The sequence below is a fragment of the Streptomyces barkulensis genome (assembly GCF_002843305.1).
GTDB lineage: Bacteria > Actinomycetota > Actinomycetes > Streptomycetales > Streptomycetaceae > Streptomyces > Streptomyces barkulensis.
In genome coordinates, this window is sequence record NZ_PGSG01000006.1 from 53,696 (window position 1) to 109,753 (window position 56,058).

The 56,058-nt window shown below is 73.0% G+C and carries 54 protein-coding genes and 2 pseudogenes (2 of these 56 only partly in view); 25 read left to right on the top strand and 31 right to left on the bottom strand.

Annotated elements, in window-relative coordinates; genetic code table 11:
* Positions 1–1,757: the 3' portion of a Tn3 family transposase gene (locus tag CUT83_RS00660; protein ID WP_101253924.1), read on the top strand. The gene continues 1,384 nt to the left of window position 1, outside the view; only the last 1,757 of its 3,141 coding nucleotides appear in the window; its start codon lies off the left edge, out of view; its stop codon occupies positions 1,755–1,757.
* Between the two features lie 27 nt (positions 1,758–1,784).
* On the opposite strand, the gene CUT83_RS00665 is transcribed toward CUT83_RS00660, so the two are convergent.
* From CUT83_RS00665 to merA, 5 genes and pseudogenes are all read right to left on the bottom strand, one after another.
* Positions 1,785–2,300: a hypothetical protein gene (locus tag CUT83_RS00665; RefSeq protein WP_006554636.1), complete on the bottom strand. Its 516-nt coding sequence runs from the start codon at positions 2,298–2,300 to the stop codon at positions 1,785–1,787.
* A 64-nt stretch (positions 2,301–2,364) separates the two neighbouring features.
* Entirely contained in the window at positions 2,365–3,006 is a 642-nt protein-coding gene (merB, locus tag CUT83_RS00670) for an organomercurial lyase MerB (RefSeq protein WP_101253925.1), read from the bottom strand.
* A 70-nt stretch (positions 3,007–3,076) separates the two neighbouring features.
* Positions 3,077–3,244, bottom strand: coding sequence for a hypothetical protein (locus tag CUT83_RS30605; RefSeq protein ID WP_240958126.1), 168 nt, complete (start codon positions 3,242–3,244; stop codon positions 3,077–3,079).
* A gap of 97 nt (positions 3,245–3,341) precedes the next feature.
* Positions 3,342–3,500: pseudogene (locus tag CUT83_RS30610) on the bottom strand (MerR family DNA-binding transcriptional regulator); the annotation flags it as partial.
* A gap of 21 nt (positions 3,501–3,521) precedes the next feature.
* Complete coding sequence (gene merA, locus CUT83_RS00680) at positions 3,522–4,958, bottom strand: mercury(II) reductase (protein ID WP_101253926.1); 1,437 nt, start codon at positions 4,956–4,958, stop codon at positions 3,522–3,524.
* Between the two features lie 121 nt (positions 4,959–5,079).
* On the opposite strand from merA, the gene CUT83_RS00685 reads away from it, so the two are divergent.
* The 11 genes and pseudogenes from CUT83_RS00685 to CUT83_RS00730 all read left to right on the top strand — a co-directional run bounded on the left by CUT83_RS00685 (position 5,080) and on the right by CUT83_RS00730 (position 13,117).
* Entirely contained in the window at positions 5,080–5,463 is a 384-nt protein-coding gene (locus tag CUT83_RS00685) for an ArsR/SmtB family transcription factor (RefSeq protein ID WP_039958748.1), read from the top strand.
* A 22-nt stretch (positions 5,464–5,485) separates the two neighbouring features.
* Positions 5,486–5,812 carry a mercuric ion transporter MerT gene (merT, locus tag CUT83_RS00690; protein ID WP_006554631.1) on the top strand — a complete coding sequence of 109 codons (327 nt, stop codon included), beginning with the start codon at positions 5,486–5,488 and terminating at the stop codon, positions 5,810–5,812.
* Entirely contained in the window at positions 5,809–6,354 is a 546-nt protein-coding gene (locus tag CUT83_RS00695) for a TlpA family protein disulfide reductase (protein WP_006554630.1), read from the top strand. The genes merT and CUT83_RS00695 overlap by 4 nt, the downstream gene beginning before the upstream one ends.
* Positions 6,351–7,343 (top strand): cytochrome c biogenesis CcdA family protein, encoded by a 993-nt coding sequence (locus CUT83_RS00700; protein ID WP_006554629.1) that lies wholly within the window; start codon positions 6,351–6,353, stop codon positions 7,341–7,343. The genes CUT83_RS00695 and CUT83_RS00700 overlap by 4 nt, the downstream gene beginning before the upstream one ends.
* Positions 7,344–7,421: 78 nt before the next feature.
* The gene (locus tag CUT83_RS00705) at positions 7,422–8,783 is read left to right on the top strand and encodes a dihydrolipoyl dehydrogenase family protein (RefSeq protein WP_101253927.1); all 1,362 of its coding nucleotides are present in this window, start codon (positions 7,422–7,424) and stop codon (positions 8,781–8,783) included.
* A 182-nt stretch (positions 8,784–8,965) separates the two neighbouring features.
* Positions 8,966–10,060: a recombinase family protein gene (locus CUT83_RS00710; protein ID WP_420882448.1), complete on the top strand. Its 1,095-nt coding sequence runs from the start codon at positions 8,966–8,968 to the stop codon at positions 10,058–10,060.
* A gap of 235 nt (positions 10,061–10,295) precedes the next feature.
* A complete protein-coding gene (locus CUT83_RS30615; protein ID WP_240958103.1) occupies positions 10,296–10,508 on the top strand; it encodes a hypothetical protein in 213 nt (70 codons plus the stop codon).
* Positions 10,505–11,080, top strand: a complete 576-nt coding sequence (locus tag CUT83_RS30620; protein WP_240958102.1) for a GNAT family N-acetyltransferase — start codon at positions 10,505–10,507, stop codon at positions 11,078–11,080. The genes CUT83_RS30615 and CUT83_RS30620 overlap by 4 nt, the downstream gene beginning before the upstream one ends.
* A gap of 290 nt (positions 11,081–11,370) precedes the next feature.
* Positions 11,371–11,616, top strand: a complete 246-nt coding sequence (locus tag CUT83_RS00720; RefSeq protein WP_241524758.1) for a hypothetical protein — start codon at positions 11,371–11,373, stop codon at positions 11,614–11,616.
* A 134-nt stretch (positions 11,617–11,750) separates the two neighbouring features.
* Positions 11,751–12,197 (top strand): annotated as a pseudogene (locus CUT83_RS00725) (SDR family oxidoreductase); the annotation flags it as partial.
* 5 nt (positions 12,198–12,202) lie between these two features.
* Positions 12,203–13,117: a fumarylacetoacetate (FAA) hydrolase gene (locus CUT83_RS00730; RefSeq protein WP_101253930.1), complete on the top strand. Its 915-nt coding sequence runs from the start codon at positions 12,203–12,205 to the stop codon at positions 13,115–13,117.
* Here CUT83_RS00730 and CUT83_RS00735 read toward each other — a convergent pair.
* Positions 13,093–13,521 carry a MerR family transcriptional regulator gene (locus tag CUT83_RS00735; RefSeq protein ID WP_101253931.1) on the bottom strand — a complete coding sequence of 143 codons (429 nt, stop codon included), beginning with the start codon at positions 13,519–13,521 and terminating at the stop codon, positions 13,093–13,095. The genes CUT83_RS00730 and CUT83_RS00735 overlap by 25 nt on opposite strands.
* A 65-nt stretch (positions 13,522–13,586) precedes the next feature.
* Between CUT83_RS00735 and CUT83_RS00740 the strand changes: the two genes are divergently transcribed.
* Positions 13,587–14,804, top strand: coding sequence for an MFS transporter (locus tag CUT83_RS00740; protein WP_101253932.1), 1,218 nt, complete (start codon positions 13,587–13,589; stop codon positions 14,802–14,804).
* Between the two features lie 132 nt (positions 14,805–14,936).
* On the opposite strand, the gene CUT83_RS00745 is transcribed toward CUT83_RS00740, so the two are convergent.
* From CUT83_RS00745 to CUT83_RS00755, 3 genes are all read right to left on the bottom strand, one after another.
* A complete protein-coding gene (locus tag CUT83_RS00745) occupies positions 14,937–16,862 on the bottom strand; it encodes an NHL domain-containing thioredoxin family protein (protein ID WP_101253933.1) in 1,926 nt (641 codons plus the stop codon).
* Positions 16,859–17,341, bottom strand: coding sequence for a DoxX family protein (locus CUT83_RS00750; protein WP_101253934.1), 483 nt, complete (start codon positions 17,339–17,341; stop codon positions 16,859–16,861). The genes CUT83_RS00745 and CUT83_RS00750 overlap by 4 nt, the downstream gene beginning before the upstream one ends.
* A 230-nt stretch (positions 17,342–17,571) precedes the next feature.
* Positions 17,572–18,633, bottom strand: a complete 1,062-nt coding sequence (locus CUT83_RS00755; RefSeq protein WP_439144989.1) for an endonuclease/exonuclease/phosphatase family protein — start codon at positions 18,631–18,633, stop codon at positions 17,572–17,574.
* A gap of 596 nt (positions 18,634–19,229) precedes the next feature.
* Between CUT83_RS00755 and CUT83_RS00760 the strand changes: the two genes are divergently transcribed.
* The 3 genes from CUT83_RS00760 to CUT83_RS00770 all read left to right on the top strand — a co-directional run bounded on the left by CUT83_RS00760 (position 19,230) and on the right by CUT83_RS00770 (position 22,471).
* Positions 19,230–19,496: a hypothetical protein gene (locus CUT83_RS00760; protein ID WP_093850981.1), complete on the top strand. Its 267-nt coding sequence runs from the start codon at positions 19,230–19,232 to the stop codon at positions 19,494–19,496.
* A gap of 120 nt (positions 19,497–19,616) precedes the next feature.
* Positions 19,617–20,342 carry an ABC transporter ATP-binding protein gene (locus CUT83_RS00765; RefSeq protein ID WP_240958101.1) on the top strand — a complete coding sequence of 242 codons (726 nt, stop codon included), beginning with the start codon at positions 19,617–19,619 and terminating at the stop codon, positions 20,340–20,342.
* On the top strand, positions 20,339–22,471 hold the full coding sequence (locus tag CUT83_RS00770) for an ABC transporter permease family protein (protein WP_143688453.1): 2,133 nt from the start codon (positions 20,339–20,341) through the stop codon (positions 22,469–22,471). The genes CUT83_RS00765 and CUT83_RS00770 overlap by 4 nt, the downstream gene beginning before the upstream one ends.
* Before the next feature lie 229 nt (positions 22,472–22,700).
* Here CUT83_RS00770 and CUT83_RS00775 read toward each other — a convergent pair whose 3' ends face one another.
* On the bottom strand, positions 22,701–22,991 hold the full coding sequence (locus CUT83_RS00775) for a YiaA/YiaB family inner membrane protein (RefSeq protein WP_093851049.1): 291 nt from the start codon (positions 22,989–22,991) through the stop codon (positions 22,701–22,703).
* 128 nt (positions 22,992–23,119) lie between these two features.
* Positions 23,120–23,929: a carbon-nitrogen family hydrolase gene (locus CUT83_RS00780; protein ID WP_101253936.1), complete on the bottom strand. Its 810-nt coding sequence runs from the start codon at positions 23,927–23,929 to the stop codon at positions 23,120–23,122.
* A 177-nt stretch (positions 23,930–24,106) separates the two neighbouring features.
* Between CUT83_RS00780 and CUT83_RS00785 the strand changes: the two genes are divergently transcribed.
* Positions 24,107–24,931 (top strand): maleylpyruvate isomerase family mycothiol-dependent enzyme, encoded by an 825-nt coding sequence (locus CUT83_RS00785; RefSeq protein WP_101253937.1) that lies wholly within the window; start codon positions 24,107–24,109, stop codon positions 24,929–24,931.
* Positions 24,932–25,016: 85 nt separating this feature from the next.
* Here the strand turns inward: CUT83_RS00785 and CUT83_RS00790 are convergent, their stop codons facing one another.
* The 7 genes from CUT83_RS00790 to CUT83_RS00820 form a co-directional block, all read right to left on the bottom strand.
* Positions 25,017–26,360, bottom strand: coding sequence for an MFS transporter (locus tag CUT83_RS00790; RefSeq protein WP_420882446.1), 1,344 nt, complete (start codon positions 26,358–26,360; stop codon positions 25,017–25,019).
* Positions 26,357–27,034 (bottom strand): GntR family transcriptional regulator, encoded by a 678-nt coding sequence (locus CUT83_RS00795; protein WP_101253938.1) that lies wholly within the window; start codon positions 27,032–27,034, stop codon positions 26,357–26,359. Before CUT83_RS00795 ends, CUT83_RS00790 begins: the two co-directional genes overlap by 4 nt.
* A gap of 222 nt (positions 27,035–27,256) precedes the next feature.
* On the bottom strand, positions 27,257–28,759 hold the full coding sequence (locus CUT83_RS00800; protein ID WP_101253939.1) for a dihydrolipoamide acetyltransferase family protein: 1,503 nt from the start codon (positions 28,757–28,759) through the stop codon (positions 27,257–27,259).
* A gap of 27 nt (positions 28,760–28,786) precedes the next feature.
* Positions 28,787–29,767, bottom strand: a complete 981-nt coding sequence (locus CUT83_RS00805) for an alpha-ketoacid dehydrogenase subunit beta (protein ID WP_101253940.1) — start codon at positions 29,765–29,767, stop codon at positions 28,787–28,789.
* Between the two features lies 1 nt (position 29,768).
* On the bottom strand, positions 29,769–30,938 hold the full coding sequence (gene pdhA, locus CUT83_RS00810; RefSeq protein WP_101253941.1) for a pyruvate dehydrogenase (acetyl-transferring) E1 component subunit alpha: 1,170 nt from the start codon (positions 30,936–30,938) through the stop codon (positions 29,769–29,771).
* 441 nt (positions 30,939–31,379) lie between these two features.
* Positions 31,380–32,408 carry a phosphotransferase gene (locus CUT83_RS00815; RefSeq protein WP_240958100.1) on the bottom strand — a complete coding sequence of 343 codons (1,029 nt, stop codon included), beginning with the start codon at positions 32,406–32,408 and terminating at the stop codon, positions 31,380–31,382.
* A gap of 539 nt (positions 32,409–32,947) precedes the next feature.
* Positions 32,948–34,702: a protein kinase domain-containing protein gene (locus CUT83_RS00820; protein WP_101253943.1), complete on the bottom strand. Its 1,755-nt coding sequence runs from the start codon at positions 34,700–34,702 to the stop codon at positions 32,948–32,950.
* A gap of 439 nt (positions 34,703–35,141) precedes the next feature.
* Between CUT83_RS00820 and CUT83_RS00825 the strand changes: the two genes are divergently transcribed.
* Positions 35,142–36,878 carry a Stk1 family PASTA domain-containing Ser/Thr kinase gene (locus tag CUT83_RS00825; RefSeq protein WP_101253944.1) on the top strand — a complete coding sequence of 579 codons (1,737 nt, stop codon included), beginning with the start codon at positions 35,142–35,144 and terminating at the stop codon, positions 36,876–36,878.
* Between the two features lie 142 nt (positions 36,879–37,020).
* Here the strand turns inward: CUT83_RS00825 and CUT83_RS00830 are convergent, their stop codons facing one another.
* The 9 genes from CUT83_RS00830 to pdhA (CUT83_RS00870) form a co-directional block, all read right to left on the bottom strand.
* Positions 37,021–37,590 carry a bacterial proteasome activator family protein gene (locus CUT83_RS00830; protein WP_173914996.1) on the bottom strand — a complete coding sequence of 190 codons (570 nt, stop codon included), beginning with the start codon at positions 37,588–37,590 and terminating at the stop codon, positions 37,021–37,023.
* Positions 37,591–37,656: 66 nt separating this feature from the next.
* The gene (locus CUT83_RS00835; RefSeq protein ID WP_101253946.1) at positions 37,657–38,337 is read right to left on the bottom strand and encodes a hypothetical protein; all 681 of its coding nucleotides are present in this window, start codon (positions 38,335–38,337) and stop codon (positions 37,657–37,659) included.
* A gap of 113 nt (positions 38,338–38,450) precedes the next feature.
* Positions 38,451–39,440 carry an NAD(P)H-quinone oxidoreductase gene (locus tag CUT83_RS00840; protein WP_101253947.1) on the bottom strand — a complete coding sequence of 330 codons (990 nt, stop codon included), beginning with the start codon at positions 39,438–39,440 and terminating at the stop codon, positions 38,451–38,453.
* Between the two features lie 10 nt (positions 39,441–39,450).
* Complete coding sequence (locus CUT83_RS00845; protein ID WP_101253948.1) at positions 39,451–40,512, bottom strand: potassium channel family protein; 1,062 nt, start codon at positions 40,510–40,512, stop codon at positions 39,451–39,453.
* 4 nt (positions 40,513–40,516) lie between these two features.
* Positions 40,517–42,061, bottom strand: coding sequence for a molybdopterin molybdotransferase MoeA (locus CUT83_RS00850; protein WP_101253949.1), 1,545 nt, complete (start codon positions 42,059–42,061; stop codon positions 40,517–40,519).
* Entirely contained in the window at positions 42,058–43,038 is a 981-nt protein-coding gene (locus CUT83_RS30625; RefSeq protein ID WP_101253950.1) for an NTP transferase domain-containing protein, read from the bottom strand. Before CUT83_RS30625 ends, CUT83_RS00850 begins: the two co-directional genes overlap by 4 nt.
* A 70-nt stretch (positions 43,039–43,108) precedes the next feature.
* Complete coding sequence (locus CUT83_RS00860; protein WP_101253951.1) at positions 43,109–44,551, bottom strand: dihydrolipoamide acetyltransferase family protein; 1,443 nt, start codon at positions 44,549–44,551, stop codon at positions 43,109–43,111.
* Entirely contained in the window at positions 44,551–45,687 is a 1,137-nt protein-coding gene (locus CUT83_RS00865) for an alpha-ketoacid dehydrogenase subunit beta (protein WP_101253952.1), read from the bottom strand. Before CUT83_RS00865 ends, CUT83_RS00860 begins: the two co-directional genes overlap by 1 nt.
* Positions 45,684–46,862 (bottom strand): pyruvate dehydrogenase (acetyl-transferring) E1 component subunit alpha, encoded by a 1,179-nt coding sequence (pdhA, locus tag CUT83_RS00870; RefSeq protein ID WP_101253953.1) that lies wholly within the window; start codon positions 46,860–46,862, stop codon positions 45,684–45,686. The genes CUT83_RS00865 and pdhA (CUT83_RS00870) overlap by 4 nt, the downstream gene beginning before the upstream one ends.
* Before the next feature lie 178 nt (positions 46,863–47,040).
* On the opposite strand from pdhA (CUT83_RS00870), the gene CUT83_RS00875 reads away from it, so the two are divergent.
* Entirely contained in the window at positions 47,041–47,541 is a 501-nt protein-coding gene (locus tag CUT83_RS00875; protein WP_101253954.1) for an Lrp/AsnC family transcriptional regulator, read from the top strand.
* 59 nt (positions 47,542–47,600) lie between these two features.
* Here CUT83_RS00875 and CUT83_RS00880 read toward each other — a convergent pair whose 3' ends face one another.
* A complete protein-coding gene (locus CUT83_RS00880; RefSeq protein WP_101253955.1) occupies positions 47,601–48,293 on the bottom strand; it encodes a TetR/AcrR family transcriptional regulator in 693 nt (230 codons plus the stop codon).
* A 179-nt stretch (positions 48,294–48,472) separates the two neighbouring features.
* Here CUT83_RS00880 and paaN point away from each other — a divergent pair, with 179 nt between their 5' ends.
* A complete protein-coding gene (gene paaN, locus CUT83_RS00885) occupies positions 48,473–50,185 on the top strand; it encodes a phenylacetic acid degradation protein PaaN (protein ID WP_101253956.1) in 1,713 nt (570 codons plus the stop codon).
* A 65-nt stretch (positions 50,186–50,250) separates the two neighbouring features.
* Here the strand turns inward: paaN and CUT83_RS00890 are convergent, their stop codons facing one another.
* The 3 genes from CUT83_RS00890 to CUT83_RS00900 are packed head-to-tail and all read right to left on the bottom strand — an operon-like array spanning position 50,251 to position 53,107.
* Positions 50,251–50,907: a TrmH family RNA methyltransferase gene (locus CUT83_RS00890; RefSeq protein ID WP_194074691.1), complete on the bottom strand. Its 657-nt coding sequence runs from the start codon at positions 50,905–50,907 to the stop codon at positions 50,251–50,253.
* A 41-nt stretch (positions 50,908–50,948) separates the two neighbouring features.
* The gene (locus CUT83_RS00895; protein ID WP_439144990.1) at positions 50,949–52,370 is read right to left on the bottom strand and encodes an HTTM domain-containing protein; all 1,422 of its coding nucleotides are present in this window, start codon (positions 52,368–52,370) and stop codon (positions 50,949–50,951) included.
* On the bottom strand, positions 52,367–53,107 hold the full coding sequence (locus CUT83_RS00900) for a DUF5819 family protein (RefSeq protein WP_240958099.1): 741 nt from the start codon (positions 53,105–53,107) through the stop codon (positions 52,367–52,369). Before CUT83_RS00900 ends, CUT83_RS00895 begins: the two co-directional genes overlap by 4 nt.
* Positions 53,108–53,302: 195 nt before the next feature.
* On the opposite strand from CUT83_RS00900, the gene paaA reads away from it, so the two are divergent.
* The 5 genes from paaA to CUT83_RS00925 all read left to right on the top strand — a co-directional run.
* Positions 53,303–54,289 carry a 1,2-phenylacetyl-CoA epoxidase subunit PaaA gene (gene paaA, locus CUT83_RS00905; RefSeq protein ID WP_101253959.1) on the top strand — a complete coding sequence of 329 codons (987 nt, stop codon included), beginning with the start codon at positions 53,303–53,305 and terminating at the stop codon, positions 54,287–54,289.
* A complete protein-coding gene (paaB, locus tag CUT83_RS00910) occupies positions 54,286–54,573 on the top strand; it encodes a 1,2-phenylacetyl-CoA epoxidase subunit PaaB (RefSeq protein WP_093851005.1) in 288 nt (95 codons plus the stop codon). Before paaA ends, paaB begins: the two co-directional genes overlap by 4 nt.
* The gene (gene paaC, locus CUT83_RS00915; RefSeq protein WP_101253960.1) at positions 54,570–55,292 is read left to right on the top strand and encodes a 1,2-phenylacetyl-CoA epoxidase subunit PaaC; all 723 of its coding nucleotides are present in this window, start codon (positions 54,570–54,572) and stop codon (positions 55,290–55,292) included. The genes paaB and paaC overlap by 4 nt, the downstream gene beginning before the upstream one ends.
* Positions 55,293–55,360: 68 nt before the next feature.
* Positions 55,361–55,852: a 1,2-phenylacetyl-CoA epoxidase subunit PaaD gene (paaD, locus tag CUT83_RS00920; protein ID WP_165869546.1), complete on the top strand. Its 492-nt coding sequence runs from the start codon at positions 55,361–55,363 to the stop codon at positions 55,850–55,852.
* Positions 55,849–56,058: the 5' portion of a 2Fe-2S iron-sulfur cluster-binding protein gene (locus CUT83_RS00925; protein ID WP_101253962.1), read on the top strand. Its footprint extends 858 nt past the window's final position; only the first 210 of its 1,068 coding nucleotides appear in the window; it begins with the start codon at positions 55,849–55,851; its stop codon lies off the right edge, out of view. The genes paaD and CUT83_RS00925 overlap by 4 nt, the downstream gene beginning before the upstream one ends.

The window sequence follows — 56,058 nt, forward strand, 5'->3', positions numbered from 1 at the left end:
TGGTGCCACCGGCGTGGCGGTCGGCGGTGTACTCCAACCCGGAGCTGCCCGAGGGTGCGGTGGACCGCGACGCGTACGTGGTGTGCGTGCTGGAGCAGCTGTACAGGGCGCTGAACTCCCGGAATGTGTTCGCCTCGCCGTCGAACCGGTGGGCCGACCCGCGGGCGCGGCTGCTGGCCGGCAAGCAGTGGGAGGCCGTCGCCGACGACGTCCTGCACGGCCTGAGCCTGGACGAGCCGGTCGAGGAACACCTCGCCGGGCGGGTGCGGGCGCTGGACGCGGCCTGGCAGCTGATGGCCGAGCGGCTGGAGGAGGCCGGGCAGGACGCGAAGCTGAGCTTCGAGGTGCAGCCAGGCGGCCGGCTGAAGCTGAACGTGGACCGGCTCGGCGCGGTCGGCGAGCCGAAGTCCTTGCGGTGGCTGCGCAAGACCACCGCGGCGATGCTCCCGAAGATCGACCTGCCGGACCTGCTGTTCGAGGTCGACTCCTGGACTGGGTTCCTGGACGCGTTCGTGCACCTCGGGGACGGCCGCACCCGCATGGAGAACCTGAAGACCTCCCTGGTGGCGCTGCTGGTCGCCGAGGCGTGCAACATCGGCCTGACCCCCGTCATCGACCCCGAGGACGAAGCACTGACCCGGGGTCGGCTGGTGCACGTCGACCAGTACTACCTGCGCGCCGACACCATCGCCGCGGCGAACGCGCGCCTGATCGAGGCCCAGGCGCGGGTGCCGATCGTCTCCCACTGGGGTGAGGGCCTGCTGGCCTCGGTGGACGGGCTGCGGTTCGTAGTGCCCAAGCGGACCATCAACGCCGGTCCCTCGCCGAAGTACTACCACTTCAAACGCGGGATCACGTGGCTGAACGCGGTCAATGACCAGGTCGCCGGGATCGGGCAGATGGTCGTGCCGGGCACCCCGCGCGACTCCCTGCACATCCTGGACACCCTGCTGAACCTGGACGCCGGGGTGAAGCCGGAGATGGTCGCCACCGACAACGCCTCGTACTCCGACATGGTGTTCGGCCTGTTCTCGATGCTCGGCTACAACTTCTCGCCCCGGTTCCGGGACCTGGCCGACCAGCGGTTCTGGCGGGCGGAGATGCCCGGTGTCGAAACCGGCGGCTACGGCCCGCTGGAGCCGCTGGCCCGCAACAAGGCCAACCTGGGCAAGGTGGTCACGCACTGGCCGGACATGCTGCGGGTGGCCGGCTCCCTGGTGACCGGGCAGGTCCGCGCGTACGACCTGCTGCGGATGTTCGGCCGCGAGGGCCGCCCGACCCCGATGGGGCAGGCGTTCGCCGAGTACGGGCGGATCGCCAAGACGCTGCACCTGCTGCGCGTGGTCGACCCGGTGGACGACACCTACCGCAGGCAGATGAACCGGCAGCTGACCGTGCAGGAGTCCCGCCACAAGCTGGCCCGGGACATCTGCCACGGCAAGCGCGGGCAGATCATGCAGGCGTACCGGGAGGGCCAGGAAGACCAGCTCGGTGCGCTCGGCCTGGTCCTGAACGCCGCGGTGCTGTGGACGACCCGCTACCTGGACGCCGCCGTAGAGGAGCTGCGGGCGCTGCCCGCCGAGGAGCGGGAGTACGACGTCCTGGACGAGGATGTCGCCCGCCTGTCCCCGCTGCGTCACGCGAACCTCAACTGCCTGGGCCGCTACAGCTTCCGCGCCTCCACCCCCGTGGGCGGGGGCCTGCGGCCGCTGCGTGACCCGGACGCGGCCGGGGTGGACGAGGACGGGGAACAGTGAGCCTGCCGGCCGGGCCGCCGGTGGCTGTCAGTGCACGGGGCGGCGGCCGAGGATGGTCCAGGCGGTTTCGGTGACGGCGGCGACGGCGATGCCGAAGGCGAGGTGGGCGGCGAAGCCGCGCAGGTGGGTTACGGCCGGGTAGTCCCGGTTGGGGGCGGAGAAGCCGGCCAGTGGGGTGATGCCCTCGTCCACGATCAGCGACATCGCGGCTCCGGAGGCGAGTCCGGCCGCGACCGGTGTGAGGCCGGTGGTGCGGCGCAGCAGCGCGTACACCGGAGCCCAGCTGATGGCGAGCCCGTAATGGAACGCCGTCCCGGCCCGCTCCCGCGCCTTGTCGTCGAGGTGGATGCCGAGCAGGCCGAGGGTCTTGTCGGCGGCGATCTGAGAGGGGGAGCCGGGCCGGGCGGCGTCCTCACGCCGGCGGGTCTCGTCGGATTCGAGCTGGTAGAGCTTCATGCTCACCGGCTCCATCACCTTCGTCGCCGCGTACCCGGCGACCGGGGCGATGACGGCGTCGGTGAGCAGATCAGCAGTGGTCTTCATGGTGCTCTCCTTCCTGTCGGCCCCCTTCGGGGTGGCCGCGGGCCGCGACCACCCCTGGGGGTGCTCAGCAGCAGCCGGACGGGGAGGTGCCGGTGAGGATCTGGTGGATGAGCGGCTGTTCGATGGCGTAGGCGTCGGCGACGGGCAGCACTCGGGAGCCGGGGTGGCCGGCCAGCCAGTCCTCGGCGGCCGCGGCGCTGGTGAAGAAGTGGATCTCGTTGCAGAAGCTGGTGCGGATGGAGGCCGGAGTCTCGCAGGCGACGAGGGAGACGACCGCACCGGCTGGCTCCACGCTGGTGGGCCCGTCCGGGGGCACGGTCAGCCGCACCGGCTCCCCGGTGGCGCGGCAGGGGGAGGTCACCTGGGCGGTGTGGCCCAGGACGGCGGGGAAGACCAGGGTGTCGAGCGCGCACCAGGTGTACAGGGTGCGGCCGTCGGTCTCGTAGCGGTGCGGGGTGGGGTTGAGCGTCAGGCCGTAGCCGGTGACGCGGCCCTGAGTGTCGTACTCGGTGTCGGGCATGGCCGCGAGCGCCTGGCGGATCTCCTCACGGGTGCGGCCGGTTTCGGCGGCGAGCTGGTCGACGGTGACCGGCTCACCGGCCGCCAGCAGCGTCAGCAGGGGCCGCAGCAGAGCCAGTTCCAGGCCGGGAGCGCTGGTGAGCGAGTCGGTGAAGCGGGTGGGGAAGTCCTGGGTGTCGGTGTCCACGACCGCGTTCCTTCCTTGGGTGGATGGGTCCGATGCGTGCCGACCGTAGGGTCTGCCCCCGGGGTGAGGGTCAAGTGCGCTGCGGGTCGCCGGCCCAGCACAGGTCGCCCTCCGCCAGGTCCGCCCGGTGTTCGGCCTGGAACTTCTCGATCCGGTCCAGGATCTGCTGCTGGGCGGCGATACGCTGGCGCAGCCGTTCGCGGGAGCGGTGCAGCAGCTCGGCCAGGTGCGAACCCACCGGCCCGGGGGGGGCCGTCGAGATACGCCGTGGTCGGTTCCCGGATCTCGGCGACGGTCAGGCCCAGGCCACGCAGCTCGCCGATGAACCGCACGCACCACAGCGCGTCGGCGGTGTAGAGCCGGTAGTTGGCCGGGCTGCGGCCCAGGGTGTAGATCAGCCCGAGGTCGGTGTACTCGCGCAGCGTCTTGACCGGCACCCCCGTCCGGCGGGACAGCTCGCCGACCGTCATCGGCCGCGTCCGGCTCCCACTCATGATCGATCCTTCCCGGCGGTTTCAGCTGGCGCAGCAGGACAGCTTGGTGACGTCGCGGGTGTAGGTCTGGGCGGCGAGCTTCAGGCCCTCGGCCATGGTCAGGTAGGGGCACCACAGGTCGGCCATCTGCTGCACCGTCATCTGGTTGGCCAGCGCGTAGACGGCGGTGGCGACGACGTCACCGGCGCCGTCGGCCAAGACGTGCGCGCCCAGCAGGCGGCCGGTGGAGGCGTCGGCGACGAGTTTGATCAGGCCGCGGGTGTCGCGGTTGACCAGCGCGCGCGGCACGTACTCGAGCGGCAGGACGCGGCAGTCGCAGGTGTAGCCCTGGGCGACGGCCTCGGCGTCGGTCAGGCCGGCGGAGGCGATGGCCGGGCTGGTGAAGGTGACCCTGGGCAGGTGGCGGTAGTCCACCGTGCGCCCGGCACCGTCGAACGCGTTGTCGGCGATCAGCGCGCCGTGGGCGGAGGCGACGTAGACGAACTGGGGGTGCCCGGTGACATCCCCGGCCGCCCAGATCCGCGGATTGGCCGTACGCAGATGCCCGTCGACGACGACTTCGCCCCGCTCGCCGGTCCCCACTCCAACCGCGTCCAGGCCGAGTCCGTCGGTGACCGGACGGCGGCCGGTGGCCACCAGCAGCTCGTCGGCGCGCAGCTGAACCTCGCGGCCGTCGCCGGTGCGGGCGGTCGCCACGACCTCGCCCGAGTCACGGCGCACCGCGGTCAGGCGGGTGTGGGTGTGGACGGTGATGCCCTCGTCCGCGAAGACGTCCTGCAGGGCGGCGGAGATCTCGGGTTCCTCACCGGAGGTCAGACGACTGCGGGCCACCACGGTGACCTTGGCGCCCAGGCGGGCGAACAGCTGAGCCTGCTCCAGCCCGACATACCCGGCACCCAGGACCAACAGGCTCTTAGGCAGTACGTCCAGGTCCATGGCGGTGGTGGAGGTCAGGTAACCGGCCTCCTCCAGGCCGTCCACGGGCGGCGCCCACGGAGCGGATCCGGTCGCGATCAAGTAGTGCGCGGCCTCGATCCGGCGGCTGCCGCCGCCGACAAGCGCCACGTCCAGGGCGGGGCTGTCCGGGCTGCCGGTGAAGCGAGCGGTGCCCTCAAGGATGTCCCAGCCGTACTCGGCGGCCAGGTCCGTGTACTTCTCCGCCCGCATCTCCTGGACCAGCTTGTCCTTGCCGTCGATCAGCGCGTCGAAGTCAACCGGCCCTGCCTCGGTCCGGATGCCGGGGAAACGCTGCCCCTCCAGCGCGCTGCGGCGGGCCTCGGCGGCGGCCAGCAGCGCTTTGGACGGCACACAGCCGGTGTTCACGCACGTCCCGCCGGTCGTGCCGCGCTCGACCATCACCACCGAGCGGCCCTTGCGACGGGCGGCGATCGCGGCGGCGAACGCCCCGCCGCCGGAGCCGATGACCGCCAGGTCGTAGCCGTTGTGCGCTGCGTTCACCGCAGCACCTCCTCGCGTCCCGGGTCCCGTGTGACCGGGACCGCTTCTATGCGCCTTGCCGAATAGCTCACCACGACCATACTATGCGGCCAGGCGAATAATTCCAGTTGTGGAGGCCCGCATGTCCGACCGCGTCACTGCCCCCGCCCCTTCCACTCAGGAGGGCCCGCAGGAGATGCCGTGTACCCATCTGGACACGGTGGCGAAGTTCTTCCGCGCCCTGTCGGACCCCACCCGGCTGAAGCTGCTGGAGTACATCCTTCGCGGCGAGCGGACCTCCGCCGACTGCGTCGCCTACGCCGGCATCTCCCAGCCCCGCGTCTCGGTGCACCTGTCCTGCCTCACCGACTGCGGCTACGTCACCGCTCGCCGCGACGGCAAGAAGCTGCGCTACTCCGTCGGCGACCCGCGCGTGGCCGACCTGATCATCCTGGCCCGCTCGCTGGCCGCGGACAACGCCGCCGCCCTGTCCTGCTGCACCCGCATCCCCGACAGCCAGGACTGACCCAGCAAGGAGCACCACCGCCATGCCCGCCACCCACCGGCCCCCACGCCGGAACAACTCCGAGCCCTCCGGCGCCGGCCTGGCCGGCGCCGGGATCGGCGCCGCCCTGCTGATGATCGCCTGCTGCGCCGGGCCCGCCCTCATCGCCGCCGGCGCCCTCGGCGCGGTCGGCGGCATCCTCGGCAACCCCTGGGTGATCGCCGCCGCGGTCCTCGCCCTGGCCGCCGCCGTGACCGCCGTCATCCGCCACCGCGCACGGCGCAGTGCCTGCTGCCCGCCCACCACGCGCTCCGCCGACCGGGACCGCTCGCCCACCCCGGCTGACCAGAAAGGCCCCCGCTCCCGATGACCATGTTCCCGCCCCGCCGCCGCACCCTCCTCGCCCTGGCCACCACTGCCGCCCTCGCGGCCGGCGCCACCGCCTGCGGCACCGGGACCACCCCGGCCAAGACCACCGCCGCAGGCGGCACCGCCAAGGGGTCGGTGTCCAAGGACGGCACCGAGGTGACCACGATCAGCGACGAGAAGATCCAGGTGCCGGGCGAGAAGCCGACCGCGGTGTTCTTCTTCTCCGTCGGCTGCGGCGAATGCTCCGAAGGAGCCAAGTCCCTGGCCAAGGCCGGCAAGGAGCTGAACGGCAAGGCGAACGTCCTCGCGGTGGACATGGACCCGGGCGAATCACCCCAGCTCATCCGGCAGTTCCTCGACTACATCAAGGCACCCCAACTGCCCGCGGTCATCGACAAGAACGCCACGCTCTCCCAGCGGTACCAGGTCGCCGCGCTGTCCACGCTGATCGTCGTCGACCCGGCCGGCAAGGTCACCTACCGGGCCACCGACCCCGGCCCCGAGGCGATCCAGGCCGCCCTGGAGAAGGCGGGCGCCAAGTGAACGGCCTGCTCACCCTCGCGTTCGCCGCCGGGATGATCGCACCGGTCAACCCCTGCGGGTTCGCCCTGCTGCCCGCCTGGATCACCTCTGCCCTCGGCGACACCGACACCTCACCGCTGCCCGTGCGCCTCGGCCGCGCGCTGCGCTCCGGTGTCGCGCTGACCCTCGGCTTCGCCGGAACGCTCGCCGCCGCCGGGCTCGTCGTCAGCGCCGGAGCCCGCGCCCTCATCTCCGCCGCCCCCTGGCTCGGGCTGGCCACCGGCGTCATCCTGCTGCTGCTCGGCCTGGCCGGGCTGACCGGCCGGACCCTGACCCTCCGGCTGCCCGCCTCCGGTGGCCGGGCGGCCGAAGGCCCGCCCACCGCCCGCCGCATGGCCGTCTTCGGAATCGGCTACGCCGCCGCGTCCCTGTCCTGCACCTTCGGCGTGCTCCTCGCCGTCATCGCCCAGGCCCAGGCCACCGCCAGCTACGCCGGTCTCCTGCTGCTCTTCGCCGTGTACGCCGCCGGATCCGCCACCGTCCTGCTGCTCATCTCCCTGACCACCGCGGCCGCGGGGTCCGCCCTCACCCGGAAGGTCACCGCGCTGGCCCGCTACGGCCCTCGCGTCACCGCCGCCGTCCTGGTCCTGACCGGCGCGTATCTGACCTGGTACTGGTGGACCCCCGCCACCGCCGGCAGCACCTCCATGAGCACCACCTCGGGCGCTCTGGCCGGTTTCTCCGCCACCGCCTCCGTCTTCATCCAGGCCCACACCACCATCCTGGCCACCCTGGCCGCCCTCGCGGTGCTGGCCGTGATCACCGCCTACTGGCGCCACCACCGGCGCGTCCCCGCACCCCGACAACCCGCCTCCGGCTGCTGCACGGCGAACGACGACACCGCCCCCGCCGCTGCGCCCGCCGGCCGCCCGGGCGAAGAACCCTGCTGCACCCTCCCGGCTGCGGCCCGGCAAACAGCAGGCCAGGCTGAACACCGGACCCGGCACTGACCCACCCGCCGGCGGGAAGCCGCCACCGTACGGACCACAGCCCAGACCCGGGCCGGGCGCCCGGATCGGAGGAGGATCATGAGCGAGCACTTCGACGCCATTGTGATCGGCATGGGGCCGGGCGGGGAGGTAGCCGCCTCACGGCTACTGGCCGCAGACCGGCGCGTCGCCGTCATCGAACAGGAACTGATCGGCGGAGAGTGCGCCTACTGGGCCTGCATCCCCTCCAAGACCCTGCTCCGCCCCACCGAGGCACGCGCGGAAGCCACCCACACCGCCGGTCTCGAGCGGCCCGCCCTCAACTGGCCGCAGGTACGCGACTACCGCGACTACATGATCCGCCACCTGGACGATTCCGCCCAGGCCGACGGCTACCGCAAGCAGGGCGCCACGGTCATCAAGGGCACCGCCCGCCTGACCGGCCCCGGCCACGTCGACGTCGACGGCCGGCAGCTCACTGCCGAACACATCATCCTTGCCACCGGCTCCGAAGCCACCCGGCCCCCCATCGAGGGCCTGGAGACGGTACCGGTGTGGACCAACCGGGAGGCCACCACCCTTACCGACATACCCCAGCGCGCCCTGATCATCGGCGGCAGCGCGGTGGCCGCCGAACTCGGCCAGTTCCTCGCCCGCATGGGTACCCAGGTCACCGTCGTCCAGCGCGGCCCGCTGCTGCTGGGCCGCGAAGAGCCCCGCCTGGGCGAGATCGCCGCCGAGCACCTGGCTGCGGACGGCATCGACATCCGCCTGAACACCCAGGCCCGCGCCGCCCGCCGCGACGGCACGGACACGGTCGTCGAACTCGACGACAACACCACCGTGCGCACCGACGTCATCGTCCTCGGCGCCGGCCGCACCCCCCGAACCCGCGGACTCGGCCTGGAAAATGCCGGTGTTCAGACCGGCTCCCGCGGTGAACTCGCCGTCGATGCACACGGCCGCCTGACCGATGGACTGTGGGCGCTCGGCGACGTCACCGGCGTAGCGATGTTCACCCACGTCGCCAAGTACCAGGCCCGCATCGTCACCGACGCCATCCTCGGCACCCCTCGCCCCGCCGACTACACCGCAGTCCCCCGCGTCATCTTCACCGAACCCGAGATCGCCGCCGTCGGCCTCACCACCGAACAGGCCCGCCACCAAGAAATCGACACCGCCACCACCGAACTCGCCCTCGCCGACGCCATCGCCCGCCCCTGGACCTACCAGAAAGACCCCTCCGGCACCCTCGGGCTGATCGCCGACCGCAACCGCCGCACCCTCATCGGCGCCTGGGCCATCGCACCCCAGGCCGGCGAATGGATCCACACCGCAGCCCTGGCCATCCGCCACCGCCTGCCCCTGGAGGCCCTCACCGAGTCCATCGCGCAGTTCCCCACCTACAACGAGGCGTACGCCCAAGCCGCCGAACGCCTCACCCGTGACCTCGCCCGATAGCGAGACGGCCCGCGCTCGGCTTGGGCAGCCGGCGCAGGATCACCCTGGGGGTCTCTCATAAATGAACAGTTGCGAGAGTTCTGCGAGAGGCCCGAAGTGGATCACGTTTCCGCAGGTCGCCGTTCGCAGAAGTCCTCTCAGAACCCGCACGTTGTGCGAGACAGTTCTGACAGACTTCCGGGGTGGATCTGACGCCCGATCAAGCCGCAAACGCGGTAGAACGAAACGACTGTCCGAAGTGTGAAGCCCCGGCGGGCAGCGCCTGCCGCACCCGCGGCGGGAAGACCGCGACGAAGTACCACACCGCCCGCTTCATCCTCGTGCCCGCGCTCCGCGAGGAACTCGACGTCCTCGTGCCCGAGGACCGCGGCCCGGGACGGCCGTGGAAGCCCGGTCCGCCCGCCGAGGCTCTGCCGGCCGCCGCGGCGGCCAAGCCGATCCGGATCGGGTACGCGCGCTGCTCGACCGCGCAGCAGGAGTTGCAGAGCCAGCTGGATGCGCTCGAACCGGTCTGCAAGCGGATCTTCTCCGAGAAGATCAGCACGCGCGTGAAGACGCGGCCAAAGCTGGAGGCGGCGCTGAAGCTGGCGTACGACATCAAGGAGGCCGCCCCCGACCAGGAGGTCATCCTCACCGTCCACGAGCTCAAGCGCCTGGCCCGCAACGCCGCCGAGCTGATGACCCTGTCCAACCAGCTCCAGAAGGCCGGCGTCCAGCTCGAACTCCTCACCGGCCCCCTCACCGGCATCTACGACCCCAACGGCATGGGCGCGATGTTCTTCGCCGTGCTCGCCGTCGCCGCCCAGCTCGACCGCAACTACATCCGGGAGAAGACCCTGGAGGGCCAGGTCGCCGCCGCGACCAAGGGCAACCACGGCGGACGGCCGAAGGTCATCGACGACGACATGCTGCTGTTCGCCCGCGCGCTCAAGGACAGGGGCGTACCCGTCCCCGAGATCGCCAAGAAGCTGACCATCAAGACCGGGAAGAACGCCGGACAGCACCCCTCCGTCGCCTCCGTCTACCGCGCGCTCGCCGACGCCGAGGAGACCGGCGCCCCGGCCGGGCCGGAGATCATCGCCCCGCGCCGCCCGATGCGGGTGGACCTCACCGGCCCCGGCAGCGGCACCGACCCCGAGCTGATGGAACGGCTCACCCGGCAGGTCCTCGAAGGCGACGGCGTGCTGGACACGCTCGTTGAACAGAGCGAGGAACAGACGGACGACGTCGTGGCGGCGCTGCTGGCGCAGGCCCGACGCGAAGGGGAGGACGCGTGATCCGCACGCCGCACCGTACGAAGGGGCCCGGTGTGCTCGGAGCCGAAGGCCCGGGCCGCATCGGGCCGTTCGGCCGCTGGCCCGACGACCGCGAGGACGAGGACCAGGGCGAGCCCGACGAGGAACGTCCGGCCGGAAACCGGCGGTAGGCCGCCCGGCGACCGGGACAAGATCCATCTCAGTGTCGGCGGCCGTACGCCGCCGGCCACACCACCACCAGGGGGGAACGAAGACCATGGGCAAGACGACCAAGAAGGCCCGGCAGGCGCCGCCGCTGTCCGCCGACCGGGTCCGCACCGGCTGGCAGGGCCCGGCCGGCACCCGCATCCGCCTGGCCCGCGGCCAGGACGTCGAGGCGGCGAACGCGCTGATGGCCACCACCGGCGACGGCGTCAGGGTCATCCCGGTCCTGCGGGCCGCCATCGAGGACGGCTCGGCGGCGGCATGAAGGCGTACCACGACGCCGCCGCCCACACCTTCACCGATCGGCCCATGAACGAGGCCCTGACCACCGTCTCCATGACGCTGGTCGCCACCGACGAGACCGACCGCACGATCGGCGTGCTCTCCGCCACCGCCCCCGGAACGCTCATCGACATGGCCATGAACAACGGCTTCACCGCCGAGAAGGCCATGGCCCTGAGCCTGTTCGTCGCCAAGATCCACGGGCTGGCCGTTGCCGAACAGGCCCGCGGCCAGGGCATCGCCGCCGCGCTGCTCAAGCGGACCTGGCAGGTCCACCAGCAGCTCGGTTACAGGCTGCTGTACGGCTCGTACGAGACCGATCGCGACCTGGCCGCCTTCTATACCCGCGCCGGCGCGTACGACGCGATCCGCGCCGCCGTGATCCGCCTGATCCGCTCGCGGGAGATCCGCTCCGACTCCTCCGCCGGCCCCGTCTACTTCGTCCTGTACGACGTGGAGAGCGAACCCCGGGCCCGCGAACTGGCCGCCGCCCTGCACGCCGCCCTCTACGGCGACCTCGAACCCCTCGCCCGCGCCGTGCCCGAAGCATCCTGACGCGCCGCTACCGGAGGCCGTACCGGACCCCGAGGCAGCGAGGCCGGAGCGGGCGGGCCCGGGTGAGATCACCAGCTCCGGCTCCACACCAACGCCTCTGGGACGCCAGGAAGCCGCAGCTCCGGACCATGATCAATCTCACCGATAACCGCTGTACCGATGTTCCCCGGACTAGGACGGACCCCACCCGGGCGCGTGATGCTGGAAGCGTGGCCCGTATCCGCTTCTGCGCCTCCTGCGGTGCCCGGCTGCCGAGAAAGGCTTCACCGCGACGCCGGTACTGCGATGACGTGTGCCGAGCCCAGGCGTACAGGGACCGGCGGACCAGCGATCGGATCATGGGCCTCGCCCTGATGCTCGGCGAGGCAGAGTGGACCGGTGACGAGGGCATGATCCAGCTGCTGACCTGCCCGGAGTGCGGGCGAATCACCTTCGCCGGCGCCAGCCGCCGCCAGGACACCGTCTACTGCTCAGGACGCTGTCGATCAAGAGCCTGGCGCCGTCGTGAGGCCCGCCGCGCTCGCATGCGAGCGTGACGTCCAGCCGTCACAAATCGGCGCTCTACCAGCGAGTATGACGTCTCCACGTCACGCTACTGGGGCCGCCGACCGGACAAGATCATCCCTTAGCGCCAACCGCTGTTCCATTGTTCCCCGAGGCCGTGATACCGGACGACGTCTACGACACCATCATGGACGTCAACGTGCGCGGCCTGTGGAACTGCCTGCGCCAGGAGATAGCCGCGATGCTGCCGCGCGGCGGCGGGGCGATCGTCAACAACAGCAGTGTGGCCGGCCTGGTGGCCGTTCCCGCCGCCGCCCCCTACATCGCCTCCAAGCACGCGGTCGTCGGCCTCACCAGGGCGGCGGCGGACGAGTACGCGCGGCAGGGGGGCAGGGTGAACGCGGTGGCCCCCGGCACCACCCGCAGCGAGATCACCGCCGACTGGTTCTCCCGCAATCCCGGCATGGAGGAACTGGCGCACGCCGTGACCCCGCAGGGGCGTACCGCGGAGCCGGAGGAGATCGCGGCCGCCGCGGCCTGGCTGCTCAGCGACCGCTGCCCCTTCCTGACCGGGGCGGTGGTGCCGGTGGACGGCGGCTTCGTCAACCACTGACCGCGGTGACGCTCGTGGACGGCGCTCCCGGGCAGCGCTCCGGCAACGCCGTCCACACGACCGCTCCGCTGGGCATACCGGTTCCCGGCGAACCCCACACCCTCCACCGGATGGCCGACGGCCGGCTGGCCGCCGCCCTCGTCGCCGGCGGCGGGCCCGAGGCCCTGAGCGCCGCCGTGGCGCGGGGAACCGAGACGGTCCAGGTGACCCTCGGCGACCCGGAACTGCGCTTCCTGCCTCCGCTGCTGCCCACCGCCCCCGACAGCGGCCTGATCAACGGCTTCATGGGCACGCACCGCTCCAAGTTCGACCGCGCCCCGGAGCCCGACGAGGAGTTCACCGCGCCCAACTACTACATCAAGGGCTTCGGCTCGTGGCTGCGCATGCCGGACGAGCCGCTGACCACCCCCGCCGATCCGGTCTGGCTGCTGGAGGAGCCGGAGGTGGCCCTGGTGTACGTCAACGACGACCGGGGCGTCCCGCACTACGCGGGCTACACCTTCGGCAACGACCTCAACGACATCGGCCTGCACCTGAAGAACCCGTGGGCCTGGACCTCGTACGCGAAGCTGTGCGAGACCTCCCTGACGCCCTGGCTGTTCCTGGAGCCGCCGCCGCGGACCGCGACCGGCCGGGTCGTCGTCGAACGGGACGGCCGGCCCGCTTGGGAGGGCCCCTTCTCGTGCGGCACCGACTCCCTGTTCCACCACGTGGAGGACATGACCGGACACCTGTTCTCGTATCCGGCGCTGCGCCGGCCGGGCCTGGTCAACTACCTGCTGCTCGGCGCGGACAAGGCCACCTACCACGACGGGTTCCGGATCGAGGACGGCGACCGGATGGTCATCGACGTGACCAGCCACGGCGTCGTGCTGGCGAACCCGGTCCAGTACGGTCAGGCGGAGACGGCCAGGTCGTAGTCCGCCACCGCCGGCCGCTCGGGCCCGCCGGCGGTGGCGGGCCGCCGGGCCCCGCGCACGGCCTCGAGGTAGTCGGAGACGGCGTCCCTGCTGCGGATCAGGCACTCGATCCGCTGGGTCATCCGCTCGCGCTCGCGCTCCAGCGTGGTGATCGTCTCCGGGGTCGCCCCGGCGACGTGGATGGACCGGGGCTGCTTCAGGCACGGCAGGATCTGCTTGATGACACGGGTCGGCAGCCCGGAGTCGAGCAGCCCCCTGATCTGCAGTACCCGGTCCACACTGCGCTCGCAGTACTCCCGGTATCCGTTCGGCGAACGGTCCGGTACCAGCAGGCCCTGTTCCTCGTAGTAGCGCAGCATCCGGCGCGGCGTCCCCGTCCGCTCGGCCAGTTCCCCGATCCGCATGTGACCCACCTCACACAAAATCGACTTGACCTTCACACAGATGTGATGGTTGGAGGATAACAGGCATGTCAACGTCCGAAACAGACCTGCTGACCGGCGAACCACCGGCCCCGAAGCAGCAGAAGCTGCCACTGTCACCGCTGCTGGCCCTGTGCACGGCGGCGTTCATGGGAATCCTCACCGAGGCCCTGCCCGCCGGCGTGCTGCCGGAGATGGCCCGCGATCTCTCCGTGAGCGAGTCCGCGGCGGGGCAGACGCTGACGATCTACGCGATCGCCACGGGCCTCTCGGCGATCCCGATGTCCGTGGCGACGGCCACCTGGCGCCGCAAGAAGCTGCTGCTGCTCGCCGTCACGACCTTCGCCGTCGCCAACATCGTCACCGCCCTCTCCTCCAGCTACGCCCTGACGATGGTCTTCCGCCTCGCCGCCGGTGTGGCCGCGGCCGTCGTGTGGGCCGAACTCGTCGGCTACGCCCGCCGTCTGGCCCCGCCGCATCTGCAGGGCCGGGCGATCGCCATCACCATGGCCGGCATCCCCCTCGCGCTCTCCCTGGGCATCCCCCTGGGCACCTTCCTGGGCGAGCTGTTCGGCTGGCGGCTGACCTTCGGTCTGGTGACCGTGGTGTCCGTGCTCCTGCTCGGATGGGTCTCCGTGTCGGTTCCCGACTACCCCGGCCAGCAGGCCGGGAAGCGGGCGCCGATCCTGCAGGCGCTCAAGCTGCCCGGTGTGGCGGCGGTGCTGTTCGTGGTCGCCGCCTACGTCCTGGCGCACAACATCCTCTACACCTACATCGCCACGTTCCTCGACGAGTACGACATGACCGCCTCCCGCGACGTCGTCCTGCTGGTCTTCGGGATCGCCTCCATGGTGAGCATCTTCATCACCGGCGCCCTGGTCGACCGCCGGCTGCGGGCCCTGACCATCGGCAGCACCGTTCTGTTCCTGGTGGCCGCCGGCATGCTGGCGGTGCTGGCCGACAACACGGCCGCGGTCTACCTGGCGATGGTGCTGTGGGGCCTCGGCTGGGGCGGTGTGGCCACACTTCTGCAGACCGCCGTCACCGACGCGGGCGGCGACCGGGGGCAGGCCCTCCTGGTCACCACGTGGAACTCCTTCATGGCCGGCGGCGGTGCGGTCGGCGGCATCCTGCTCGACGGCCTCGGCCCCACCTCCTTCCCGTGGAGCGTCCTGCTGCTGCTGGCCCCCGTGCTGCTCGTCGTGGTCGGCGCCCGTGCGCACGGCTTCCCCGCCAAGCGTCCGAGCATGATGACGACGGACTGACACCACGTCACGGCGCCCCGACGCCACCGGTCCGGCACCCCACCCCCGTGTGCCGGACCGGTTCCGTCTCCTCCGGCGGCCGGTCCCGGGCCGGTGGGAGCGGGCCGGTGGGAGCGGGCCGGTGCGGAACGCCTAACCCTCCCGGGCCGCCCCGTCGTCCAGCCCCGCCAGCACCAGCGGCAGCCGGGAGACGCCGTCCGCCACGACGCGCACGGGAACGCCCCAGTCCTGCTGGTGGACGTGGCAGGCCGGATACTCGTTGGCTGGGTCGTCGTCGCAGGAGGCGGCCATCGCCGAGACGTGCAGCACACCCTCGGCGACACCGTCGGCGAGCACCAGCTCCCGGCTCAGGTCGGTGCCCTGGCCCGCGCCGTCCGCCAGCAGCTCCGGCGGCGTGGAGCTGACCAGCAGCCGGGTGGAGGGGCCGTAGCGGGTGTCGAGCTTCTGGCCGGGCGGGGCCTGGAAGACCACGTCCAGCCGGAGCGCCCCCGGCGCCACCTCGGTCGCCTCACGCCGGGTGCGGTGGGCGACGGACTCGACCCGCACCGCCTCCTCGGGCAGCCGCAGCCGGGTCAGCCGGTGACGGGCGGACTCCACGACCACGATGTCGTCCTCCACCAGGACGGCGTCGGACGGCTCGCGCAGATCCGTGGCGAGCGTGGTGACCTCGCCGCTCGCCGGGTCGTAGCGGCGCAGGGCGTGGTTGTAGGTGTCGCAGACCGCCACCGATCCGTCGGGCAGCGCGGTGACACCCAGCGGGTGCTGGAGCAGCGCCTGGCCGGCCGCCCCGTCGCGGTGGCCGAAGTCGAACAGGCCGGTGCCGACCGCCGTGCGCAGCACGTATCCGCCGCCGTTCTCGCCGCCGTCACCGTCGCCCTCACCGTCCGCGGCGCCCTCACCGTCCGCGGCGCGTTCGACCCAGCGCAGCGCCGAGGTCTCGGAGTCGGCGATCCACAGCCGGTCCCCGGCCGCCGCGAGCCCGGACGGCTGCGCGAACCACGCCTGGCCGGCCGGGCCGTCCACCAGGCCCTCGTTGGTGGTGCCCGCCGCGACCGCGACCGTCCCCGCCTCCGGGTCGTACGCCCACAGCTGGTGGACGCCCGCCATCGCGATCCACAGCCGGCCCTCCCACCAGGCAACGTCCCACGGCGAGGACAGGTCCACCTCGTGCGCGGGCCCTGCCGTCGGCGAGCCCTGCCACCACTGGCGGCCCGTGCCGGCGAGCGTGGTGACCTCGCCGCCGGCCGGATCCCAGGCCCGCAGCGCGTGGTTGACGGTGTCGGCGACGGCCACCCTGCCGTCCGGGAGCAGGGCCAGACCCTGCGGCTCGCTGAAGCGGGCCTTCTCCCCCGGCCCGTCGGCCGGCCCGCGCGTCCCCTCGCCGATGCGCCGCACCACCGTCTCGCCGTCCGGCTCCAGCTCCACCAGCTGGTGCCGGGTGGTGTCGGTGACCAGCAGGTTGCCCGAGGGCAGGACAAGCGCCTTGCCGGGGAAGCGCAGGTCGGTCGGCTCCGGCTCCGGCGACACGTAGGGGCCGTCACCGCGCCGCAGCGTCCCCCTGGCCTCGTGCTCGGCCTCCAGCTCCGTCACCAGCTTCTCGATGGCGTGGACGTGGCCCTCGCCCGCGTGCTGGGCGACGACGTACCCCTCGGGGTCGATGACGACGAGCGTGGGCCAGGCGCGCACCGCGTACTGCTTCCAGGTCGCCAGCTCGGGGTCGTCCAGGACGGGGTGGTGGACCCCGTAGCGCTCGACGGCGTCGACAACGGCCCGGTGCTCGGCCTCGTGGACGAACTTGGGCGAGTGGACGCCGACGACCACCACGGTGTCGCCGTGGCGCCCCTCCAGCTCGCGCAGCTCGTCGATGACGTGCAGGCAGTTGACACAGCAGAAGGTCCAGAAGTCGAGGACGGTGATGCGTCCCCGCAGGTCGGCGAGGGTCAGCTCCTTGCCGCCGGTGTTCAGCCAGCCGCCCTTGCCCACCAGCTCGGGGGCACGGACACGGGCACGTCGGCGGGGCGCGGGCGCGGGGGTGGGCGCCGGGGCGGCATCGTTCATGCCTTCCAGTGTGTCAATGCCCCGCGCGTGTCCTCGCGCGGCTCCCCGCGGCCCGCGCGGAGGGTGTCCAGCGACCAGCGGCCGGGGCCGAGGGCGGCTATGAGCAGGAAGGCCCAGCAGAACAGCGCGGAGGGCTCACCGCCGTTCTCGATGGGGAACAGGCCCTTGGGCTGGTGCACGACGAAGTACGCGTAGGCCATCGAGCCGGAGCAGACCACCGCCGCGGTCCGGGTGAACAGGCCCAGCGCCACCAGGAGGCCGCCGGCGAGCTGGATGACCGCGGCCCACCAGGAGGGCCACTGGCCGATGTCCGGGACGCGGCCGCCGTGCGGGCCGCCGAGCACCTCGAAGAGGGTGGCCGCGCCGTGGCAGGCGAAGAGGAAACCGACGACGGCGCGGAAGAGTCCGACGACGTGGTCGCGGCTCCCGTCCAGGAGGACCAGGGGGGCGGCCGGGGCGGTGGTGGTCTTCCTTCGCATGGTGTGCTCCTGGGGAGTGGGGGGTCCGCGAGCTTTCCGGACATGCGACGAGGTGCGACTGGGCGGCGCCAGACCGATGGATATTGGTCTAGACCTAGCGCACCGTAGCCACGCGCCGGTCGGTTGTCTAGACCACTCGCGCGTATGTTTCCCGCCGCCGCCCCACAGCCGTTCCCGCAACCGTTCCCGCTGCCGTTCCCGCCGCCGTTCCCCTCCGCCGCGCGGACGCCCTACGCGGCCGGGAGCGCGATCCGGGCCGCGACCGGTAGGTGGTCGCTGCCGGTGGCGGAAAGGGTCCACAGACGGGTGACGGCAGCGCCGCGGGCCATGACGTGGTCGATCCGGGCGACGGGGAAGGCCGTGGGCCAGCTGAAGGAGAAGCCGTCCGCCGCCTCCCGGCCGGTGGAGTCCACACCGCTCAGGACGGGGTCGAGCCCCCGGTCGTCCAGGGTGCCGTTGAAGTCGCCCAGCACGATCACGCGGGGCAGTTCCTCCGCGCGCAGTTCCTCCCCCAGCAGTGCGGCGCTCTCGTCCCGCCACTCGGTGTCGAAACCGGTCGCGCGGACGCGGACCGAGGGCAGATGCACCACGTGCACGGCGATGTCGCCGTGCGGGGTGCGCACCGCGGTGCGCACCCCGCGATTCCAGTCCGGGCCGAGGTCCGCGGGACGGATGTCCAGCGGACGGGTGCCGGTCAGGGGGTGCCTGGACCACAGGCCGACGGTCCCGGCCACCGCGCGGTGGGGGTACTCCCGCGCCAGCGCCTCGCCGTAGGCGGGCAGAGCGGCGGGGGTCAGCTCCTGCAGCGCGACGATGTCGGGGCCGGCGGCGGCCAGGGCCCGCGCGGTGGCGGCCGGGTCGCGGTTCTCGTCGCTCGCGTTGTGCTGGACGGCCGTGAGGAGGGCGGTACGGGCGGCGCCGGCGGCGTCCTCACCCCCGGGAGGCAGGAGGGCGTCGTGGAAGAGGGCGAGCCAGACCGCCGACGGCAGCGCCAGCGCCACCAGGGCGAGGGCCGAGCGGCGCACCAGCGCCGCGGCCAGCAGCGGGAGGACTGCGAGACCGAGCCACGGCAGGAAGGACTCCAGCAGGCTGCCCAGACCGAGTACGGCGCCCGGCACCAGGGAGTGGAACGCCGCGGCCCCGGCCGTGAGCACGGCGAGCGCGGCGGGGACGCGGCCCCGCGTCCAGGCGGTGCGTCCCGCACCGCCCCGCGCCTCCCCGCCCCACCGGCGCCGCAGGGCCCTGAGGGCCCACCACAGCCCTACTCGTATCCGCACCCGCGCCCGTGTCACCCTCCGATCCTCGCCGAAGGGCCACCGACCTGCCGAACCAGTTCCGGGCGAGGCGCCGCACGTCCGGGACTCCGGGACAGACCCGGACGAATCCGGCCGGAGGCCGGAGAAGGACGGAAGGAATGTGGCTGTGGAGGTCCGGGATATCCGCCCCAACACTCCGCGGCCACATCTCGCCCCGCCGTCACGCCTCGGCCATGTTCCGTCCGGAACCCACCGCCCCGAACAGGACAGAGTGATCAAGCTCGTCGGCCGGTGCTCCGACTCCAGGACGTAACCACCGGTGCCACTCCGCAGGCCGATCGACAAGTCGTTCGGCCAGTTCGGGCGGCAATTGCCGCCCGGCGAACCGGCCTCCAGCCCCACGAACGGAGCCCACGACACCACCCGCCTGTCCTGGCGCGTTTCCAGCGGTCCGGCACATCCGTCGCCAGAAATCCCTTGCGTCAACGCTTCCCCCCCCCATGAGCATCTTCGGTGTCCGATCAAGTTCTCGAAATCAGACACTTGGGGGAAATATGCGTTTCGGAAAGCTGGGCATAGCGGTTTTCTCCGCCGGTGCGCTCTTCTTCGGAGCACCCACAGCAGCCACCGCGTTGACGAGTTACAACGGCAACGACTACTCGTACGACAGCCAGAGCCGCGAGAGAATGACCGCTTGCGATCAGGAGAGCGACTCCACCCCCGTCAAGGGCGAGTACTACAACGTCAACGATGGCACCAAGCGTGACGTCAAGGACTCCGACGGCAACAACGGCGTCTGCGCCAGCGAGGGCAACGGGGCCGGGAAGGTGCTCAAGCACAAGACCTGCGAGTACCGCTCGCTGTGGCCGGACGCGTGCGGCAACTGGCAGTCTTACTGATCCGATGTCCGGCCGGTCCGTGCTCCTGTCACCGCTCGCACGGGCGCGGACCGGCCGTTCCGTCCCCGACCGTGCCGTTTTCCCGTGGAAGGGAAGTGAACCGGCATACAGGAGAAGCACGTGAAAGAGCGGACCGAGAACATGGACCCTCTGCTCAACATGAGGGAAATCACGGTGGAACTCCCCCGCCGCGTTCTGCTGAGAGGAGTGAATTTAAGCGTCCGGGCAGGCGAGGCCGTGGCGATCGTCGGACCGTCCGGCAGCGGCAAGACGACACTGCTCAACTGCGCGGCCGGACTGGTGCGCCCACAGAGCGGCACGGTGGTCGTCGCCGGACGGAACATCGGTGAAACGTCCGACGACGAGACGGCGGGGCACCGGCTCTCCCACATCGGAATGGTCTTCCAGTTCGGCGAACTGATGCCCGAGTTGAGCGTCGTCGACAACGTGGCCCTGCCTGCGCTTTTCGCCGGGTACGCCGATGCGCGGGAGCGAGCGGCGGAACTGCTCTCCCTCGTCGGTCTCGACGGCTACGGCGACCGCGCTCCGGAGGAGTTGTCCGGAGGTGAGACACAGCGTGCGGCCATCGCTCGGGCGCTGGTGTGCGAGCCGGCCCTGGTGCTGGCGGACGAGCCCACCGGATCACTCGACGAGGAGAACGTCCGGCTGGTGACCGGAGTACTGCTGGATGCCTGCCGCCGGCGTGGCGCGGCACTCGTCGTGGCAACGCATGACGCGTCCGTCGCGGCGTCGATGGACCGGAGTACAAGACTGCGCGGCGGTGTACTGGAATCCTTGGACCTTCTGCCGGACGCCCTGCCGGCCGACGGGGGGCGACGCCCGTGAACGCGGCTTCGGCCACCCGCCGTATGGCGGTACGGCTGGCGTGGGGGGCTCACCGCGAGCAGCGGCTGCGACTGGTGCTGCTCACCGCGGTCGCCGTGATCACCACGGTGGTCTCCCTGTTCGCCACCGCGGTGGTGTATTCCCTGATGGAGGAACGGGAACGGTTCGACGCACGTGCAGTGCGGCTGGCGGACGAGGGGACCCGCCCTCTGGTGCGAGTCAACCTCCGGACGGATACCTGGGAACGGGAACAGTTCCCCGTCGTTTGGCTGGACCCGCTGGACGACCGCGACCCGCGCGCGCTTCCACCCGGGATGAAGGAGTGGCCCCGGCCCGGCGGCTGGTACGTGTCCCCCGGGCTGGCCTCACTGGCCGCCGGGGAGCCGCGGCTGGCCGAGCGCTTCCCCGGCGCCTCCGTGCTCGCCGACGAGGGAGTCCTGCACCCTGGTGAGCTCCTGGCCTACCGGCTCATGCCCAGCGGCGGGGAGATGGGCGCGGACATCCTCGAGGCCACCGGATTCGGTGGGGCACGCGAAGGACGCGGCATGCCCATCGGCGACGATACGGAGATCGACGTCCCGGCCATGGCACTCGCCGTCGGCGGCTTCGTCGGCGTTCCTCTGCTGTTGCTCGCCATGACCGGGACGGCCGTGTCGGCACCGCTGCGGGCACAGCGCATGGCCCTGCTGGGTGCCATCGGGCTGCCTGGGCGCTGGCGCAGGCGGCTGCTGGGTTACGAGTCTCTGCTGACGACGGGTCCGGGGGTGGTGGCCGGAGCCGCTCTGTGGTGTGCCGTCGGCCCGCTGCCGGACGCTCTCCCCTTGGTCGGTCGTCCCATAGCCGCCGGCGCGCTGGTACCGCCGTACTGGCTTGTCCTGTCGGTCTCCGCCGCTGTTCTCGTGCTGTTCGCCGGCCTTTCCCTGGTTACAGACCAGATCCGCCGTACCCGGCGCGACCGGCAGTCGCCGCGGCCGCGTGCCGGACGGCCGGCGCTGCGCGCGCTCCGGCTTGCTCCGGCCGCCGCGGGAGCCGGTCTGCTGGTGGCGGCTTCGCTGCGGGAAGGACACGCCGCGGCGGTCAGCGCCCTGTCCGGCACCGTTCTGCTGGCCGCCGGAGTGCCTCTCGCCCTGCCTGTCGTCGCCCGGCTGCTGGCGGCCCGGCTGGCCGACACATCGGCCGATCCGGTGAGGATGATGGCCGGACGCAGGCTTCAGTACGATCCGCGGTCCGCCGTCAAACCGCTGTACGGGATCGCCGCACTGCTCGTGGTCGTGCCGGTGGTCGCGGCCTGGATGGCCAGCGCCCGCCAGGCCGACCCGCCGGCGCCGCGGGATGAGCGGGTGGAGTCCGTCGTCCTCCGGGGTGCACTCGACCGGCTCGACATAGAGAAGTTCACAGGCCAGGTGCCCGGCACTGTGGCCGCCCGGATTCACATCGTCGAATCGGCCACCGCCAATGCCGAGCCCTCGGCCCGGCTGTCCGCAGCCTGTTCGGACCTCGGCTCCGTACTCGGTGACGAAGCGTGTTCACGTCCCGGGACGCTGCGCCCCGCCGCTGCGGAGCGTCTGCGGCGCATCGCCGGCCTGCCGATGCCCCTCGACCCGAAGCTGCGTCCGCCGCCGCTGCGGGAGGAACTCACCAAGACCGACTCATTGCTGGTGTTGGGAGCGCGGAGCCCTGCCTTCGAACTCGAACTGCGTACCGCCGCTCTGCGGCAACCCGTCGCACTGACTGTGCTCTCCGAGGATGATCTGGCGACTCGGGAATCGAAACTCGTCGCCTGGATCTTCGGCGGACTGGCCGTACTGGTCTCACTGGTGTTCTGCACGCTCGCGATCGGAGTCGTCGACCGGAGCGCCGCCGGCCGGCGTGACGCACGGTTGCTGATCGCGATCGGACTGACCAGGAACCGGGTGCGGGAGATCGCCGGGCGTGAATTCCTGCTGGGATACGGAGCCGTGGTGGGATCGGGACTCACCGTGGGGGTCATCGCGGCAGCCGTCTGGAACTCCCTCGACCCCGCGGTTCCCTACCCGGCCGGTGTGACGCTGGTGACCGCCGCGGTGGCCACCGCTCTCGGTGCGATCGGTCTGCTCGGCGTGCGCGGTTACGGGACCGCCCGCCCCTGAGCCCCCGTTCTTCCACCAGTCGGCGGCCGCCGGGAGGAATTCCCGGAAGAGCACGGGCCGGAGGGGAGCGCGACGGTCGCGGACCACCACACCGGTGGTGTGGGCGGGGCGCGGGGAACGCGGCACCGCCGCCCGGGCGAGCACGGCACGGCGATCCACCCGTGCCCCCGGAGGCCCAGCCCCGTCCTCCATGCCCCACCACCGCTGCGGTGCTGGGCCGGAGCGGGGCTCAGATGTTCTTGGGGTCGAACGGGTCGTGCTCGGTGATCAGCTTGTCCAGCCGGGCCTTGTCCACGCGGGTGGTCACCTCCTGCATCTCCTGCCGGTCCCGCACGCACTTGGCCAGCGTGAAGGTGGAGGAGATCAGGAAGAGGACGCCGACCGCCAGGAAGCCGCGCTCCCACGGCCCCATCGGCATGTAGGCGACACCGAGGCCCACGGCGAGCAGCGAGAGCGCGAAGGAGGCGGCGGCCTGCACGAAGAACGCGGCGGTGGTGGGCCGCTGGACTGGTGTGGTCATGGCCACCACGGTGGCGCGGCCCGGCGGCGTCCGCATGAGTACGGCTACTCAACGCCTCCGGGGGCAGGGGCGGGGACGGCAGCGGCGGACGACGGGCGGCGGACGGCGGACGGCGGGGGCTCGCGCGCTCAGCGCAGCACCCGGTCCCGCAGGACGGGGAAGTCCTCGCGGACCTTGTCGACGTACGCCGGGTCCAGCTCGGCGGTGACGACCCGCTCACCGGCGTCCGGCGCCTCGGCCAGCGTCTCGCCCCAGGGGTCGATGATCGCGCTGCGGCCCGCCTGGGGCACGCCCGCGTGGGCGCCCGCGGTGCCGCAGGCCAGGACGTACGCCTGGTTCTCCACGGCGCGGGCGCGGGCCAGCAGGGACCAGTGGGAGGCGCGGCGGGCGGGCCAGCCCGCCGGGATCACCAGCGCCCGGGCGCCGGCGTCGGTCAGTGCGCGGAACAGTTCGGGGAAGCGCAGGTCGTAGCAGGTGGCCAGGCCCAGGGTGATGCCGGGCAGATCGACGGTGACCGGCTCGGCGCCGGCGGACATCAGGGTGGCCTCGCCCCGGTCGAAGCCGAAGCGGTGGATCTTGCGGTACACCGCGACCCGCTCCCCGTCGGGGGAGAAGACCAGGGAGGTGTTGTACAGGGCCGTTCCCACCCCCGTTGCGCCGGGGCCGCCGGCGTGCTCGGCGCGTTCCACCACGGACCCGGCGTGCAGCCAGACGCGCGCCTCGCGGGCCGCCTCGGACATGGCCCGTGCGGTGGGCCCGTCCAGCGGCTCGGCGCCGGCCTCGAAGGAGTCGAAGGCGAAGGCTCCGACCGTCCACAGCTCGGGCAGGACGACCAGGTCGGAGGCGGTCTGCTCGCGTACGAGCGAGGCGGCCCGCGCGCGGCGCGTTTCGACCGTTTCGTCCTCGTCCACGCCGATCTGAATGAGGGAGGCGCGCACCGTACCACCGTCCATGGGTTCGAGGGGGCCAAACGCCGGTCGAAAGCCGGTCGAAAGCAGCCTACGATCGTCACCCGAAAGGCCTGTCAGGCTGCTCGCTCGCAGCGTAACTTGAGAGCACCCAGTCCGCGAACCCACACCATCCACACGTATTCAGCACGTATCCGAGGGGTCCCGTTGACCGACCACCCTAGCCTTCAGCCCTACGCCGACGCCTGGGCCCACTCCATCGAGGCGATATCCGAGCTGGTCTCCCCGCTGGCCGAGGGCGAGTGGAACCGCGCGACCGAGTGCCCGGGTTGGTCGGTCCGCGACATCGTCTCCCATGTCATCGGGTCGGAGTGCGAGATGCTGGGCGACCCCCGCCCCATCCACACGCTGCCGCGGGACCTGTTCCATGTGAAGGACGAGGTCAGCCGCCGCGTCGAGGTCCAGGTGGACGTGCGGCGCTGCCACACCGCCCCGGAGATGACCAGCGAGCTGGAGTACACGGTCATCCGCCGCTCCCGCCAGCTGCGGAACGAGAAGCGCGACCCGTCGACGATGGTGATGACCCCGCTCGGCCGGGAGATGACCCTGGAGTGGGCGCTGCGGCTGCGGGCGTTCGACGTGTGGGTGCACGAGCAGGACCTGCGGCGGGCGCTGGACAGGCCGGGCAACCTCGACTCCCCCGGCGCCCACGTGGCCCGGGACGTGCTGCTGCACGGACTGCCCAAGGTGGTCGCCGAGGACGCCGGGGCGCCGCCGAACTCGGCGGTCGTCATCGATGTGAGCGGGCCGGTGGAGTTCATGCGGACCGTGCGCGTGGACGCCGAGGGCCGGGGCACGGTGGACGCCAGCGTCTCGCTGGGGCCGGCGGCCACGCTGGCGACGGACTGGGAGACGTATCTGCGGCTGGCCTGCGGGCGGGTGCGGCCCGCGGCGGTGCGCGAGAACCTCAAGATCGAGGGCGACCAGGCCCTCGCGGACGCGATCCTCGCGCACTTCGCCGTCACGCCCTGACCCCGCCCCGCCCCGTCCCGCTCCGCCCCGTCCCACTCCGCCCCGCTCCGGTCAGCGGGTCCCGGGGCCTGGGCCGCGGCCCGTCTCAGACCGGCACGTGCACCGCCTCGACGCGGCTGGCCACCACCCGCTCGCGCTCGCGGCGGTGCGCCCGGCCGCGCAGCCGGAGGATCTGGGCGGTGCCCAGCGCCTGGAGGACGAAGACGGAGGCGAACGCGATCCGGTAGTCGTCGCCGGTCGCGTCCAGCAGGACGCCCACCGCCAGCAGGGTGGCCATGGACGCCGTGAAGCCGCCGATGTTGACGATGCCCGACGCCGTGCCCTGCCGCTCGGGCGGATTGGCGGGGCGGGCGAAGTCGAAGCCGATCATCGAGCCCGGACCGCAGGCGCCGAGCACCACGCACAGCAGGACCAGCGCCCACAGCGGCGCCCGCCCCGGCCAGCACAGCACCATCGCCCAGACGGCGGCCGTTGCCAGCACCGTGCCGAGCGCGATCGGCGCCCGCGCTCTGTGGTGCCGGGCTATGACCTGGCCGTAGACCAGGCCGATGGCCATGTTGGAGAGCACCACCGCGGTCAGCAGGGTGCCGGCCTCGGCGCGGGTGCGGCCCTGCGCCTCGACGAGGAACGGCATCCCCCACAGCAGCAGGAAGACCATGCCGGGGAACTGGGTGGTGAAGTGCACCCACATGCCCAGCCGGGTGCCCGGCTCGCGCCACGCCTCGGCGAGCTGGCGGCGTACGTAGCCGGGTTCGCGCCCCGGCCCCCGCCCGGGCGCGGTGGCGGAGGCGGGAGTGGGGGCGCCCTCGGGCCGGTCCCGGAGGAAGAGCAGGACGAGCACCAGGACCAGCACGCCCAGCCCGGCGCTGCCCGCGAAGGTCGGCGTCCAGCCGAAGGCGGCCAGCAGACGCGCCAGGACCAGTGTGGTCAGCAGGTTGCCCGCCATCCCGAACAGCGCCGCCACCTGGGCGATCAGCGGACCGCGGCGGGGCGGGAACCAGTTGGAGCCCAGCCGCAGCACGCTGATGAACGTCATGGCGTCACCGCAGCCCAGCAGCGCGCGGGCGGCCAGCGCCATGGCGTACGAGCCGGAGAGGGCGAAGGCGAACTGGCCGGTGGTGAACAGCACGATGCCCAGGAGCAGGACTTTCCTGGTGCCCCAGCGGTCCACCAGCAGGCCGACGGGTATCTGCATCCCGGCGTAGACCAGGAGCTGGAGGATGGAGAAGGTCGACAGGGCCGAGGCGTTGATGTGGAAGCGGTCGGCGGCGTCGATGCCCGCGACGCCCAGGCCGGTGCGGTAGGTGATGGCGGTGAAGTAGACGGCGACGCCCAGGCCCCACACGAAGGCGGCCCGCGGGCCGCCGAGCCGCACTCCGGGGGCCGGTGTTCCGGAGGCCGGCGCTCCGGGCGGGTTCCCGCCGCTCACCGGACCTCACCGCGCAGCAGGTGCCGCACGGAGCCGACGTGGCCGCGCACCGCCTCGGCGGCGGCCTCCGCGTCCCCCGTGCGCAGTGCGCGCAGGATCTCGGTGTGCTCGGTGATGTTCTTGGCGATGCGGTCGGGGTGGGAGTGCATCACGGCGACGCCCATGCGCAGCTGGCGGTCGCGGAGCTGGTCGTACAGGCGCTCCAGGATCCGGTTGCCGGCCGCCCCGACCACGGTGGCGTGGAAGCAGCGGTCGGTGGCGGCCACCGCCGCCAGGTCGCCGGTCTCGGCCTGGCGCCGCTGCTGCTCCAGGAGTTCGCCGAGCCGGTCCAGCAGGTCGCGCGGCGCGGGGGTGACCTTGCGCACGGCGTGCTCCTCGACCAGCAGCCTGGTCTCGACGACGTCGCCGATCTCCTGGACGGAGACGGGCAGGACGAGCGCGCCCTTCTTGGGGTAGAGCCTGAGCAGTCCCTCGGCCTCCAGGCGCAGCAGCGCCTCCCGCACGGGGGTGCGGGAGACCCCGACCGCACTGGCCAGCTCGCCCTCGGTGAGCAGGGTGCCGCCCTCGTAGCGGCGCTCCAGGACCGCCTGTTTGACGTGGGTGTAGACACGTTCGGCCGCGGGCGGCGCCGGGTTCGGGGGCGGGGAGGTGGCCGGGGAGGGCTGGGAAGGCATGGACACACCATAGATACAACAGGTATGCGTACCCACCCCCGTCCGTCATACGGGACGGCGGCAGGGGCGGGCAGGGCCGGAGGGGGTGGGCCGGACGAGGTGGGCCGGACATGCGGCGGGGCCCGGCGCACGGTGCGTGCGCCGGGCCCCGCCATGGTCCGCCGGGCCGGACGGCCCGTCAGGCCGTCAGGCCGTCAGGCCCAGGTGATCAGGCCCAGGTGATCAGGCCCAGGTGATCAGGCGCTTGGGGTGCTCCAGGACGGCCGCGATGTCGGCCAGCACCTTGGAGCCCAGCTCGCCGTCGACCAGACGGTGGTCGAAGGAGAGCGCCAGAGTGGTGACCTGGCGCGGCTTGACCTTGCCCTTGTGGACCCACGGCTGGAGCTTGACCGCGCCGAAGGCCAGGATCGCCGACTCCCCGGGGTTGAGGATCGGGGTGCCGGTGTCGACGCCGAAGACGCCGACGTTGGTGATCGTGACCGTGCCGCCGGACATGTCCGCCGGGGAGGTCTTCCCCTCCCTGGCGGTGGCGACCAGCTCGCCCAGCGCCCGCGCCAGCTCCGGCAGGGTCTTGGCGTGCGCGTCCTTGATGTTCGGCACGATCAGACCGCGCGGGGTGGCCGCGGCGATGCCCAGGTTCACGTACTCCTTGTGGACGATCTCCTGGCTGGCCCCGTCCCAGGCGGCGTTGACCTCCGGATTGCGCCGGATGGCGACCAGGAGCGCCTTGGCCACCAGCAGCAGCGGGTTGACCCGCAGGCCCGCCATGTCCGGGTCCTGCTTGAGCTCCTGCACCAGCTTCATCGTGCGGGTGACGTCGACGGTGATGAACTCCGTGACGTGCGGCGCGGTGAAGGCGCTGGAGACCATCGCCTGGGCGGTCGCCTTGCGCACGCCCTTGATCGGCACCCGGCGCTCGCGCTCGCCGGTGCTCCACACCGCCGGAGCCGGGACCTCGGCCGGAGCGGGGGCCGCCTCGGGAGCCGCCTCCGGGGCGGTCCCGGTCACGGCGGCGGCCTCGTGCGAGGGCGCCGGGGCCGCGGCGGCGTGCACGTCCTCGCGGGTGATGATCCCGTTCGGGCCGGTCGGCACGATCGCGGCCAGGTCCACGCCCAGGTCCTTGGCGAGCTTGCGCACCGGCGGCTTGGCCAGCGGGCGCTGCGGGGAACGCTCGGCCTCCTCGACGGCGGGCGCCGCGGCCGGGGGCGTGGTGGTGGCGTCCATCTCGGCCTGGACGGCGGCCTGCGCGTCCCGCACGTGGTTCTGCTGCTTGCGCGGACGCCGCTTGGTCGAGGCGGTGCCGACGCCGTAGCCCACCAGCACCGGCTGGCGCTTGGCGCCCTCCTCCTCCGCGGCCGCCTCCGGCCCGGCCGGCTCGGCCGCGGCGGGAGCCGCGGGCGCGGCCTCCCCGGCGGCCGGTGCTCCGGCGGGGGCGGCCGGTCCCGCCGACGGGTCGGTGTCCACCGTGATGATCGGGGTGCCCACGTCCACGGTGACGCCCTCTTCGAAGTGCAGCTCGTGCACCACGCCGTTGTACGGGATGGGCAGTTCGACGGCCGCCTTGGCCGTCTCCACCTCGCACACCACCTGGCCGTCGGTCACCGTGTCACCGGGCCCCACGTACCACTTGAGGATCTCGGCCTCGGTCAGGCCCTCGCCCACGTCCGGCATCCTGAACTCGCGGATGCGCTGGGCAGCGGCCCCGGCGGCAGCCGTATCAGTCATCGTCACGACTCTCCTCAGCCCCTACTCTCAGTACGCCAGCGCGCGGTCGACGGCATCGAGCACCCGGTCCAGGTTCGGCAGGTACTCGTCCTCCAGCCTGGCCGGCGGATACGGCGCGTGGAACCCGCCCACCCGCAGCACCGGCGCCTCCAGGTGGTAGAAGCACCGCTCGGTGATCCGGGCGGCGATCTCCGAGCCCGTGCCCAGGAAGACCGGCGCCTCGTGGACCACCACCAGGCGGCGGGTCCTCTCCACCGACGCCTGGATCGCGTCGAAGTCGACCGGGGACATCGACCGCAGGTCCAGCACCTCCAGTGACCTGCCCTCCTCCTCGGCCGCCGCGGCGGCCTCCAGGCAGGTCTTCACCATCGGCCCGTAGGCCGCCAGCGTCAGGTCGGTGCCCTCGCGGGCCACGACCGCCCTGTGCAGCGGTCCGGGGATGGCCTCGACATCGACCTCGCCCTTGTCCCAGTAGCGGCGCTTGGGCTCGAAGAAGATCACCGGGTCGTCGGAGGCGATCGCCTGCTGCATCATCCAGTACGCGTCCGAGGCGTTGGACGGCGAGACGCACTTCAGGCCCGCCACGTGCGCGAACAGCGCCTCGGGCGACTCGCTGTGGTGCTCCACCGCGCCGATGCCGCCACCGTAGGGGATGCGGATGACGACCGGCAGCTTGACCTTGCCCAGCGCGCGGGCGTGCATCTTCGCGAGCTGGGTGACGATCTGGTCGTAGGCGGGGAAGACGAACCCGTCGAACTGGATCTCCACCACCGGCCGGTAGCCGCGCAGGGCCATGCCGATCGCGGTGCCGACGATGCCGGACTCGGCCAGCGGGGTGTCGATGACCCGCCCCTCGCCGAAGTCCTTCTGCAGGCCGTCGGTGATACGGAAGACGCCGCCGAGCTTGCCGACGTCCTCACCCATGATCAGGACCTTGGGGTCGGTCTCCAGGGCCTTGCGCAGCGACTCGTTGAGCGCCTTGGCCATGGGCATCTTGGTGCTGGCCATCTCAGCGGCCCTCCTCGTCGGCGAAGGACGCCAGGTACTCGGCGAACTGGGCGCGCTCCTCGTCCACCAGCGCGTGCCCGTCGGCGTAGACGTTCTCGAAGATGGCCATGGTGTCCGGGTCCGGCATGGTCCGGATGGCCTCGCGCACCCGCAGCGCCAGCGCGTCGCTGTCCTGGTCGAGCCCGGCGAGCCAGTCGGCGTCGATCAGGCCCTCCTTCTCCAGGTAGGTGCGCAGCCGCAGGATCGGGTCCTTGGCCTCCCACTCCTCGCGCTCGGCGTCCTTGCGGTAGCGGGTGGGGTCGTCGGAGGTGGTGTGGGCGCCCATCCGGTAGGTGAACGCCTCGACCAGGGTCGGGCCCTCGCCGGTGCGGGCGCGCTCCAGGGCGGCCCGGGTCACGGCCAGCACCGCCAGCACGTCGTTGCCGTCCACCCGGACGCCGGGGAAGCCGAAGCCCGCGGCGCGCTGGTAGATCGGAACGCGGGACTGCTTCTCGGTGGGCTCGGAGATCGCCCACTGGTTGTTCTGGCAGAAGAACACCACCGGCGCGTTGTAGACCGCGGAGAAGGTGAACGCCTCCGCCACGTCGCCCTGGCTGGACGCGCCGTCGCCGAAGTAGGCGATCACCGCGCTGTCCGCGCCGTCCTTGGCCACGCCCATCGCGTAACCCGTGGCGTGCAGCGCCTGCGAGCCGATGACGATGGTGTAGAGGTGGAAGTTGTTGCTGTTGGGGTCCCAGCCGCCGTTGTTGACGCCGCGGAACATGCCCAGCAGGTTGGTCGGGTCCACCCCGCGGCACCAGGCCACGCCGTGCTCCCGGTAGGTCGGGAAGACGTAGTCGTCGTCCCGCAGCGCCCGGCCCGAGCCGATCTGCGCGGCCTCCTGGCCCAGCAGCGACGCCCACAGGCCCAGCTCGCCCTGCCGCTGCAGCGCGGTGGCCTCGGCGTCGAACCGGCGGGTGAGGACCATGTCGCGGTACAGACCGCGCAACTCGTCGGGGGTCAGGTCCAGCGAGTAGTCCGGGTGCTCGACCCGCTCGCCCTCCGGCGTCAGCAGTTGTACGAGCTCGGGGCGCGCGGCCGACTGCGAGCGCTTCCTCGCCCCGCTCGTCGTGGTGCGCTTTCCGCTGCTGCGGCGCGGCTTGCTGCGCGCGGCAGTGCTCTCCACGGTCACTTGTGCTCCTCCGTCTGTCCGGCCCCCGGGGTCGCCGGGAAGCCTGGGGATTCCCCGCCGGTGGCAGGGAGAGGCTCGCCCGGATCCGTACGGCCCACGGGGTAGGTGCGGCGCGGACGGAACCGAGCGGTGACAGGTGTCCCGTTCGACGGCCCGCTGTCAGCACGTTACCCAGTACCTCCGCACATGCGCGAAGGGTCCCTGACCTGCAATTTTGCTTGGGTTTCCAAGTAAATCGCAAAAGCCTGGAACGTCACTGGTCACAGCCTCGCAAGCGCCTGGGACAAACGCACGTTATCCCGGTACCGAAGTGACGGGAAGAGCTGTGGATGAGTGACGCGGAGATGGTGCGTGATCGATATGTGAGACGGACACGGAGGGTGAAGACCCACAAGATCCCGCAGAAGCCGTGCACCGCCCATACCCCGCCCGCGGGCGGAACTACAGACAGAAGGCGTCACGCACCGCCTCGTAACGGCCGGTCCACCACACCACCAGCGCGGAGGCCGCCGGGAACTGCGGATCGGTGCGGCGGTCGCGCAGCTGATAGCGCCAGCGCAGCATCCAGAAGTCGTTGAGCCGCTCCCACCACACCCGGTGGACGGCCGCGGCCATCTCGTCCGCCCCGGCCCCGGTGGCGGCGCGGTAGGCGCGGGCGTAAGCCCGGATCTTGGCCAGGTCCAGGGTGCCGCCGGGCCGCAGGAAGAAGATGACGGCGGCCCGCACCGCCTCCTCCGCGCGCGGCCGCACGGCGAGCCGGTCCCAGTCCACGATCGCGACGGGCTCCCAGGGGGCCCGGTCCCGGTAGAGCAGGTTCAGTGGGTGGAAGTCGCCGTGCACCCATCCGGCGACCGGCTCGGCCCCGGCGGGCGGGCGGCGGTGGGCGTGGCGCTCCAGCAGGGCTCGGCGCTCGCGCAGCCGGTGGTCGGCCAGCTCGTCGAAGCAGTCGCGCCGGGCCCGGGTGCGCACCCGGGCCAGCAGCTCGTCGATGAGGCCGAAGGTCACCTCCGGGTCGGCGCTGGGCTCGGCCGCGCACTCGGCGTCGGACACGGGCGCGACCTGGTCCAGCCGTACGTGCACCAGGCCCAGCAGCGCGCCCAGCCGGCGCGACTGCCCGCGCGAGAGCTCGCCGCCGTCGCGGTGGCGGCCGTCCACCCACGGGTGGAGGGCGTAGCAGCGGTCCTCCACCACCGCGACGGTCCGCCCCGAGTCGTCCTCGACCGCCGGCACGACCGGGACTCCGAGATCGCCGAGGCGGACGGTGACGCGGTGCTGGTGCTCGATGCGGGCCGGGTCGCGCGGATCGCCGTCGAGGTGGTGCTTGAGGAAGAACCGGCCCCGCGTGGTGGACAGCCGGTAGCCGCGGTTCAGCAGCCCCTGGGCCACCGGCTCGCAGGAGACCGGCTCCCCGGCGCCGAAGCGCCGCACCAGCGTGGCGAGGGTGAAACGGGAGAGGTGGGGAGACTGCACGCCGGGGATCGTAGATCACCGAGAGCTACCGTCCGGACGCGTTGTGCGCCGGGGGCTCGAAGGTGGTATGGGCGGCCGGGGCCGCCCGAGTCCGCCGCCCGAGTCCGCCGCCCGAGTCCGCCGCTCGGGGTTGCCGCCCGGGGCGCCGGGCTCTGCCCGAGCAGACCGGCCGGGGCCGGGGGCCGGGGGCCGGGGGCCGGGGGCCGGGGGCCGGGGGCCGGGTCAGGTGCTGGAGCCGGCCGGGGGCCGGCCTCCCTGCCGGAAGTGGGGCCGCCCGGGATTGCCGACTGGGCGTCAGGGTGCCCGGGGCGCGCCGGGAGTGTCCCGGGGTTGCCCAGGGACACCGGGTGCGCCGGGCTCTACCCGAGCCCGGCGGTCTGCCGGCCGGGTGCTGGGTTGCGGGGACTGCCGGACGCGGATCGGATCAGCCGCCGGAGCCGGCCGAGGCCGACCGGAGGGGTCGGGCCGACCCGGGCCGGGGCCGGGTGCTGAGTTGCGGGGGCTGCGGGGACTGCGGGGACTGCCGGACGCGGGCCGGGTCAGCCGCCGGAGCCGCCGCCGGGCCCGCCCGGCGCTCCCCCGGCCGTGGCCGCCCCGTCTCCGGCGGTGGTGCCGCCGGTGGTGGTGTCGGTGCCGCCGGTGGTGGTGTCGGTGTCACCGCCGGTACCGCCCTCGGTGGTGCCGCCGTCGCCCGTGCCACCGGTCTCCGTGCCGCCCTCGGTGGTGCCGCCCTCGGTCGTACCGCCGGTGTCCGTGCCACCGGTGTCGGTGCCGCCGTCGGTGGTGCCCTCGTCGGTGCCGCCGTCGGGCTCGCTGGGCTCACCGCTGGTCGAGGGCTCCGGGCTGGTCTGCCAGTCGCCGGAGCCGCCGGTGTTCCCGCCGCCGTTCTGCCAGCCGCCCGTGCCGCCGGGCTCGGTGTTGCCGCCCTGGCCGGGCTCCTCGGTCTCCTCCTCGTCGGGCGAGGGCTCCGACGAGCTCTCCTCCGGGGAGGGCGTGGAGGTGGTCTTCTCCGGCCCCTTCCGGTCCTGGCCGCCCTCGTTGCCGTTGACCGCCAGGAAGATGCCCGCGGTGATGGCCAGGACGGAGAAGAAGGCGATCAGCCCGTACTTCAGGCCGCTGCCGCCCCGGCGCCCGTCGCCGTAGCCGCCGCCCGTGTCGTATGCGCCGCCGTCGTACGAGCCGCCGCCGGGGGCGCCCATCAGCAGCGGCGGGCCGACCCGGGTCGCGGCGTCGTCGGGGTAGCCGCCCGCGGGGGTGGCGGAGGGGGTGTCGCCGCCCTGGTAGGCGCCCGGGGTGCCCATGGCGGGTGTGGCGCCGGTGGAGACCACCGCGCCGGTGTTCCACAGGCCGCCGGTGTGGCCGCCCTGATCCTGGAGCATGCGCAGCGCGTACTGCACCAGGCCGCGCATCTCCTCGGCGGTCTGGAAGCGGTCGTCCGGGTCCTTGGCCAGCGCCCGCATCACCAGGCCGTCCAGCTCCGGCGGCACCGAGTCGTTCACCCGCGAGGGCTGCACCGGCTCGTCCTGGACGTGCTGGTAGACCACCGACAGCGGGGTCTCGCCGGTGAACGGCGGGCGCAGCGCGAGCAGTTCGTAGAGCATGCAGCCCGTGGCGTACAGGTCGGAGCGGGCGTCCACCGTCTTGCCGAGCGCCTGCTCGGGGGAGAGGTACTGCGGGGTGCCCATGACCATGCCCGTCTGGGTCATGGTGGTGGACGCGCCGTGCAGGGCGCGGGCGATGCCGAAGTCCATCACCTTCACGGCGCCGTTGCTGGTGATGATGACGTTGGCGGGCTTGATGTCGCGGTGCACGATGCCGTGCTGGTGGCTGTAGGCGAGGGCCTCCAGCACCCCGGAGATGATGATCAGCGCCTGCTCGGGCGGCGGCGCGTCGGCGTTGAGCAGGAGGTCGCGGATGGTGCGGCCCTCGACCAGCTCCATGACGATGTACGGCACGGTGTTGCCGCCGACCACGTCCTCGCCGGAGTCGTAGACGGCCACCACCGCGTGGTGGTTGAGACCGGCGACGGACTGCGCCTCGCGCGTGAAGCGGGCCTTGGAGATCGGGTCCTCGGCGAGGTCCGCGCGCAGCAGCTTGACGGCGACGGTGCGGCCCAGGCGTACGTCCTCGGCGGCGAACACCTCCGCCATGCCGCCGCGGCCGAGCCGGCGCGTGAGGCGGTAGCGTCCGTCGCCCACCACACCGCCACTGCCCCACGACTCGGGCGAATCGGACACCCCACCAGCAGTCTCGTCGGGCTCCGAAGGCCCTCCGGCGGCTTGTGTCTGTGCCATCAGTCCTCGCCGTAGATCAGGTCCGCGAGCGCGGATCCGTAAGCTCTGCTCCCTGTGCACGCTAACAGGGTCCGGGGGCCGTGCCCCTCGGCGAAGGCGAAGAGACGCGGCGCGGGATGCGGCACCGGGAGCGCTGGGGGCAGCAACGGACCATCCAACCCGCTCGGGCGTCCAGCTGGCAAGTTACGATGTCGGACGCCCCCGCGAGCGCGTGTGACGCGTATGCGCGCATCGGGTCACGGAACGGGCAAGCGCCTTGACGTGTCCGGCCGCTGGGGCAGACTTGGCCTGGAATCACGGGTGGAGTCCACGGGTGGACCGGTGCCCCGCCCGGCGTTCTCGGAGGCCGGCCGGCGGCACCACGGGCACCAGCAGAGCAACCGCACACGCGCAGGCCCGTAAGACGGCAGTCCTGCGGCGCCGAGGGGGAAGCAGTCAGATGAGTGACGACGGCGCGCAGGCCGCGTACCAGGGGCGTACGGTCGGCGGCGGGCGCTACCAGCTGCGCGACCTGCTGGGCCAGGGCGGCATGGCGTCGGTGCACCTGGCCTACGACACGGTGCTCGACCGGCAGGTGGCGGTCAAGACCCTCCACACCGAGCTGGGCCGCGAGCAGTCCTTCCGGGAGCGCTTCCGCCGCGAGGCGCAGGCGGTCGCCAAGCTGACGCACACCAACATCGTCTCGGTCTTCGACTCCGGCGAGGACGAGATCGACGGCGCGACGGTGCCCTACATCGTCATGGAGTACGTCGAGGGCAAGCCGCTGCGCAACGTCCTCGACGAGGATGTGGCCCGGCTCGGGGCGATGCCGAGCGACAAGGCGCTGACGATCGTCTCCGAGGTGCTCGCCGCACTGGAGGCCAGCCACGAGATGGGCCTGGTGCACCGGGACATCAAGCCGGGCAACGTCATGCTGAACAGGCGCGGCACGGTCAAGGTGATGGACTTCGGCATCGCCCGCGCCATGCAGTCCGGCGTCACCTCGATGACGCAGACGGGCATGGTCGTCGGCACCCCGCAGTACCTCTCCCCCGAGCAGGCGCTGGGGCGCGGCGTGGACGCCCGCTCCGACCTGTACTCGGTGGGCATCATGCTCTTCGAGCTGCTCACCGGGCGCCTCCCCTTCGACGCGGACTCGCCGCTGGCCATCGCGTACGCGCACGTCCAGGAGGAGCCGCCCGCACCCTCGTCGATCAACCGGTCGCTGCCCCCGGCCGTGGACGCGCTGGTCGCGCGGACGCTGCGGAAGAACCCCAACGAGCGGTTCCCGACGGCCGAGTCGATGCGCCAGGAGTGCGAGCGCGTCCGCAACTCGGTGGTCGCCTCGAACACCACCCCGCTGATCGCCGGCGGCGCCCCCGGCCCCAACAGCGGCGCGGCCGTCTCCCAGTCGGTCTTCCCGCCGGTGGACGCCCAGGCCACCCCGCCGCCGCCGAACGTGCAGCAGCCGTACCAGCCGCACTACGCGCCGACGGCCGGCTTCGGGGCCGCGGGACCGGTCCAGCAGCAGGGCTACTCCACACCGGTGCCGGGCCCGTACGGCCCCCAGGGCGGCGCGCCGACCCCGCCGCCCTACACCCTCTCGCCCCAGCCCCAGCCCCCCGGCGGCGGCAGGAACACCGGGGTGATCGTCGGATCGGCGGTCGCGGCGATCATCGTCGTCGCCGCCGTGATCATCGCGGTGACGCTCAACGGCGGTGGCGGCGGCGGGGAGGACCCGCGGGCGGGCGAGTCCCCGGGGCCCGTCCGGACGGCCGAGCAGCCCGCGGGCACCGGCGGGGGCGACTCCGGCGGCGGCACGGGCGGCCAGGAGACCGACGGCGACGGCGCCGGCACGGACACCGACGACGGCGGTGACGACGGAGAAGACGGAGACAGCGGCTTCAAGGACGAGGACACCTCGAAGACCATCGACCCGGCCAAGTGCACGGAGGCGTCGGAGAGCCTCTTCGACAAGGGCAAGACGAGCATGCCCGACCTGACGTTCAAGCACCTGGACTCGGTCAAGGACTGCGTCCGCGAGGCGGGCTGGATCCTGGACGACGTCGAGTACGAGGACGAGAACCTGTACGGGAAGAACACCGTCCTCAAGCAGTCCCCGGAGGCCTACGAGGGCTTCGACCCGAAGAAGGACAAGATCACGCTGACCGTCTCCACCGGTCACCCGGAGGGCTGACGGCGGCGGACGCGAACGGGGGACGGACGCGAACGAGGGGCCGGCACGCGGATCACGTGCCGGCCCCTCGCGCGTACGGGGTCCGGGCCGCTCGGAGGCGGCCGCTCGGAGGCGGCCGCTCGGAGGCGGCCGCTCGGAGATGTCAGAGGTAGGGGCCGCCGGAACGGATCTGGCCGCCGCGCCCGTCGCCCTCCTCCTCGGGCAGCGCGCCCGCCGGAAGCGCGCGGCGCATCTGCTCCAGCTGGGCGCGGGCCGCCATCTGCTGGGCGAACAGCGCCGTCTGGATACCGTGGAACAGCCCCTCCAGCCAGCCCACGAGCTGGGCCTGGGCGATCCGCAGCTCGGCGTCGGTGGGCACCGCGTCGTCGGTGAACGGCAGCGAGATCCGCTCCAGCTCCTCGATCAGCTCGGGCGCCAGGCCGTCCTCCAGCTCCTTGACCGAGCTGGCGTGGATCTCCTTGAGCCGGGCACGGCTGGCCTCGTCCAGGGGAGCCGACTTGACCTCCTCCAGGAGCTGCTTGATCATGCTGCCGATCCGCATGACCTTCGCGGGCTGCTCGACCATCTCCGTCACGGGGATCTCACGCGGCTCGTCGTCGGAGCCGCCGTCCCCGCTCCTGGGAGCGGCGGTGCTGCCGAGGGCCATTCCGTCCGGCCCCACGACCAGGACGTGCTGGCTCTCCTGCGAGCGTTCGTTCATCGGCTGAGTCATACCCCCATTCTGCAATGCCCGTCCCCGCGGCCGGAGGGCGATCCCCCGGGAGCGGCGCCGCCCGTCTCAGCGCCGCAGCCGCAGGGCGAGCGAGGCCAGGCCCAGACCGAGGAAGGTCAGCCCCGCGCCGAGCGGCAGCACCGGGAGGAGCTGGCCGCCGGTGGCGGGCGTCGCACGGTTCCGGTCGGGCTCCTCGCCGCTTCGGCCGTCGTCGTACACGTAGTCGTCGTAGTGGCCGCCGGCGCCGCCGCGCCGGTCGACGATCTGCTCGGCCCGGCCCTGGGGGGTCTGCCGCGGCGTGCCCGGCGGCCCGGCGGATCCGGTGGGACCGCGCTCCCCGTCGCCGTCCCCGCCGGGGGCCGTACCGGACGGTTCGCCGGAGGGCTCGCCGAAGGTGGGCTCCGGCGTGGGGGTGGACGTGGACGACGGGTCCGGGCCGGGGGAGGAGCTGCCCGGCCACGGCGGCAGGGTGAAGCGCGGGGGGCGCTCCGTCCCCTCGGGATCGTCCGGCTCCCGCGGTTCGTCCGGCTCCCCGCTCTCCTCCGGGCCGTCCGGGCCGTCCGGGTCGTCCGGAGAGGCGGTGGGGGAGGACGAGGGCTCGCCCGCACCCTCCGCTCGGGGCTCCACCCCGTCCCACGCGCCGCCGGGAACGGCCGCCACGGCCGCGGACTGCTGGGAGGCCAGGGCGACGGGTGCCGGAACGAGCACCATCGCGCAGGCCAGCAGGGTGATCGCGGCTTCCCTCACCGCTACGCCCCCTCCCGTACCAGACATCGAATGGTGTAACAAGCGTCACACGAACGCGCGGACCCGGCATCCCGGACCGGCGGATCGGCGGACCGGGCCGGCGGACCGGCGTCTCAGACGGTGAGAACCACCTTGCCCACGTGATCGCTCTCCTCGAGTACCCGGTGAGCCCGGGAGGCATTACTCATCGGCACCGTGCGATCCACGACCGCGCGGACCCGCCCGGCGGCGATCAGCGGCCAGACGTGCTCACGCACCGCCGCGACGATCTCCGCCTTCTCCCCCGGCGGGCGGCCGCGCAGCGATGTGGCCGAGACCGTACCGCACTTGGCGAGCAGCGCCCCCAGGTTCAGCTCCCCCTTGACGCCGCCCTGGAGGCCGATGACGACGATCCGGCCACCGCGGGCGAGCGCCTTGACGTTCCGCTCCAGGTACTTGGCGCCGATGATGTCGAGGATCACGTCCGCGCCGCGTCCGCCGGTGGCCGCCCGGACCTCCTCGGCGAAGTCCTGCTCGCGGTAGTCGATCAGGACGTCCGCGCCCAGCTCCGCGCATCGCTCCAGCTTCTCACGGCTGCCCGCGGTGACCGCCACCCGCGCGCCGACGGCCTTGGCGAGCTGGATCGCCATGGTGCCGATGCCGCTGGCCCCGCCGTGGACCAGCAGGGTCTCGCCGGGGCGCAGCTTCGCGTGCATGAAGACGTTCGACCAGACCGTGCACACGACCTCGGGGAGGGCGGCGGCGGTGACCGGGTCGAGCGGGCCGTCGGGGGTGTCGGGCAGCGGCAGGAGCTGGCCGTGCGGCACGACGACCTTCTGCGCGTACCCGCCGCCGGCGAGCAGCGCGCACACCCCGTCGCCGGCCTTCCAGCCGCCCACGCCCGGCCCCAGCTCGGCGATCCGGCCCGCGCACTCCAGCCCGGGATAGGGCGAGGCGCCCGGGGGCGGATCGTAGAAGCCCTGCCGCTGGAGGATGTCGGCGCGGTTGACGGCGCCGGCCGCCACCTCGACCAGGACCTCGCCGTCGCCGGGCACGGGGTCGTCCACCTCCGTCCAGACCAGGACGTCGGGACCGCCGGGTTCGGTGATGGTGATCGCGTGCATGGGGGTGACGCTACCCTCGCGGGGTCTCCGAGGGCATGACGGTGGTGGAGGGGGTGGCGCGGCGGATGACGACGAGGCGGTCGGTGAGCTCCAGGACCGCCGCGTCCGGGTCGTCGTAGCCCAGCACCCGGTGGCCGCGCACCACGGAGACCACGAGGTCCCTGCACTCGCGCGGGGAGCGGCCTGCCTCGGCCTTGGTGACCGGGCGCTCGGTCAGGTTCAGCCCCGTGCCCTGGTGGATCAGGTCCTCCATGACCGCGCCCGCGCTCGGGCTGAGCATGGACATGCCGAGCAGCCGTCCGGCGGCACTGGCGCTGGTGATCACGGAGTCCGCGCCGGACTGCCGCAGCAGCGGCGCGTTCTCCTCCTCGCGCACCGCCGCGACGATGCGCAGATTGCGGTTGAGCTGGCGGGCGGTGAGCGTCACCAGGACCGCGGTGTCGTCACGCTGGGTGGAGATGACCACCTGGGCCGCCCGCTGCACCTCCGCCTTCAGCAGGACGTCGCTGCGGGTCGCGTCGCCGACGACGCCGGTGAAGCCGTCGGCGTTCGCCGCCTCGACGACCTTGCGGCTCGGATCGATTATCACGATCCGCTCCCGGGGGACCCCGGTCGAGATGAGCGTCTCGGCCGCGGAGCGCCCCTTCGTGCCGAAGCCGATGATGACGGTGTGGTCGCGCAAGGAGGACCTCCAGCGGGCCAGGCGGAACTGCTGGCGGGTCCGTTCGGCCAGCACCTCCAGAGTGGTGCCGATCAGGATGATCAGGAACAGGACGCGCAGCGGGGTGATGACCAGGACGTTGACCAGCCGGGCGCTGTCGCTGACCGGGGCGATGTCGCCGTAGCCGGTCGTGGAGAGACTGACGGTGGTGTAGTAGAAGCAGTCCAGCAGCGAGACCTCGCCGTCGGCGCCGTCGTTGTAACCGTCGCGCTCGAGGTACACCAGGAACACCGTCACGAGCAGCACGACCAGCGCGGCCACCAGCCGCCGCAGCACCTGCCGCAGCGGCCCGGCCGGCGGCTCGGGAAGCTGCACGAAGTGCTGCAGCTCCTCGGGCGAGGTGTGGTTCATGCCGTCACGCCCACGGGAGTCTCAGAAGGTGTACGCCGGCGCCGGTGGGAGCGCCGCCGGGCGGCACGACCGCCAGGGCGGTGGCCGCCGCGATGCCGCGGAGCATCGCGGGGCCGCTGAACCGCAGCGGCCGTACGCCACCGCCATCCTGCACGACCGGGACCAGACGGGTGTCACGGGGGTGTCCCTGGATCTCGCCGAGGAGGGCGGCGGTGGGCAGTGTGCCGTCTCCGGTGCGCTGTTCGGTGCGCTGTTCGGTGCGCTGTTCGGTGCGCGCTCCGGCGGGCCGGACGGTACGCGGTCCGGTGCGCCGCGCCTCGGACGGACCGGCGCCGGTGGCGGCCCGCAGCAGCGGTTCGGCGAGGGTGAGCAGCCCGGACACGGCCGCCAGCGGGTTGCCGGGCAGCCCGACCAGATGCGCGCCCGAGGGCAGCCGTGCCAGCAGCATCGGGTGGCCGGGGCGTACGCGCACCCCGTCGACCAGCAGCTCCGCCCCCAGGCGGCGCAGAGCCGGGTGGACGTGGTCGACGGGGCCGGCGGCCGTGCCGCCGGTGGTGACGACGAGGTCGGCGGCGGTCCCATCCAGCGCGGCGTACAGCGCCCCGGCGTCGTCGCCGAGCCGGCGGGTGGCGGTGACCTCGGCGCCCAGAGCCGTCAGCCAGGGGCCGACCATCGGGCCGAGCGCGTCGCGGACCCGGCCGCCGGACGGGATACCGGAAGCCAGCAACTCGTCGCCCAGCACCAGGACTTCGACGCGGAGACGGCGCAGGACCGGCAACTCGTCCCAGCCCGCGGCGGCGGCCAGCCCCAGCACGGCCGGGGTGACCGGCGTACCGCCGGGCAGCAGGTGGTCGCCCGCCCGGCACTCCTGGCCGCGCGGGCGGATGTCCGCGCCGTGCTGGGGCGCGCCGTTCGCACGCAGCCGCCGGTCGCGGACCTCGCCGTACTCGGAGCGCAGTACGGCGGTGGTGCCGGGCGGGATGCGGGCGCCCGTGGCGATGCGGACGGCGTGGCCGTCCGGCAGCGGGGCCGGGCGGTCGTCGCCGGCCAGGATGCCGTGGGGCGCGCCGGAGGCTGTGCCCCCGGTGTTCCCGGCGTCCCCGGTGTTCCCGGTGTCCCCGGTGTTCCCGGTGTTCCCGGTGTTCCCGGCGTCCCCGGCGTCCCGCGTGCCGTCCTCGGGGTCGAGCGGCTCCCACGGGCCGGGCCCGGAGACGGCCCAGCCGTCCATGGCCGAGGTGTCGAACGCCGGCAGATCGGTGAGCGCGGTCAGTGGGGCGGCGAGACGGTGGCCGAGGGCCTCGTCCAGAGGGACGGTGGCGGGCTCGGCCCGCCGGCCGGCCCCGGCACGGGCGGCGGCGGCACGGGCGGCCGGCCAGTCGCGGTGCCGTGCGCCGTCCCGCGGGCCGTGGGGGCCGCTCTCCCGGGGAGCCGGGCCGGGTTCCCGGCCCCCGGCCCGGCCGCCACCGCGGGCGGTGCCGTACGTGTCACCGTGCTTGTCACCGCGGCCGTTGGCCAGGGCCAGGGCATCGGCCAGCTCGTCGCCGCTCATCCGGCGTCCGTTCCCTCTCCGCCGCGGGACTCCCCGCTCCCGCCGGTCTTTCCCGCCCCCTCCGCCTCCGCGGCGTCGGCGGCCTCCGCGGCCCAGCGCCGGGCCAGTTCGGCGGCCTTGCGCGCGGCCTCGGCCACGTCCTCGGAGCTCCCGCCCGCACGCGCCGCCGCGTATCCGACGAGGAAGGTCGTCAGCGGGGCGGCGGGCCGGGCCACGCCGTGCGCGGCGTCCCGCGCGAGATCGAGAAGGGCGGCGGTGTCGACGTCGAGGTCGACACCGAGTTCGGCCTTGGCCGCGGTCATCCATTCGTTCAGCACGCGTCCATGCTCCCTGATGCGGGAGCGGGCCGAGGCGAGTTCCTCCCGGGTGTCGCAGTCGCGGGCCTCCTCGGGACCGGCGGGGGCGATGCGGCGCAGTACGAGTTCATCGGTGAGCAGCCGCAGGGGGAGGTTCGCCGGCCGCCCGTGCTCGGCGGTGAGCAGGGCCAGTTCGCGGCGGAGGGACTCGGCGCGGTAGACGCCCAGGAGGGGCTGGGCACGCCCGTCGTCCACCACGATCGCCCCGTCGGGGGCGTCGTCGGGGGCGTCGTCGGGGCCGGTGTCCGTGCCGTGGATGCCGTGCGTGCCATGCGTGCCGTGCGTGCCGTGCACGGCGTCCAGCAGCGCCCGCACGGTGGCGGACGTCAGGAACGGCAGGTCGGCGGAGAGCACCAGCACCGTCCCGCTCCCGGTGCGGCGCAGTCCGGCGTCGAGGGCCGCCAGCGGCCCGCCGCCGGGCGGATCCTCGCGCGCCCAGTCCACCGGCCGGGCCGTCGGCCTGCGCGGGCCGACGACCACCGTCCGCGCCGCGTCCGCGCAGGCGTCCAGCACCCGGTCGAGCAGCGTCCGGCCCCCGACGGTGAGGGCGGGCTTGTCCACCCCGCCGAGCCGGCGGGCGGCGCCGCCGGCGATGACGACGGCGTCGTACACATGAGTCATGCCCCGAGTGTGACCCCCTCCGCCCCGGCCCGGGCGGAGGGGTCTCCGGCCGGGACCGGCGGGGGAGGAGTCAAAGGGTGCGCAGCAGTACGGCCGGATGCTCGACGCAGTCCGCCACGTACCGCAGGAAGCCGCCCGCCGTACCGCCGTCGCACACCCGGTGGTCGAAGGTGAAGGACAGCTGCACGACCTGGCGTACCGCCAGCTCGCCCTCGTGCACCCACGGCTTGGGGGTGATGCGGCCGACTCCGAGCATCGCCGCCTCGGGGTGGTTGATGATCGGAGTCGAGCCGTCCACCCCGAACACGCCGTAGTTGTTGAGGGTGAAGGTGCCTCCGGTCAGCTCGGCGGGCGTCAGCCTCCCCGCGCGGGCGGACTCGGTCAGCCGGGCGATCTCCTCGGACAGCCCGGCCGCGCCACGGGTGTGGGCGTCGCGTACGACGGGGACCACGAGCCCGCGGTCGGTCTGCGCGGCGAAGCCCAGGTGGACCTCGGGCAGCCGGACGATCTCGCGCGCGGCCGTGTCCACCGTCGCGTTCAGCTCGGGGAACCGGGCGAGGGCGGCCGTGCAGATCCGGGCGAGGACCGCGAGCAGGGAGATCTTCGGCCCCGCGGCGTTCATCGCCCGCCGGGCGGCGAGCAGTTCGGTGGCGTCGGCATCCACCCAGCAGGTGGCGTCGGGGATCTCGCGCCGGGAGGTGGAGAGCTTGTCGGCGACCGTGCCGCGCAGCCCGCGCAGCGGGATCCGCTCGCCGCGCACGGCGGTGCCGGCGGCGGATACGGGTGCGGCGGCGGGTACGGGTGCGGACACGGCGGCGCCGTCGGCCGAGGCGGGCACGGCCTGTGCCTCCGCCACCGCGCGCTCGACGTCGGCGCGCAGGATCAGCCCCCGCGGGCCGGAACCGGCGACCTGCCGCAGGTCGATCCCGTGCTCCCGCGCGAGCCGCCGCACCAGCGGCGAGATCACCGATACGGGCCCGTCGGCGGGACGGGTCTCCACGGACTCGGCGGGTGCGGAGGCCGCGGAGGGCGCGGACGCCTCCGGGGCCGGAGCCGCGGGGGCCGCGGGAGCAGCCGGCGCGGCGGACACGACGGCGGGCGGCGGGACGGGCACGCCGTTCGCCGGGCGGATCCGCCTGCGGCGGGCGGCGGGCGCGCCCGTGCCGTATCCCACCAGTACGTTCCCGGACTTCTCCGAGGTCTCGGCCGGCACTTCGGCCGGTGCCCCGTCCGCCGCCCCGGCGGGCGAGCCGGCCGGGGCGGCGGATGCTCCGACGGCCACCGTCACCAGCGGCGCGCCGACGGGGATCTCGGCGCCCTCCTCCCCGAACCGGGCGGTGACCACACCGCCGTACGGGCACGGCACCTCGACCATCGCCTTGGCCGTCTCGACCTCCACCACCGGCTGGTCGACGGCGACGACGTCGCCGACGGACACCAGCCAGCGGACGATCTCGGCCTCCGTCAGACCCTCGCCCAGGTCGGGCAGGGCGAACTCGCGGACCCCGGCCATCAGCGGCCACCCCTCTCGGGCGTGTCCGCCCCGCCGAACGCCTCGGGCCGCTCGGTCCACTCCGACTCCCACTGGAGCCGGGCGACGGCGTCCAGGACCCGGTCCACTCCGGGCAGGTGGTGGCGCTCCAGCATCGGCGGCGGGTAGGGGATGTCGAATCCGGCCACCCTCAGCACCGGCGCCTCCAGGTGGTGGAAGCAGCGCTCGGTGATCCGGGCGGCGATCTCGCCGCCGGGGCCGCCGAAACCGGAGGACTCGTGGACGACCACGGCCCGGCCGGTGCGCCGCACCGACGCGCAGACCGTCTCGTCGTCGAAGGGCACCAGGGAACGCAGGTCGACGACCTCCAGTTCCCAGCCCTCCTCGCGGGCGGCCTCGGCCGCCTCCAGGCAGACGGGCACCGACGGGCCGTAGGTGATCAGCGTGGCGGACGTCCCCGTACGGCGGACCCGGGCGCGGCCGACGGGCTCGACGGTCTCGGGGTCCTCCGGCGACCAGTCGGCCTTCGACCAGTACAGCCGCTTGGGCTCCAGGAAGACCACCGGGTCGTCGGAGGCGATGGCGGCCCGCAGCATCCCGTAGGCGTCGGCCACCGTCGCCGGGGTCACCACGTGCAGGCCGGGGGTGGCCATGTAGTACGCCTCGGAGGAGTCGCTGTGGTGCTCCACACCGCCGATCCCGCCGCCGTAGGGCACCCGGATGGTGATGGGCAGCGGCAGCGCGCCGCGCGTGCGGTTGCGCATCTTGGCGACGTGGCTGAGGAGCTGCTCGAAGGCCGGGTAGGCGAAGGCGTCGAACTGCATCTCCACCACCGGCCGCAGCCCGTACATCGCCATGCCGACGGCCGTGCCCAGGATGCCGGCCTCGGCCAGCGGGGTGTCGGTGCAGCGGTCCTCGCCGAACTCGGCGGTCAGGCCGTCGGTGACGCGGAAGACGCCGCCGAGCGTGCCGACGTCCTCGCCGAGCACGTGCACGGACGGGTCCTCGGCCATGGCGTCGCGCATCGCGCGGTTGAGGGCCTGGGCCATGGTGGCGGGCTTGCGGGCGGCTCCTGATCCGGCTCCGGAGCCGGCCCGGGCCTTCCGGTCCGCCCTGCCCGCGCTGTCCGCGCTCCTGCCCGTGGTCGCGGTCGTCATCGCTCGCCTCCCGCTGCGTTCCCGGCGGCCCCGCCGTGCCCGGCGGTTCCGTCCCGTCCGTCGTTCTCCGCGTCCAGCTCGGCGCGCAGCTGTGCGGCCTGCTCCCTGAGCTGCGTGGTCTTCTCCGCGTAGACGTGGTCGAAGAGGTCCGCCGGGTCGAGCACCGGATCCTCGTTCATCGCCTCGCGCAGCCGCGCGGCCATCTCCTCGGCCTCCTCGTGCGCCCCGTCGCGTGTCGCGTCGTCGAACAGGCCGCGCTCGGTCAGCTCGCGCTCCAGCAGCGCCACGGGGTCGTGTTCGAGCCATGCGCCGACCTCGTCGTCACCGCGGTAGCGGGTGGCGTCGTCGGCGTTGGTGTGGGCGTCGATCCGGTAGGTCACGGCCTCCACGAGGGTGGGCCCCTCGCCGCGCCGGGCGCGCTCGACGGCCTCGGCCAGGACGCGGTGGACGGCCGCCGCGTCGTTGCCGTCCACCAGACGGCCGGGGACGCCGTAGCCGACGGCCTTGTGGGCCAGCGAGGGCGCGGCGGTCTGCTTGGCCAGGGGGACGGAGATCGCGAACCCGTTGTTCTGCACGAGGAAGACCGTCGGGGTGCGCCAGACGGCGGCGAAGTTCAGTGCCTCGTGGAAGTCGCCCTCGCTGGTGCCGCCGTCGCCGACCATGGCCAGCGCCACCACGTCGTCGCCCTTGAGCCGGGCGGCGTGGGCGAGCCCGACGGCGTGCGGCAGATGGGTGGCCAGCGGGGTGGACAGCGGGGCGACGCGGTGCCGGTGCGGGTCGTAGCCGGTGTGCCAGTCGCCGCGCAGCAGTCCCAGCGCCTCGGCCGGATCCATGCCGCGGGCGACGGCGGCGAGGGTGTCGCGGTAGCTGGGGAAGAGCCAGTCCCGTTCCTCCAGCACCAGGGCCGCGGCCACCTCGCACGCCTCCTGCCCGGTGGAGGAGGGGTAGACGGCGAGCCTGCCCTGCTTGGTGAGCGCGGTGGCCTGCCGGTTGTAGCGGCGGCCCCTCACCAGTTGCGTGTAGAGCGTCCTGAGCAGGCCGGGATCGAGGTCGGCACCGGTGCCCAGCAGTCGGTACGGCTCGGAGTCCGGCAGCAGCGGCACGGGGTCCGTGCGCGGCTGCCAGGCGGGCGGCGGCGCGGGGCGGTATGCGCCTGGCTGCTCCAGGACTGTCATGCGGCACCTCCTGGTAGGGGGCATCTGCGGGCAGGGGGACGCACTGGATCCGGCGATCCCCCTACCGATTGTTCGGTCGCCGGCTCATTTTGGCTACGGGTGGCACCGCCCTGTGGACAAACGGTTCTGCGCGGCGTGGGATGTCGGCAGGACGTCCATGGAGGGGAGGCGGCAGGCCATGCCGGGAGAACAGATGGCCCCCGAGGCGCCGGAGGAGGGGAGCCGGCCGCCCGCCAGACCGCTCGATCCCGTCGACCGGTCCATCCTGCGGATGCTGCAGCTGGACGGGCGCGCCTCGATACGGTCGGTAGCCGAACGGGTGCACGTGTCCCGGGCGAACGCGTACGCCCGGATCAACCGTCTCGTGGAGGACGGGGTGATACGCGGCTTCACGGCCCGGGTGGACCATGAGCGCGCCGGACAGGGCGCGTCGGCGTACATCACGCTGAAGATCGTGCAGAACTCCTGGCGCGCGGTGCGCGAGAAGCTCCAGGCGCTGCCGGGCGCCGCGCACATCGCGCTGGTCAGCGGCGACTTCGATGTGCTGCTGCTGGTGCACACCGCCGACAACCGGGCGCTGCGGGAACTGGTGCTCACCCGGATCCAGGCGATGCCGGAGGTGCTGAGCACCCGCACCCTGCTGGTCTTCGAGGAGACCGACCTCGAACCCGAGCCGTGAGCGGCGGGTCTCACCCGGTCCCCGCCCCCGGCTCCCGCGCCGCCACCGCCTGCACGCCGCTACTGCTTGCGCAGCCCCTCGAAGGCCAGCCGCACCACGGCGTCGGCGACCCGCTCGCGGTCCGCGGCGTCCCCGGGCTGCGGACGGTACCACTCCACGATGGAGTTGATCATTCCGAACAGCAGCCGGGTGGCCAGCCGGGCGTCGGGGTCCGAGCGGATGTCGCCCTCGGCCGCGGCGGCCTTCAGCAGCCCGGCCACCCGGTGGTCGAACTCCCGGCGGCGCTCCATCGCCCAGCGCTCGGTGCGGGTGTTGCCCCGCACCCGCAGCAGCAGGGTGACGTAGGGCAGCTCGGCCATCAGCACCTCGGTGGTGCGGCGGGCGACGTGTTCCAGCCGTTCGATCGCCCGTCCCCGGCCGGCGTCCGGTTCGTCCAGGATGGCGAAGAGACCGTCGAGGGCGCGGGCTATCGCCCGGCGCAGCAACTCCTCCTTGCTCCGCACGTGGTGGTAGATGGAGGACTTGGAGATCCCCGCCGCACGGGAGAGGTGCTCCATCGAGGTGCCGTCGTAACCGCGCTCGTTGAACACCTCCACGGCCACCGCGAGGAGCGACTCGGGCGTGTAGGTGTCGCGCCCCGGCGGCTTGGCCGACGGCTTGACCGGCGACCCGGCCGACGGCTCGACTGGCGGCTTGGCTGGCGGCTCGACTGGCGGCTCGGCTGGCGGCTCGGCTGGCGGCTCGGCTGGCATGGCCTCGATGTTATCCACAGGCGGCCTGCCCCTCTTGCCCCGACCGATCGTTCGGTAGCAGTATCTACCTGTCCGTCCGTCCGCGCACGGCCGCCCGCGTGCCCTCCACGGCCCGCCCGGGCGCCGTCCGTACGGGCGCCGCCGCCCGCTCGACAAGCTCGACGAGGAGTTGGTCCCCGATGGCCGCCGCACCCACCCAGGCCCCGCCGCTGACCCCGGAGGAGCTCGCCGACAGGCACCGCCCGACGCTCGAGAGGGCACTGGAGGCGATCCGCACCCGGGAGTACTGGTCCCCGTATCCGGAGCATCCCAAGGCGTACGGCGAGGAGCACGGCACGCTCGGCCCCGCCGAGGGGAAGGCCGCTTTCGACACCCTGCTGGGCGGCCGTTTCGAGCTGGACCAGCCCGGCACGGACGGCTGGGTGGGCGGCGAGGTCTCGCCGTACGGCGTCGAGCTGGGCGTGGAGTACCCGCACGCCGACGTCGGGGCGCTGCTGCCCGCGATGCGTGCCGCGCTGCCCGCCTGGCGGGACGCCGGGCCTCGGGTGAGGGCGCTGGTGTGCCTGGAGATCCTGGCCCGGATCAACGCGCGCACCCACGAGTTCGCCCACGCGGTGATGCACACCAGCGGGCAGGCGTATCTGATGGCGATGCAGGCCGGCGGCCCGCACGCCCAGGACCGCGGTCTGGAGGCGGTGGCGTACGCCTACGCCGAGCAGACCCGCACCCCGGCCTCGGCGCGGTGGTCCAAGCCGCAGGGCAAGCGGGATCCGCTGGAGCTGACCAAGGAGTTCACGCCGGTGCCGCGCGGCGTCTCGCTGATGATCGGCTGCAACACCTTCCCCACCTGGAACGGCTACCCGGGTCTGTTCGCCTCCCTGGCCACGGGCAATCCGGTGCTGGTCAAGCCGCACCCGCGCGCGGTCCTGCCGCTGGCGATGACGGTGCGGGTCGCCCGTGAGGTCCTCGCCGAGGCCGGATTCGACCCGAACACGGTGGCGCTGGCCGCCGAGCGGGACGGCGAGGGCATCGCAAGGGAGCTGGCTCTGCGCCCCGAGGTCCGGATCATCGACTACACGGGGTCGACCGCCTTCGGCGACTGGCTGGAGGCCAACGCCCGCCAGGCCCAGGTCTTCACCGAGAAGGCCGGCGTGAACACGATCGTCGTCGACTCCACCGACGACTACCGGGGCATGCTGGGCAATCTGGCCTTCTCCCTGTCCCTCTACAGCGGCCAGATGTGCACCACCCCGCAGAACCTGCTGATCCCGCGCGGCGGCATCGACACGGACGCGGGCCACAAGTCCTACGAGGAGTTCACCGCGGACCTGGCGGGCGCGGTGGACAAGCTGCTGGGCGACGACCAGCGGGCGGCGGCGCTGCTGGGCGCGATCGTCAACCCCGGGGTGCGCGAGCGGCTGGAGGGCGCTTCGGAGCTGGGCGAGACCATCCTGGCCTCGCGCGCGGTGGAGCATCCGGAATTCCCCGGCGCCACGGTCCGCACTCCGGCGATCGTCGGGCTGGACGGGGCGAAGCCCGAGTCGGAGGAGGTCTGCATGTCGGAGTGCTTCGGCCCGGTCTCCTTCGCCGTCGCCGTGGACTCCACGGCCGAGGCGGTCGAGCTGCTGCGTCGCACCGTCCGGGAGAAGGGCGCGATGACGGTCGGCGCCTACACCACCTCGCCCGAGGTGGAGCGGCTGGTGGAAGAGGCCTGCCTGGAGGAGTGCGCCCAGCTCTCGCTGAACCTCACCGGCGGGGTGTACGTGAACCAGACCGCGGCGTTCTCCGACTTCCACGGCTCCGGCGGCAACCCGGCGGCCAACGCCGCGCTGTGCGACGGGGCGTTCGTGGCGAGCCGCTTCCGCGTGGTGGAGGTCCGCCGGCAGGCCTGACGCCCCCGCCCCCGGGGCCCGCCGTTCGGCGGGCCCCGGGCCGGACGGTTCCCGGCGGGGCGCTCTCAGCCGATGTCGGCGTGCGCGCGGATCCAGGCGTGCATGGCGATGGCCGCCGCCGCGCCCGCGTTGATGGACCGGGTGGAGCCGAACTGGGCGATGGAACAGACGCGTTCGGCGTGCTTCCAGGCCTCCTGCGTCAGCCCCGGGCCTTCCTGGCCGAAGAGCAGCACACAGCGGCGGGGCAGTTCGGTCGTCTCCAGCGGGACGGCGCCGGGGAGGTTGTCGATCCCGATGACCGGCAGTCCCTCGGCCCGTGCCCAGTCGGCCAGCGCGGCCACGTCCGGGTGGTGGGTGATGTGCTGGTACCGGTCGGTGACCATCGCACCGCGCCGGTTCCACCGGCGCTTTCCGACGATGTGGATCTCCCTGGCCAGGAAGGCGTTGGCGGTGCGCACGACACTGCCGATGTTGAAGTCGTGGTTCCAGTTCTCCACCGCGACGTGGAAGTCGTGCCGCCGGGTGTCGAGGTCGGCGACGATCGCCTCCCGGGTCCAGTAGCGGTAGCGGTCCGCGACGTTGCGCCGGTCGCCGGCGGCCAGCAGTTCCGGGTCGTATCGCTCACCGGCCGGCCACGGCTCGGGGTGGGGGCCGACGCCCACCTCCGTGCCGTAGCCCTCGTCGTACTGCACCGGCTCGTCCCGCACGGGCTCGTTCCGCACAGGCTCGTCCCGCACGGGCCGGCTCTCCCTCTCGCCTTCGCTCACCCCACGAGGGTACGTGCGGGGCCGACGGCCCCGGAGGCCCCGGACGGCTCCGTCTCCCCCTCCGGCTCGCGCGGGCGGCCGCGGCGCAGCCGTCCGGCCACCCGGGAAGCCCTGGCCCCGATCCAGACCAGGAAGACCGTCGGCAGGAAGACGGCGTCGGCCGCGATCATCGCGAGCGAGAAGAAGGGCAGCCCGAGAATGACGGCGATGGAGGCGTGCTCCAGCATCATCACGGCGAGCAGCACGTTCTTCACCCGGCGGTTGAAGAGGGTGAAGGGGAAGGCGACCTGGACGATCACCGTGCCGTAGGTGAGCAGCAGGACCATCAGCCCACTGCTGCCCAGCACCTCGGCGAGGGCCGGCCAGGGGGAGAAGTAGTCCAGGTGCAGGGGGTAGTAGACGGCGGTGCCGTCCTGCCAGCGGGAGCCCTGGATCTTGTACCAGCCCGCGGTCGCGTAGATCAGGCAGACCTCGACCATGATGATCAGCAGGACGGCGTTGTGGACGATGTTGCCCAGGACGTCCATCAGCCGACGGACGTTCTCCCGCCCGGCCCGTCCGTCCGCGGGGCGGGTGACGTACCACCACAGTCCGTACACCAGCCACAGGCCCCACAGGAAGGTCGCCCAGCCCACGTAGAGCACCGGTCCGTCGTCGCCGAACCAGCTCAGCCGGCCGCCCGCGGTGGCCACCAGCAGGACGGCGCCGAGCAGCGACCACAGCGCGATGCCGACCAGATCGTTCCCTCCGGCGCCCGCGCCGCTCCCGGCACCGAAGCGGCGGGCGCGGCGGGCGTCGAGCGACCAGACCCGGCCGCAGCGGGTGAGCACCAGGTACATCGCCATCAGATGGATGACGTTGTCGCCGCCGTCGCCCATGAAGACGCTGCGGTTCTGCAGGGAGAGCACACCGACCATGAACAGCACCGACATGGTCCTGGTGCGCCAGCCGACCAGCAGCGCGGCGGAGGAGAGGACGGCGAGGGCGTAGACGGCCTCGAACCAGACGGCGCTGTCGGACCACAGCAGCACCGTGAAGGCGTGGTTGCTCGCCACCAGCCGCTCGCCCAGCTCCCAGCTCCACGGGCCGTCCGGGCCGTACAGCTCGCGCCGGTGGGGCCACTCGAAGAGCAGGAAGACCAGCCAGGTGAAGGAGAAGCCGATCCGGACGACCGCGCTCTGGTACGGGCCCAGCGCCCGGTCGCTGACCTTGACGATGCCGCTCACGACCGCTTCGTCGACCCTCGACAGCAGGCGCCGCGACCGCGGACCGGGCGGCGCGGCGGGCGGTTCGCCGGCCGGCCGCTCCCCGGCCCCGGGCGGCTGCTCCCCGGCCCGCCGGGCGCCGGGGACGGACGCGGCGGGGGCGGGGACGGGGGCGGGAACGGGGGCGGGGGAGCCGTTCTCGGACTGTGTCACTGGTCCTCCGGGATGTCCGTGCGGTCGACCGGCCACCAGGGCAGCACCCGGTACGTGGTCCCGGTGTCCGCTCTCTCACCGCTCCACGGCGGCGGCGCGACCGGTGTGGTCGCCGACCGCACCTGTACGCGCCGGATCTCGCCGCCGTTCAGCTCGGGCCCGAACCGCGACATCACGATCCGCCGCAGATACTCCTCGGAGAGGTCCCCGCGCAGCCCGTTGGAGCGGTTCTCCGCGTCGTGCGAGCCGGTGAAGAAGTCCCAGGCGCGGCGGAGCTCGTTCTGGTCGGTGTGGCTGGGGAAGGGGTTGCCGCGGATGTTGCCGATGTCCATCGCCGTCAGGTCCACCCAGCCGGTCCGCTCGCGTCCGCCGTCCGGCCGGACCACCTCCGCGCGGGCGTGGACGGCGATGTTCTGCTGGAGCGGGTTGGGGGCGAACAGCTTCCAGTTCTGCTCGAACTCGGGGTTGATGTAGTCCGAGACCGTCGAACCGTGCTGCTTGCTGAGGGTGTTGTCCGGCGCGACGTGCAGGAAGACCATCGCCAGGTGCACGCCGGTGAGCACGGTGACGACGCCCAGCGCCACCGCGACGGCGATCCGCGCCGCGGGCGGGAGCGACATCACCCCCGGGGCGTCCCCGGGGGGCTCCTCCGGAAGCGTCCCGGAGGATCCGCCGTCCGCCGCCGGGGGCGGCGCGTCCGGGGGCGCCTCATGGCGCGTCTGTACTTGTGGATCCATGCCCTCCCCGATCTCGGGCCCGGCCGGGCCCCGCTCTCACGACCCCGCGACACCGGTCGCGTTCCCCCGCGGCCGCCCCGGTCCGCGGCGGCCCTACGAGGTTATCCACAGCCTTGACACCTTGGGGCCCGGACGACCACCATTGAACCGAACGATCGGTCGGTTGGTTCCTCGCCAGGAGCAAGGGAGCTCTGCATGACGACGCTGCTGCCGGAGACGGACCGGGGCGGAGGTCCCGGAGCGCACGAGGAGGCGTTCGACGCGGCGATCGCGGCGGACGAGCGGATCGAGCCGCGCGACTGGATGCCCGACGCCTACCGCGCCACGCTGGTGCGCCAGATCGCCCAGCACGCCCACTCCGAGATCATCGGCATGCAGCCGGAGGCCAACTGGATCACGCGTGCGCCCTCACTGCGCCGCAAGGCGATCCTGATGGCCAAGGTGCAGGACGAGGCGGGGCACGGGCTCTATCTCTACAGCGCCGCCGAGACACTCGGCGCCAGTCGCGACGAGCTGCTGGACAAGCTGCACTCCGGGCGCCAGAAGTACTCCTCGATCTTCAACTACCCCACCCTGACCTGGGCCGACGTCGGCGCGATCGGCTGGCTTGTGGACGGCGCGGCCATCACCAACCAGGTGCCGCTGTGCCGCTGCTCCTACGGGCCCTACGCGCGGGCCATGGTCCGTGTCTGCAAGGAGGAGTCCTTCCACCAGCGCCAGGGGTACGAGCTGCTGCTCGCGCTGAGCCGGGGCACCGAGGCCCAGCACGCCATGGCGCAGGACGCCGTGGACCGCTGGTGGTGGCCGTCGCTGATGATGTTCGGGCCGCCCGACGACGCCTCGAAGCACTCGGCCCAGTCGATGGCCTGGAAGATCAAGCGGCACTCCAACGACGAGCTGCGCCAGCGCTTCGTGGACATCTGCGTGCCCCAGGCCGAGTCCCTCGGGCTGACCCTGCCCGACCCCGAGCTGCGGTGGAACGGGGAGCGCGGACACTACGACTTCGGGCCGATCGACTGGTCCGAGTTCCACGAGGTGCTGCGCGGCAACGGCCCCTGCAACGAGCAGCGGCTGGACCGCCGCCGCCGCGCCCACGAGGAGGGCGCCTGGGTGCGCGAGGCCGCCGCGGCGTACGCCCGCAAGCACGGCGAGCAGGACGGCGACGGAAGGACGGCGGCATGACCACCAGCGAATGGCCCCTGTGGGAGGTCTTCGTCCGCAGCAGGCGCGGCCTGTCCCACACCCACGCCGGAAGCCTGCACGCGCCCGACGCCGAGATGGCCCTGCGCAACGCGCGGGACCTGTACACCCGGCGGTCGGAGGGCGTCTCGATCTGGGTGGTGCCGTCCTCGGCGGTCACCGCCTCCTCGCCCGACGAGAAGGATCCGTTCTTCGAGCCCGCCGCCGACAAGCCCTACCGCCACCCCACCTTCTACGAGGTCCCGGAAGGGGTGCGACACCTGTGAGCGCTCCCCGTACGGCCGTGCTGGCCCTCGGCGACGACGCGCTGGTCCTCTCCCACCGGCTGGGGGAGTGGGCCGGGAACGCGCCCGTTCTGGAAGAGGATGTCGCCCTCGCCAACATCGCGCTGGATCTCCTGGGCCAGGCCCGCACCCTGCTGACGATGGCCGGGGACGAGGACGAGCTGGCGTATCTCCGCGAGGAGCGGGCCTTCACCAACGTGCAGCTCGTCGAGCAGCCGAACGGCGACTTCGCCCACACCATCGCCCGCCAGCTGTACTTCTCCGCCTACCAGGAGCTGCTGTACGAGCGGCTGGCCGGTGGCGGCACCGACGACGCGGAGCTCGCCGCGCTGGCCGCCAAGGCGGTCAAGGAGGTCGCCTACCACCGCGACCACGCCGAGCACTGGACGCTGCGCCTGGGCGACGGCACCGAGGCGAGCCACAAGCGCATGAAGGACGCGCTGGAGGGGCTGTGGCGCTACACCGGCGAACTGTTCCGGCCCGTCGAGGGCCTGAACGTCGACTGGGCCGGGCTGGACGAGGAGTGGGCGCGGCGCATCACCGCCGTGCTGGAGCGTGCGACCCTCACCGTCCCCGAAGGGCCGCGGAGCAGCCCCTGGGCCGCCGGCGCCGGACGGCAGGGCGTCCACACCGAGCCGTTCGGCCGGATGCTCGCCGAGATGCAGCATCTGCACCGCAGCCACCCGGGAGCGTCGTGGTGACGCCCCCGGCAAAGGCGGCGGAAGCGACGGCGGAAGCGACTGCGGAGACGGCTGCGGAGACAACGGGGCTGGAGGCGGAGCTGCGTGAGATCGCCGGCTCCGTCCCGGACCCGGAACTGCCGGTGGTGTCCCTGGCCGAGCTGGGAGTGCTGCGCGGTCTGCACATGACCGGGCCCGGCCGGGTGGAGGTCGAGCTGACCCCCACCTACACCGGCTGCCCGGCGGTGGAGGCGATGTCCGCCGACGTGGAGCGGGCGCTGCGCGAGCACGGTGTGGCGGAGGTGACGGTCCGCACGGTCCTCTCCCCGCCCTGGACGACGGACGCGATCACCGCCGAGGGCCGCCGCAAGCTGGCCGAGTTCGGGATAGCCCCGCCCCGGCCCGGCGCGGGTGCCTCCGACGGTGGCGGTCCGGTCACGGTGGACCTGGCCATCCGCTGTCCCCACTGCGGCTCGACCGACACCACCCTGCTCAGCCGCTTCTCCTCCACCGCCTGCAAGGCGCTGCGCCGCTGCGCCTCCTGCCGGGAGCCGTTCGACCACTTCAAGGAGCTGCTATGAGGTTCCATCCGCTCCGGGTCCGCGAGGTCGAGCGGCTCACGGACGACTCGGTGGCCGTGGCGTTCGAGGTGCCGCCCGAGCTGCACGACACCTTCCGCCACGTCCCGGGCCAGCACGTCACCCTGCGGCGCGAGGTGGACGGCGCGGAGGTGCGCCGCACCTACTCCGTCTGCTCCCCCGCCGTCCCCGCGCCCGCCGAGCCGGTG

Excerpts from the sequence above, each read along its gene's own strand:
- CUT83_RS30620 (WP_240958102.1), top strand. The coding sequence starts at position 10,505 with ATGAAGGCGTACCACGACGCCGCCGCCCACACCTTCACCGATCGGCCC.
- CUT83_RS00665 (WP_006554636.1), bottom strand. The coding sequence starts at position 2,300 with ATGAAGACCACTGCTGATCTGCTCACCGACGCCGTCATCGCCCCGGTC.
- CUT83_RS00695 (WP_006554630.1), top strand. The coding sequence starts at position 5,809 with ATGACCATGTTCCCGCCCCGCCGCCGCACCCTCCTCGCCCTGGCCACC.
- pdhA (WP_101253953.1), bottom strand. The coding sequence starts at position 46,862 with ATGACAGTCCTGGAGCAGCCAGGCGCATACCGCCCCGCGCCGCCGCCC.
- CUT83_RS00900 (WP_240958099.1), bottom strand. The coding sequence starts at position 53,107 with ATGGATCCACAAGTACAGACGCGCCATGAGGCGCCCCCGGACGCGCCG.
- merT (WP_006554631.1), top strand. The coding sequence starts at position 5,486 with ATGCCCGCCACCCACCGGCCCCCACGCCGGAACAACTCCGAGCCCTCC.
- CUT83_RS00775 (WP_093851049.1), bottom strand. The coding sequence starts at position 22,991 with ATGACCACACCAGTCCAGCGGCCCACCACCGCCGCGTTCTTCGTGCAG.
- CUT83_RS00685 (WP_039958748.1), top strand. The coding sequence starts at position 5,080 with ATGTCCGACCGCGTCACTGCCCCCGCCCCTTCCACTCAGGAGGGCCCG.
- CUT83_RS00795 (WP_101253938.1), bottom strand. The coding sequence starts at position 27,034 with ATGCCTTCCCAGCCCTCCCCGGCCACCTCCCCGCCCCCGAACCCGGCG.
- CUT83_RS00735 (WP_101253931.1), bottom strand. The coding sequence starts at position 13,521 with ATGCGGATCGGGGAACTGGCCGAGCGGACGGGGACGCCGCGCCGGATG.
- CUT83_RS30615 (WP_240958103.1), top strand. The coding sequence starts at position 10,296 with ATGGGCAAGACGACCAAGAAGGCCCGGCAGGCGCCGCCGCTGTCCGCC.
- CUT83_RS00865 (WP_101253952.1), bottom strand. The coding sequence starts at position 45,687 with ATGACGACCGCGACCACGGGCAGGAGCGCGGACAGCGCGGGCAGGGCG.
- CUT83_RS00740 (WP_101253932.1), top strand. The coding sequence starts at position 13,587 with ATGTCAACGTCCGAAACAGACCTGCTGACCGGCGAACCACCGGCCCCG.
- CUT83_RS00805 (WP_101253940.1), bottom strand. The coding sequence starts at position 29,767 with ATGGCCAGCACCAAGATGCCCATGGCCAAGGCGCTCAACGAGTCGCTG.
- CUT83_RS00820 (WP_101253943.1), bottom strand. The coding sequence starts at position 34,702 with ATGGCACAGACACAAGCCGCCGGAGGGCCTTCGGAGCCCGACGAGACT.
- paaA (WP_101253959.1), top strand. The coding sequence starts at position 53,303 with ATGACGACGCTGCTGCCGGAGACGGACCGGGGCGGAGGTCCCGGAGCG.
- CUT83_RS00825 (WP_101253944.1), top strand. The coding sequence starts at position 35,142 with ATGAGTGACGACGGCGCGCAGGCCGCGTACCAGGGGCGTACGGTCGGC.
- CUT83_RS00745 (WP_101253933.1), bottom strand. The coding sequence starts at position 16,862 with ATGAACGATGCCGCCCCGGCGCCCACCCCCGCGCCCGCGCCCCGCCGA.
- CUT83_RS30625 (WP_101253950.1), bottom strand. The coding sequence starts at position 43,038 with ATGACTCATGTGTACGACGCCGTCGTCATCGCCGGCGGCGCCGCCCGC.
- CUT83_RS00830 (WP_173914996.1), bottom strand. The coding sequence starts at position 37,590 with ATGACTCAGCCGATGAACGAACGCTCGCAGGAGAGCCAGCACGTCCTG.
- CUT83_RS00750 (WP_101253934.1), bottom strand. The coding sequence starts at position 17,341 with ATGCGAAGGAAGACCACCACCGCCCCGGCCGCCCCCCTGGTCCTCCTG.
- paaN (WP_101253956.1), top strand. The coding sequence starts at position 48,473 with ATGGCCGCCGCACCCACCCAGGCCCCGCCGCTGACCCCGGAGGAGCTC.
- CUT83_RS00705 (WP_101253927.1), top strand. The coding sequence starts at position 7,422 with ATGAGCGAGCACTTCGACGCCATTGTGATCGGCATGGGGCCGGGCGGG.
- paaB (WP_093851005.1), top strand. The coding sequence starts at position 54,286 with ATGACCACCAGCGAATGGCCCCTGTGGGAGGTCTTCGTCCGCAGCAGG.
- CUT83_RS00875 (WP_101253954.1), top strand. The coding sequence starts at position 47,041 with ATGCCGGGAGAACAGATGGCCCCCGAGGCGCCGGAGGAGGGGAGCCGG.
- CUT83_RS00840 (WP_101253947.1), bottom strand. The coding sequence starts at position 39,440 with ATGCACGCGATCACCATCACCGAACCCGGCGGTCCCGACGTCCTGGTC.
- CUT83_RS00850 (WP_101253949.1), bottom strand. The coding sequence starts at position 42,061 with ATGAGCGGCGACGAGCTGGCCGATGCCCTGGCCCTGGCCAACGGCCGC.
- CUT83_RS00845 (WP_101253948.1), bottom strand. The coding sequence starts at position 40,512 with ATGAACCACACCTCGCCCGAGGAGCTGCAGCACTTCGTGCAGCTTCCC.
- CUT83_RS00880 (WP_101253955.1), bottom strand. The coding sequence starts at position 48,293 with ATGCCAGCCGAGCCGCCAGCCGAGCCGCCAGCCGAGCCGCCAGTCGAG.
- CUT83_RS00860 (WP_101253951.1), bottom strand. The coding sequence starts at position 44,551 with ATGGCCGGGGTCCGCGAGTTCGCCCTGCCCGACCTGGGCGAGGGTCTG.
- CUT83_RS00800 (WP_101253939.1), bottom strand. The coding sequence starts at position 28,759 with ATGACTGATACGGCTGCCGCCGGGGCCGCTGCCCAGCGCATCCGCGAG.